Annotated in this window: 63 protein-coding genes (2 of these 63 cut by a window edge); 32 read left to right on the top strand and 31 right to left on the bottom strand. The window is 63.6% G+C overall.

The window, feature by feature from the left end; translation table 11 throughout:
• The 9 genes from AC1D0O_RS01930 to AC1D0O_RS01890 form a co-directional block, all read left to right on the top strand.
• Positions 1–440 carry the 3' portion of an SDR family oxidoreductase gene (locus AC1D0O_RS01930; RefSeq protein ID WP_074574258.1) on the top strand. 352 nt of this gene lie to the left of the window's left edge, so the window shows 440 of its 792 coding nt (coding positions 353–792); its start codon lies beyond the left edge, outside the window; the stop codon is at positions 438–440.
• 163 nt (positions 441–603) lie between these two features.
• Complete coding sequence (locus AC1D0O_RS01925; protein ID WP_477651866.1) at positions 604–1,041, top strand: PaaI family thioesterase; 438 nt, start codon at positions 604–606, stop codon at positions 1,039–1,041.
• Between the two features lie 52 nt (positions 1,042–1,093).
• Complete coding sequence (locus AC1D0O_RS01920) at positions 1,094–2,110, top strand: NADP-dependent oxidoreductase (RefSeq protein WP_477651865.1); 1,017 nt, start codon at positions 1,094–1,096, stop codon at positions 2,108–2,110.
• Positions 2,111–2,133: 23 nt separating this feature from the next.
• The gene (locus tag AC1D0O_RS01915; protein WP_477651864.1) at positions 2,134–3,774 is read left to right on the top strand and encodes an isovaleryl-CoA dehydrogenase; all 1,641 of its coding nucleotides are present in this window, start codon (positions 2,134–2,136) and stop codon (positions 3,772–3,774) included.
• Between the two features lie 27 nt (positions 3,775–3,801).
• Positions 3,802–4,740, top strand: coding sequence for a glutathione S-transferase family protein (locus AC1D0O_RS01910; protein WP_477651863.1), 939 nt, complete (start codon positions 3,802–3,804; stop codon positions 4,738–4,740).
• Entirely contained in the window at positions 4,737–5,192 is a 456-nt protein-coding gene (locus AC1D0O_RS01905; protein ID WP_477651862.1) for a GNAT family N-acetyltransferase, read from the top strand. Before AC1D0O_RS01910 ends, AC1D0O_RS01905 begins: the two co-directional genes overlap by 4 nt.
• 87 nt (positions 5,193–5,279) lie before the next feature.
• Positions 5,280–6,185, top strand: a complete 906-nt coding sequence (locus AC1D0O_RS01900) for an SDR family oxidoreductase (protein WP_477651861.1) — start codon at positions 5,280–5,282, stop codon at positions 6,183–6,185.
• Complete coding sequence (locus tag AC1D0O_RS01895; protein ID WP_477651860.1) at positions 6,185–7,024, top strand: alpha/beta fold hydrolase; 840 nt, start codon at positions 6,185–6,187, stop codon at positions 7,022–7,024. The genes AC1D0O_RS01900 and AC1D0O_RS01895 overlap by 1 nt, the downstream gene beginning before the upstream one ends.
• 45 nt (positions 7,025–7,069) lie before the next feature.
• Complete coding sequence (locus AC1D0O_RS01890; protein ID WP_477651859.1) at positions 7,070–7,666, top strand: DsbC family protein; 597 nt, start codon at positions 7,070–7,072, stop codon at positions 7,664–7,666.
• Between the two features lie 2 nt (positions 7,667–7,668).
• On the opposite strand, the gene serA is transcribed toward AC1D0O_RS01890, so the two are convergent.
• The 8 genes from serA to AC1D0O_RS01850 all read right to left on the bottom strand — a co-directional run bounded on the left by serA (position 7,669) and on the right by AC1D0O_RS01850 (position 12,882).
• Positions 7,669–8,898, bottom strand: a complete 1,230-nt coding sequence (gene serA, locus AC1D0O_RS01885) for a phosphoglycerate dehydrogenase (protein ID WP_477651858.1) — start codon at positions 8,896–8,898, stop codon at positions 7,669–7,671.
• Between the two features lie 98 nt (positions 8,899–8,996).
• Positions 8,997–9,515: an MOSC domain-containing protein gene (locus AC1D0O_RS01880; RefSeq protein WP_477651857.1), complete on the bottom strand. Its 519-nt coding sequence runs from the start codon at positions 9,513–9,515 to the stop codon at positions 8,997–8,999.
• Positions 9,512–9,997: a rod shape-determining protein gene (locus AC1D0O_RS01875; protein ID WP_477651856.1), complete on the bottom strand. Its 486-nt coding sequence runs from the start codon at positions 9,995–9,997 to the stop codon at positions 9,512–9,514. Before AC1D0O_RS01875 ends, AC1D0O_RS01880 begins: the two co-directional genes overlap by 4 nt.
• Before the next feature lie 33 nt (positions 9,998–10,030).
• Complete coding sequence (locus tag AC1D0O_RS01870) at positions 10,031–10,543, bottom strand: hypothetical protein (RefSeq protein WP_477651855.1); 513 nt, start codon at positions 10,541–10,543, stop codon at positions 10,031–10,033.
• A 12-nt stretch (positions 10,544–10,555) separates the two neighbouring features.
• A complete protein-coding gene (locus AC1D0O_RS01865; protein ID WP_477651854.1) occupies positions 10,556–10,900 on the bottom strand; it encodes a GlpM family protein in 345 nt (114 codons plus the stop codon).
• A 65-nt stretch (positions 10,901–10,965) separates the two neighbouring features.
• Entirely contained in the window at positions 10,966–11,463 is a 498-nt protein-coding gene (locus AC1D0O_RS01860; protein ID WP_477651853.1) for a GNAT family N-acetyltransferase, read from the bottom strand.
• 44 nt (positions 11,464–11,507) lie between these two features.
• Positions 11,508–12,275, bottom strand: a complete 768-nt coding sequence (locus AC1D0O_RS01855; protein ID WP_477651852.1) for a DUF1223 domain-containing protein — start codon at positions 12,273–12,275, stop codon at positions 11,508–11,510.
• Positions 12,276–12,363: 88 nt separating this feature from the next.
• Positions 12,364–12,882 (bottom strand): hypothetical protein, encoded by a 519-nt coding sequence (locus AC1D0O_RS01850; RefSeq protein ID WP_477651851.1) that lies wholly within the window; start codon positions 12,880–12,882, stop codon positions 12,364–12,366.
• 187 nt (positions 12,883–13,069) lie between these two features.
• Between AC1D0O_RS01850 and AC1D0O_RS01845 the strand changes: the two genes are divergently transcribed.
• Together AC1D0O_RS01845 and AC1D0O_RS01840 are read left to right on the top strand one after the other, a co-directional pair.
• The gene (locus AC1D0O_RS01845) at positions 13,070–15,439 is read left to right on the top strand and encodes a Tex family protein (protein ID WP_477651850.1); all 2,370 of its coding nucleotides are present in this window, start codon (positions 13,070–13,072) and stop codon (positions 15,437–15,439) included.
• An 81-nt stretch (positions 15,440–15,520) separates the two neighbouring features.
• On the top strand, positions 15,521–16,606 hold the full coding sequence (locus AC1D0O_RS01840) for a patatin-like phospholipase family protein (protein ID WP_477651849.1): 1,086 nt from the start codon (positions 15,521–15,523) through the stop codon (positions 16,604–16,606).
• Positions 16,607–16,638: 32 nt separating this feature from the next.
• On the opposite strand, the gene AC1D0O_RS01835 is transcribed toward AC1D0O_RS01840, so the two are convergent.
• The gene (locus AC1D0O_RS01835; RefSeq protein WP_477651848.1) at positions 16,639–17,742 is read right to left on the bottom strand and encodes a porin; all 1,104 of its coding nucleotides are present in this window, start codon (positions 17,740–17,742) and stop codon (positions 16,639–16,641) included.
• Between the two features lie 383 nt (positions 17,743–18,125).
• Between AC1D0O_RS01835 and AC1D0O_RS01830 the strand changes: the two genes are divergently transcribed.
• Complete coding sequence (locus AC1D0O_RS01830) at positions 18,126–19,850, top strand: Hsp70 family protein (protein ID WP_477651847.1); 1,725 nt, start codon at positions 18,126–18,128, stop codon at positions 19,848–19,850.
• On the top strand, positions 19,847–21,625 hold the full coding sequence (locus AC1D0O_RS01825) for a hypothetical protein (protein ID WP_477651846.1): 1,779 nt from the start codon (positions 19,847–19,849) through the stop codon (positions 21,623–21,625). The genes AC1D0O_RS01830 and AC1D0O_RS01825 overlap by 4 nt, the downstream gene beginning before the upstream one ends.
• A gap of 14 nt (positions 21,626–21,639) precedes the next feature.
• Here AC1D0O_RS01825 and AC1D0O_RS01820 read toward each other — a convergent pair whose 3' ends face one another.
• A complete protein-coding gene (locus tag AC1D0O_RS01820; RefSeq protein WP_477651845.1) occupies positions 21,640–22,776 on the bottom strand; it encodes an iron-containing alcohol dehydrogenase in 1,137 nt (378 codons plus the stop codon).
• 156 nt (positions 22,777–22,932) lie between these two features.
• Between AC1D0O_RS01820 and AC1D0O_RS01815 the strand changes: the two genes are divergently transcribed.
• Together AC1D0O_RS01815 and AC1D0O_RS01810 are read left to right on the top strand one after the other, a co-directional pair.
• Positions 22,933–23,889 (top strand): alpha/beta hydrolase, encoded by a 957-nt coding sequence (locus tag AC1D0O_RS01815; protein WP_477651844.1) that lies wholly within the window; start codon positions 22,933–22,935, stop codon positions 23,887–23,889.
• Positions 23,890–23,902: 13 nt separating this feature from the next.
• Entirely contained in the window at positions 23,903–24,760 is an 858-nt protein-coding gene (locus tag AC1D0O_RS01810; RefSeq protein ID WP_477651843.1) for a YbgC/FadM family acyl-CoA thioesterase, read from the top strand.
• Here AC1D0O_RS01810 and AC1D0O_RS01805 read toward each other — a convergent pair.
• Both AC1D0O_RS01805 and ygfZ read right to left on the bottom strand, forming a co-directional pair.
• On the bottom strand, positions 24,747–25,568 hold the full coding sequence (locus tag AC1D0O_RS01805) for an NRDE family protein (protein WP_477651842.1): 822 nt from the start codon (positions 25,566–25,568) through the stop codon (positions 24,747–24,749). The two genes, AC1D0O_RS01810 and AC1D0O_RS01805, sit on opposite strands and share 14 nt — an antisense overlap.
• Positions 25,568–26,503 carry a CAF17-like 4Fe-4S cluster assembly/insertion protein YgfZ gene (gene ygfZ / locus AC1D0O_RS01800; RefSeq protein ID WP_477651841.1) on the bottom strand — a complete coding sequence of 312 codons (936 nt, stop codon included), beginning with the start codon at positions 26,501–26,503 and terminating at the stop codon, positions 25,568–25,570. Before ygfZ ends, AC1D0O_RS01805 begins: the two co-directional genes overlap by 1 nt.
• Before the next feature lie 84 nt (positions 26,504–26,587).
• Between ygfZ and mltG the strand changes: the two genes are divergently transcribed.
• The 9 genes from mltG to AC1D0O_RS01755 all read left to right on the top strand — a co-directional run bounded on the left by mltG (position 26,588) and on the right by AC1D0O_RS01755 (position 33,796).
• Entirely contained in the window at positions 26,588–27,595 is a 1,008-nt protein-coding gene (mltG, locus tag AC1D0O_RS01795; protein WP_477651840.1) for an endolytic transglycosylase MltG, read from the top strand.
• Positions 27,596–27,740: 145 nt separating this feature from the next.
• On the top strand, positions 27,741–28,433 hold the full coding sequence (tmk, locus tag AC1D0O_RS01790) for a dTMP kinase (RefSeq protein WP_477651839.1): 693 nt from the start codon (positions 27,741–27,743) through the stop codon (positions 28,431–28,433).
• Positions 28,430–29,548: a DNA polymerase III subunit delta' gene (locus tag AC1D0O_RS01785; protein WP_477651838.1), complete on the top strand. Its 1,119-nt coding sequence runs from the start codon at positions 28,430–28,432 to the stop codon at positions 29,546–29,548. The genes tmk and AC1D0O_RS01785 overlap by 4 nt, the downstream gene beginning before the upstream one ends.
• A gap of 60 nt (positions 29,549–29,608) precedes the next feature.
• Positions 29,609–29,989: a PilZ domain-containing protein gene (locus AC1D0O_RS01780; protein ID WP_007874426.1), complete on the top strand. Its 381-nt coding sequence runs from the start codon at positions 29,609–29,611 to the stop codon at positions 29,987–29,989.
• Positions 29,990–30,100: 111 nt separating this feature from the next.
• Positions 30,101–30,910 carry a TatD family hydrolase gene (locus tag AC1D0O_RS01775; protein WP_477651837.1) on the top strand — a complete coding sequence of 270 codons (810 nt, stop codon included), beginning with the start codon at positions 30,101–30,103 and terminating at the stop codon, positions 30,908–30,910.
• Entirely contained in the window at positions 30,907–31,575 is a 669-nt protein-coding gene (locus tag AC1D0O_RS01770; protein ID WP_477651836.1) for an ankyrin repeat domain-containing protein, read from the top strand. Before AC1D0O_RS01775 ends, AC1D0O_RS01770 begins: the two co-directional genes overlap by 4 nt.
• Positions 31,576–31,606: 31 nt before the next feature.
• On the top strand, positions 31,607–31,876 hold the full coding sequence (locus tag AC1D0O_RS01765) for a hypothetical protein (RefSeq protein ID WP_477651835.1): 270 nt from the start codon (positions 31,607–31,609) through the stop codon (positions 31,874–31,876).
• Positions 31,877–32,422: 546 nt separating this feature from the next.
• Entirely contained in the window at positions 32,423–33,049 is a 627-nt protein-coding gene (locus AC1D0O_RS01760) for a hypothetical protein (RefSeq protein WP_477651834.1), read from the top strand.
• A 42-nt stretch (positions 33,050–33,091) separates the two neighbouring features.
• Positions 33,092–33,796 carry a hypothetical protein gene (locus AC1D0O_RS01755; protein ID WP_477651833.1) on the top strand — a complete coding sequence of 235 codons (705 nt, stop codon included), beginning with the start codon at positions 33,092–33,094 and terminating at the stop codon, positions 33,794–33,796.
• 8 nt (positions 33,797–33,804) lie between these two features.
• On the opposite strand, the gene AC1D0O_RS01750 is transcribed toward AC1D0O_RS01755, so the two are convergent.
• The 9 genes from AC1D0O_RS01750 to AC1D0O_RS01710 form a co-directional block, all read right to left on the bottom strand.
• Positions 33,805–34,848 carry a rolling circle replication-associated protein gene (locus AC1D0O_RS01750; protein WP_477651832.1) on the bottom strand — a complete coding sequence of 348 codons (1,044 nt, stop codon included), beginning with the start codon at positions 34,846–34,848 and terminating at the stop codon, positions 33,805–33,807.
• Positions 34,849–34,917: 69 nt separating this feature from the next.
• Positions 34,918–35,088 carry a hypothetical protein gene (locus AC1D0O_RS01745; RefSeq protein ID WP_477651831.1) on the bottom strand — a complete coding sequence of 57 codons (171 nt, stop codon included), beginning with the start codon at positions 35,086–35,088 and terminating at the stop codon, positions 34,918–34,920.
• A gap of 218 nt (positions 35,089–35,306) precedes the next feature.
• A complete protein-coding gene (locus AC1D0O_RS01740; protein WP_477651830.1) occupies positions 35,307–36,482 on the bottom strand; it encodes a zonular occludens toxin domain-containing protein in 1,176 nt (391 codons plus the stop codon).
• Positions 36,479–36,763, bottom strand: coding sequence for a DUF2523 family protein (locus AC1D0O_RS01735; protein WP_477651829.1), 285 nt, complete (start codon positions 36,761–36,763; stop codon positions 36,479–36,481). The genes AC1D0O_RS01740 and AC1D0O_RS01735 overlap by 4 nt, the downstream gene beginning before the upstream one ends.
• Before the next feature lie 2 nt (positions 36,764–36,765).
• Positions 36,766–37,656: a virulence factor TspB C-terminal domain-related protein gene (locus tag AC1D0O_RS01730; protein WP_477651828.1), complete on the bottom strand. Its 891-nt coding sequence runs from the start codon at positions 37,654–37,656 to the stop codon at positions 36,766–36,768.
• Between the two features lie 319 nt (positions 37,657–37,975).
• Positions 37,976–38,320 (bottom strand): hypothetical protein, encoded by a 345-nt coding sequence (locus tag AC1D0O_RS01725; RefSeq protein WP_477651827.1) that lies wholly within the window; start codon positions 38,318–38,320, stop codon positions 37,976–37,978.
• Positions 38,320–38,538 (bottom strand): major capsid protein, encoded by a 219-nt coding sequence (locus AC1D0O_RS01720; protein ID WP_477651826.1) that lies wholly within the window; start codon positions 38,536–38,538, stop codon positions 38,320–38,322. The genes AC1D0O_RS01725 and AC1D0O_RS01720 overlap by 1 nt, the downstream gene beginning before the upstream one ends.
• A 90-nt stretch (positions 38,539–38,628) precedes the next feature.
• Positions 38,629–38,922 carry a hypothetical protein gene (locus tag AC1D0O_RS01715; RefSeq protein ID WP_477651825.1) on the bottom strand — a complete coding sequence of 98 codons (294 nt, stop codon included), beginning with the start codon at positions 38,920–38,922 and terminating at the stop codon, positions 38,629–38,631.
• 2 nt (positions 38,923–38,924) lie between these two features.
• Positions 38,925–39,281 carry a hypothetical protein gene (locus AC1D0O_RS01710; RefSeq protein ID WP_477651824.1) on the bottom strand — a complete coding sequence of 119 codons (357 nt, stop codon included), beginning with the start codon at positions 39,279–39,281 and terminating at the stop codon, positions 38,925–38,927.
• Positions 39,282–39,383: 102 nt separating this feature from the next.
• Here AC1D0O_RS01710 and AC1D0O_RS01705 point away from each other — a divergent pair, with 102 nt between their 5' ends.
• Positions 39,384–39,776: a hypothetical protein gene (locus AC1D0O_RS01705; RefSeq protein ID WP_477651823.1), complete on the top strand. Its 393-nt coding sequence runs from the start codon at positions 39,384–39,386 to the stop codon at positions 39,774–39,776.
• A 50-nt stretch (positions 39,777–39,826) separates the two neighbouring features.
• On the top strand, positions 39,827–40,501 hold the full coding sequence (locus tag AC1D0O_RS01700) for a hypothetical protein (protein ID WP_477651822.1): 675 nt from the start codon (positions 39,827–39,829) through the stop codon (positions 40,499–40,501).
• 36 nt (positions 40,502–40,537) lie between these two features.
• Here the strand turns inward: AC1D0O_RS01700 and AC1D0O_RS01695 are convergent, their stop codons facing one another.
• Complete coding sequence (locus AC1D0O_RS01695; RefSeq protein WP_477651821.1) at positions 40,538–41,155, bottom strand: LysE family translocator; 618 nt, start codon at positions 41,153–41,155, stop codon at positions 40,538–40,540.
• Between the two features lie 95 nt (positions 41,156–41,250).
• On the opposite strand from AC1D0O_RS01695, the gene pdxR reads away from it, so the two are divergent.
• Positions 41,251–42,714, top strand: a complete 1,464-nt coding sequence (gene pdxR, locus AC1D0O_RS01690) for a MocR-like pyridoxine biosynthesis transcription factor PdxR (protein WP_477651820.1) — start codon at positions 41,251–41,253, stop codon at positions 42,712–42,714.
• On the opposite strand, the gene AC1D0O_RS01685 is transcribed toward pdxR, so the two are convergent.
• On the bottom strand, positions 42,711–43,112 hold the full coding sequence (locus tag AC1D0O_RS01685) for a GFA family protein (protein WP_477651819.1): 402 nt from the start codon (positions 43,110–43,112) through the stop codon (positions 42,711–42,713). The two genes, pdxR and AC1D0O_RS01685, sit on opposite strands and share 4 nt — an antisense overlap.
• A 206-nt stretch (positions 43,113–43,318) precedes the next feature.
• Entirely contained in the window at positions 43,319–43,507 is a 189-nt protein-coding gene (locus AC1D0O_RS01680) for a hypothetical protein (protein WP_477651818.1), read from the bottom strand.
• Between the two features lie 223 nt (positions 43,508–43,730).
• Between AC1D0O_RS01680 and AC1D0O_RS01675 the strand changes: the two genes are divergently transcribed.
• Positions 43,731–43,985, top strand: a complete 255-nt coding sequence (locus AC1D0O_RS01675) for a hypothetical protein (protein ID WP_477651817.1) — start codon at positions 43,731–43,733, stop codon at positions 43,983–43,985.
• Positions 43,986–43,999: 14 nt separating this feature from the next.
• Here AC1D0O_RS01675 and AC1D0O_RS01670 read toward each other — a convergent pair whose 3' ends face one another.
• The 5 genes from AC1D0O_RS01670 to AC1D0O_RS01650 all read right to left on the bottom strand — a co-directional run bounded on the left by AC1D0O_RS01670 (position 44,000) and on the right by AC1D0O_RS01650 (position 46,004).
• Positions 44,000–44,206 carry a DUF3606 domain-containing protein gene (locus AC1D0O_RS01670; protein WP_477651816.1) on the bottom strand — a complete coding sequence of 69 codons (207 nt, stop codon included), beginning with the start codon at positions 44,204–44,206 and terminating at the stop codon, positions 44,000–44,002.
• Between the two features lie 130 nt (positions 44,207–44,336).
• Positions 44,337–44,741, bottom strand: coding sequence for a DUF1801 domain-containing protein (locus AC1D0O_RS01665; protein WP_477651815.1), 405 nt, complete (start codon positions 44,739–44,741; stop codon positions 44,337–44,339).
• 31 nt (positions 44,742–44,772) lie between these two features.
• Complete coding sequence (locus tag AC1D0O_RS01660) at positions 44,773–45,222, bottom strand: DUF1801 domain-containing protein (RefSeq protein ID WP_477651814.1); 450 nt, start codon at positions 45,220–45,222, stop codon at positions 44,773–44,775.
• Between the two features lie 21 nt (positions 45,223–45,243).
• A complete protein-coding gene (locus tag AC1D0O_RS01655; RefSeq protein ID WP_477651813.1) occupies positions 45,244–45,678 on the bottom strand; it encodes an SRPBCC family protein in 435 nt (144 codons plus the stop codon).
• Entirely contained in the window at positions 45,675–46,004 is a 330-nt protein-coding gene (locus AC1D0O_RS01650; RefSeq protein ID WP_477651812.1) for an ArsR/SmtB family transcription factor, read from the bottom strand. Before AC1D0O_RS01650 ends, AC1D0O_RS01655 begins: the two co-directional genes overlap by 4 nt.
• Positions 46,005–46,564: 560 nt before the next feature.
• Here AC1D0O_RS01650 and cysC point away from each other — a divergent pair.
• The 3 genes from cysC to AC1D0O_RS01635 all read left to right on the top strand — a co-directional run bounded on the left by cysC (position 46,565) and on the right by AC1D0O_RS01635 (position 51,161).
• A complete protein-coding gene (gene cysC / locus AC1D0O_RS01645; protein WP_477651811.1) occupies positions 46,565–47,272 on the top strand; it encodes an adenylyl-sulfate kinase in 708 nt (235 codons plus the stop codon).
• A 108-nt stretch (positions 47,273–47,380) separates the two neighbouring features.
• Positions 47,381–48,484 carry a sulfotransferase family protein gene (locus AC1D0O_RS01640; RefSeq protein WP_477651810.1) on the top strand — a complete coding sequence of 368 codons (1,104 nt, stop codon included), beginning with the start codon at positions 47,381–47,383 and terminating at the stop codon, positions 48,482–48,484.
• Between the two features lie 52 nt (positions 48,485–48,536).
• Entirely contained in the window at positions 48,537–51,161 is a 2,625-nt protein-coding gene (locus tag AC1D0O_RS01635; RefSeq protein ID WP_477651809.1) for a response regulator, read from the top strand.
• 18 nt (positions 51,162–51,179) lie between these two features.
• On the opposite strand, the gene AC1D0O_RS01630 is transcribed toward AC1D0O_RS01635, so the two are convergent.
• Positions 51,180–51,875 carry a sulfite exporter TauE/SafE family protein gene (locus tag AC1D0O_RS01630; protein ID WP_477651808.1) on the bottom strand — a complete coding sequence of 232 codons (696 nt, stop codon included), beginning with the start codon at positions 51,873–51,875 and terminating at the stop codon, positions 51,180–51,182.
• 22 nt (positions 51,876–51,897) lie between these two features.
• A complete protein-coding gene (hemN, locus tag AC1D0O_RS01625) occupies positions 51,898–53,280 on the bottom strand; it encodes an oxygen-independent coproporphyrinogen III oxidase (protein WP_477651807.1) in 1,383 nt (460 codons plus the stop codon).
• A 202-nt stretch (positions 53,281–53,482) separates the two neighbouring features.
• Here hemN and AC1D0O_RS01620 point away from each other — a divergent pair, with 202 nt between their 5' ends.
• On the top strand, positions 53,483–53,760 hold the start of the coding sequence (locus AC1D0O_RS01620) for a fatty acid desaturase (protein WP_477651806.1). Its footprint extends 823 nt past the window's final position; only the first 278 of its 1,101 coding nucleotides appear in the window; its start codon is at positions 53,483–53,485; its stop codon lies beyond the right edge, outside the window.

Below are 53,760 nucleotides of genomic sequence, written 5' to 3'. Positions count from 1 at the left end.
TGAACCTCAACATCCGCGGCTATTTCATCCTGAGCCAGCACATCGCCAAGCACAGCATGATCGCCCGCAAGTCCGGCCGTATCATCAACGTGGCCTCCATCGCCGGCCTGGGCGGCAACCCGCGCGAGATGACCACCGTGGCCTACAACACCTCCAAGGGCGCCGTCGTCAACTTCACGCGCGCGCTGGGCTGCGAATGGGGCAAGTACAACATCACCGTCAACGCCATCTGCCCGGGCTTTTTCCCGAGCAAGATGACCGTGGGCACGCTGAAGGCGCTGGGCGAGGAAAAACTCGCCTCGCATGCACCACTGGGCCGCCTGGGCGACGACGAGGACCTGAAAGGCCTGTGCGTGCTTTACGCCTCGGACGCCGGCAAACACATCACGGGCCAGTGGCTGGCCGTCGATGGCGGCGTATCCGTCGTAACGGGTGGCTAGACATGAAGCCCCCACGTTCGCTCGCTGCGCGTAGCTCTCTGCCCCCCGGGGGGGCGCTGCGCCTGCGGCCCGGCAAAGCCGGTTCCGCGGCCCCGGCTGGTGAAGAGGGCGGCTCCACGCTTGTCGCTTTTCGTACTGCGGCGGGTCCGCAGGAGATATACCTGTGAACTTCGGCGCCGACATCCCCTTTGTCAATCACCTGGGCTTTGAGCTCGAGCTGTTCACGGGCGGTGCTTCAGCCATTGGTTATTCGCCCAAAGCCGAGCACCTCAACTCTTTCGCGGTGACGCACGGCGGCGCCATCATGACGCTGCTGGACGTGACCATGGCCACGGCCGCCCGCAGCGTGCAGAAAGACATGGGCGTGGTCACCATCGAGATGAAAACCAGCTTCATGCGGCCGGCGCCCGGCGACGGCAGCCGGCTGACGGCCAGGGGCCGGCTCATGCACCGCACGGCCACCATGGCTTTTACCGAGGCCACGCTTTACGATGTGCTGGGCCAGCCCTGCGCGCATTCGACCGGAACTTTCAAGTACGTCAAACGCAAGCCCGCGGCCGATAAACCGGATTCCTCCGGCGGCGCGATTTCCACGGACTGATACCAGCAGTCATGCCGCAGCCGCGGCACCCAATACACAACAGGAGACTTCCATGCCCATCAACCAGCAAATCCTCCTCGACAACCGGCCCACCGGCGAGGCCACTGCCAGCAACTTCATGCTGGTGTCCAGCGACACGCCGCCCCTGCAGGACGGCCAGGTGCTGGTGCGACACCACTACCTGAGCCTGGACCCGTATATGCGCGGCCGCATGAGCGACGCCAAGAGTTATGCCGCGCCCCAGCCGCTGGGGCAGGTCATGCTGGGCGGCACAGCCGGCGAGGTGGTGGAGAGCCGCTCGCCCAAATTCCAGCCCGGCGACAAGGTCGTCGGCATGGGCGGCTGGCAGCAGTACAGCGTGGTCAGCGCCGACCAGCCCGGTGCGCTGCGCAAGGTCGACACCACCCACGTGCCGCTGTCGCATTACCTGGGCGCGGTCGGTATGCCCGGCGTGACCGCCTGGTACGGCCTGGTCAAAATCATCGAACCCAAAGCCGGCCAAACCATGGTGGTCAGTGCCGCCACCGGCGCCGTGGGCAGCGCCTTTGCCGCACTGTCGAAAGCGCGCGGCTGCCGCACCGTGGGCATCGCGGGCGGACCCGACAAATGCAAATATGCCGTTGATGAACTCGGCTTTGACGCCTGCATAGACTACAAGCTGCACGCCGATGCGGCCTCGCTGTCCAAGGCCTTGCGCGATGCCTGCCCCGACGGCATTGACGGCTATTTCGAGAATGTCGGCGGCATGGTGCTGGACGCCGTGCTGCCGCGCATGAATGCCTTCGGCCGCATCGCGCTGTGCGGCATGATCGCCGGCTACGACGGCCGGCCCATGCCGCTGGCCTACCCGGCGCTGATCCTGACCGCCCGCCTCAAGCTGCAAGGTTTTATCGTGGCCGAGCACATGGAAGTCTGGCCCGAAGCGCTCAAGGAACTCGGCACGCTGGTGGGCACCGGCAAGCTGCGTCCGCGTGAAACCGTGGCGGAGGGCATTGAGTCGGCGCCGGAGGCCTTCCTCGGACTGCTCAAAGGCAAGAACTTCGGCAAGCAACTGGTGAAACTGATCTAGGCTTGCACACCAGGAGGTTTGCGATGAACCCCACCCACGAAGTCTTCAACCAGCCCGCGCCGCTGGCCGACTACAACCTGTTCGAGACCAACCGGCCGCTGCGCGATGCGCTGAAGTTCAACGCGCCCGCACTGGACACCACAGCGCTGAGGCAGCTCGGCGCCACCTTGGGCAGCAGCGCGATGCAGGCCCACGCGCGCCTGGCCAATGTCCACGGGCCGGTGTTGCACAGCCACGACCGCTTCGGCCGGCGGGTGGACCAGGTGGAGTTTCACCCGAGCTATCACGAGCTCATGAAGCTCGCGACCGGCGCGGGCCTGCATGGCTCGCCCTGGAGTGATGAAGAAGCCAGCCCGCATGTCAGGCGCGCCGCCGGCTTCATGCTCTTCACCGAACTCGAACCGTCCACCCTGTGCCCCATCTCCATGAGCTACGCGGCCACGCCTGCGCTGCGCGGCAACACCGCCATCTACGCCGACTGGGCCCCCAGGCTGGCCAGCCGCGCCTACGACCCTGAACTCAAGCTGTGGCAGGCCAAGGCCGGCCTCACCATGGGCATGGGCATGACCGAAAAGCAGGGCGGCTCCGATGTGCGGGCGAATACGACGCGAGCCGAGCCCGCGGGCCTCGACGGCTGGGGTGAGCGTTATGCCGTCACCGGCCACAAATGGTTTTTCTCGGCACCCATGTGCGACGCCTTCCTGGTGCTGGCCCAGACGCAAAGCGGACTGAGCTGCTTTTTCCTGCCGCGTGTGCTGCCCGACGGTGGCCTCAACGCCATCCGCATCCAGCGCCTCAAGGACAAGCTCGGCAACAAGGCCAATGCAAGCTCCGAGGTGGAGTTTGAAGGCGCGCAGGCCTGGCTGGTCGGCGGCGAGGGCCGCGGCATCCCGCAAATCCTCGAGATGGGCACCATGACGCGGCTGGACTGCGCGCTGGGCACCAGCGGGCTGATGCGGCAGGCGCTGGCCCTGGCACTGAACCACACCTCGCAGCGCAAGGCGTTCGGCAAGCTGCTGGTGGAGCAGCCGCTGATGCGCAACGTGCTGGCCGACCTGGCGCTGGAATCCGAAGCCGCCACGGCGCTGGCGATGCGCTTGGCCCGCGCCTTCGACCGCCCGGGCGACGCGCACGAGGCCGCCATGGCGCGCCTGCTGACGCCGGTCGCCAAGTTCTGGATCTGCAAACGCGGCAGCCACTTCGCGCAGGAAGCCATGGAATGCCTGGGCGGCAACGGCTATGTGGAGGAGGGCGGCGAAGGCATCATGGCCCGCGTCTACCGCGAGATGCCGCTCAACTCCATCTGGGAAGGCGCGGGCAACATCATGGCACTGGATTTGCTGCGCGCCCTGCGCAAGGCCGACGCCGTGGCCGCGCTGGCGCAGGAGCTGTCCGCCGCCAAAGGCGCGCACCCGGCGCTGGACAAGCTGGCCGCCGCCTTGCCCACGCGCATCGAAGAGATGGCGAGCGAGGTCGAGGCACGCCGCCTCGCGCAGGACGTGGCGCTGGCCGTGCAGGCCGCGCTGCTGCTGCAGACCGCGCCGGCCGCCGTCTTCCACGCTTTCTGCGATTCGCGCCTGGCCGGCAACTGGGGGCAGTCCTTCGGCACACTGGGCGCGGGCACGGATTTCGACGCCATCATCGCCCGGGCCATGCCCCGCTGAATCAACCCAAACATCCTGGAGACACCCATGAGCGAGCTGATTCTTCACCACTATCCCTCGTCGCCCTTCGCCGAAAAAACGCGGCTGATGCTGGGCTACAAAAACCTGGCCTGGAAGTCCGTGATCATCCCGATGATCATGCCCAAGCCCGACGTGGTGGCGCTCACGGGCGGCTACCGCAAGACGCCCATCCTGCAAATCGGTGCCGACATTTATTGCGACACCGCGCTGATCAGCGACGTGCTCGAGCATTTGCAGCCCCTCCCCAGCGTCTACCCCGAGCCCAGCAAGGGCCTGGCGCGCACGCTCGCGCACTGGGCCGACAACACGCTGTTCTGGACCTCCATGGCCTTCAACACCCAGCCCAAAGGCGCGGCGCAGATTTTTGAGAAAGCGCCGCCCGAAGCCGCGCGCGCTTTCGGCGAAGACCGTAAGGCCATGAGCTTCGGCATGCCGCGCCTGCGCTCCAGCGACGCCGCGGCCGCCTACAAGTCCTACCTGCGGCGCATTTCCGACATGCTGGACGACAGGCCTTTTGTGCTGGGCGACGTGCCCTGCATCGCCGACTTTGCGATGTACCACCCGCTGTGGTTCACGCGCACGCAAACCCCGGTGCTCGCGGGCATCCTCAAGCTCACGCCGGCCGTGCTCGACTGGATGGACCGCATGGCCGCCCTGGGCCACGGAACTTTTGAAAAACTCAGCTCCGGCGACGCCATCGCGGCAGCCGCCGCTGCCACCCCCGCGCCGCTGCACGACGAGCTGTTCCAGGACGAACACGGCATCCCGCTGGGCACGCTGGTGCGGATCAGCAGCGAAAGCTTCGGCCCCGAGCCCACCGAAGGTGAGCTGATCGCCGCCACCCGCATGCACTACACGCTGCGCCGCATGGACCCGCGCGCCGGCACGGTGCACGTGCATTTCCCGCGCATAGGTTATTCGCTGAAAGCCGCCACCCCCGAATGACCGGCATCATCACCTGGCGTTTTGTGCCCTTCAGCGCGCTGGACACGCTGGAACTTTACGAACTGCTGCAGTTGCGCAGCGAGGTCTTTGTGCTCGAACAGGCCTGCGCCTTCCAGGACCTGGACGGCGCCGACACCGAGGCCATGCATCTGCTGGGCGTGCGGGACGGCCGGCTGGCCGCTTATGCGCGCTGTTTTGCCGCCGGCGCCAAGTTTGCCGAGGCCAGCATAGGCCGCGTCGTCACGCACGCTTCGGCGCGCGGCGGCGGCATCGGCCATGTGCTGATGAAAGAGGCGATTGAGCGCCTGCAGGCGCACTGGGGCCAGCAAGCCATACGCATAGGCGCCCAGGCGCGGCTGGAGAAGTTCTACCAGCAGCACGGCTTTGTGAAAAACGGCGAGCCCTATATCGAAGACCGCATACCGCACATCGAAATGTTGCGGCTTGCATGAGTTAAGGGCCTGAGTTGCCTGAGTGACACGCGCAAGCATGTGTCTCATGGACAATTTTCGTATTCAAGACATCAAGGAAGACACGCAATGATCACCGACTTCAAAGGCAAAACGGCAGTGCTGACCGGCGCGGGCTCCGGCTTCGGCCTGGAATGTGCACGCCTGGGCGCCAAGCTCGGCATGAACCTGGTGCTGGCCGACGTGCAGCAGGATGCGCTCGACAAGGCCGAAGAGGAAATGAAGGCCGCCGGCGCCCAGGTGCTGTCCTTCAAGCTCGACGTTTCCAGCGCCGCGCAGATGGAAGCCATGGGCAAGGCCGTGTTCGAGCGCTTCGGCGCGCCGCACTTCGTCTTCAACAACGCCGGCGTGGGCGCCGGCGGCCTGATCTGGGAAAACAGCCTCAAGGATTGGGAATGGGTGATGGGCGTCAACGTCATGGGCGTGGTGCACGGCGTGCGCATCTTCACGCCCATGATGCTCGAAGCCGCCGCCAAGGACCCGGCCTGGCAGGGCCACATCGTCAACACCGCCAGCATGGCCGGCCTGCTGAACCCGCCCAATATGGGCGTCTACAACGTCAGCAAGCACGCCGTGGTTTCCTTGAGCGAAACCCTGTACCAGGACCTGGGCTTGGTCACCGACCAGGTCGGCGCCTCGGTGCTGTGTCCCTTCTTTGTGGCCACCGGCATCGGCATGAGCCACCGCAACCGCCCGGCCGAGCTGGCCAGCGACAAGCCCACCAAAAGCCAGATGATCCAGCAGGCCATGACCGGCAAGGCCGTGGGCTCAGGCAAGGTTACCGCCGCCGACGTGGCAAAGCTGGTGTTCGACGCCATCGCCAGCAACCAGTTCTATATCTACAGCCACCCCAAAGCGATCAATTCCGTGCAGACGCGCCTCGAAGACGTGCTGCAGGCACGCAACCCGACCGACCCGTTTGCCGACAAGCCCGAAATCGGCCAGCAACTGAAAGCCGCGCTGCGCGGCGCCTGATGCGGCGTATCTGCCTGGCTCTGGCCAGCCTGCTGCTGGCAGGTTTGCCCTGGGCCGTTTCAGCGCAGCAGGCGACCTGCCCTGACGGCAAGAAGGCCGACGGCGTGGAGCGGGCAGGGGACAGCCGGCATTGCCTGGTGATACGCACCTTGGCGCCCGCGCAGGCCTCGGCCCGCGTCACGCCCAAGGTGCTGCTCGTCTTCCTGCACGGCGACAACGGCGGGCGCACGGAGTTGAAGACCGACAGCGGCGCGGCCGCCATGCTCGCGGAAAAAATTCAGGCCGTCACCGTGGCCATGCAACGGCCCGGCTATCGCAGCGACCTCGGTACGTCGGACGGCCAGTCCAGCCCCGGCGACGACGATTACACGCCGCAAAACGTGAACATCGCCGCAGCGGCCCTGGGCCAGTTGCGCGGCCTGAACCCCGGCAAAAAGATCCTGCTGGTTGGCCATTCGGGTGGTGCGGCCATGGCGGCCTTGCTGGCCAGCCGTTTCCCGAACAGCGCCGACGCCTACCTGCTTGCCGCCTGCCCCTGTGACGTGCCCGCGTGGCGGCAATGGCGCGGCAGTTCGGCCGGCAAGAAGGGCGCCTGGACCAGCCTCTCGCCGCTGGCCGAGGCAGGAAAGGTACCGTCCGGCACGCTGCTCAGCCTGGTGGTCGGCAACAAGGATGAAAACACCTTGCCCTTGTTCAGCGAAAGCTACGCCAGGGCCCTGCAGGCCCGCGGCCTCAAGACCCGCGTGACCTACGCGATGAACGCCACCCATGTGTCGGTGCTGCGCTCGCCGGAATTCTTCATGCTGGCGGGTGAATTGGCGGACGCGCTGTCGAAATAGCGCGCCTGGGCTATTCTTGGTCCTCGTTCACTGACGGCCGACACCATGCCCAAATCCTTGCCTTCTTTTTTCGCCGCCACGCTGGCGGCCTGCACCTTGCTGCTCGCCGGCTGCAATGACGCCCCCGACACCGCCGCGCAAAAGGCTGCAGCAACAGCCGCATCCATCTCGGTGGAAGCCATCGCGGCCGAGGCCAAAGGGTTTACCGTCGGCTCGCAGATGAGCCGGCGCACCGTTTACGTCTTCTTCGACGCGCAGTGCCCGCATTGCGCCGTGCTGTGGGAGGCCGCCAAGCCACTCAAGTCCCAGGCCAAGTTTGTCTGGATTCCCGTCGGCATCCTCAACGCCGCCAGCACCGCGCAAGGCGCGACCCTGCTGGCCTCCGGCGACCCCGTGGCCGCCATGGACGAGCATGAGGCTTCCATGAAAGCAGGGCGCGGCGGCATCAGCGCCGCCAGCAGCATAGACCCGCAAAAAGACGCCGTCGCCAAAAACACCGCGCTCATGACCCGGTTGGGCTTCAGCGGCATCCCCAGCATCGTCGGCACCCATGCGCAGACCGGCGCGGTGGTGTCTCAGGAAGGCGCCTTGCCGACGGCCGCGCTGGCGGAACTGCTGGGTTTGCAGGTGCCGGGGCAGTAGACCTAGAACAGCACCCGGCTGCGAATCGTCCCCGGCACCTCGGCCAGCTTGGCCAGCGCCATGTCGGAATGGGCCGCATCGATGTCGATCACGACGTAGCCTACGGCTTCGTTGGTTTGCAGGTACTGCGAGGCGATGTTGATGCCGTTACCGGCGAACACCTTGTTGATTTCCGAGAGCACGCCGGGCACGTTGCGGTGGATGTGCAGCAGGCGGTGTTTGCCGGGGTGGGCGGGCAGGGCGACTTCAGGGAAGTTGACGGAGGACGTCGAGGTGCCGTTGTCGCTGTATTTCACGAGCTTTTCGGCGACCTCGATGCCGATGTTTTCCTGGGCTTCCATGGTGGAGCCGCCCACGTGCGGTGTGAGGATCACGTTGTCGAGGCCGCGCAGGGGGGATTCGAAGATGTCCTTGTTGCTGCGTGGCTCCACGGGAAAGACGTCGATCGCGGCGCCTAGCAGTTGTTTGTTTTTCAAGGCCTGGGCCAGCGGCTCGATCTCGACCACCGTGCCGCGCGAGGCGTTGATCAGCACGCCGCCGGGCTTGATCGCGGCGATCTCGGCCGCGCCCATCATCCACTGCGTGGCCTGGGTTTCGGGCACGTGCAGACTCACCACATCGGACTGGGCCAGCAGGTCCTTGAGCTGCGCCACCTGCCGGGCATTGCCCAGGGGCAGCTTGGTCACGACGTCGAAAAACACCACGTGCATGCCCAGCGCCTCGGCCAGCACCGAGAGCTGCGTGCCTATGGAGCCGTAGCCGACGATGCCCAGGGTCTTGCCGCGGATTTCATAGGCGTTCTCTGCCGACTTGAGCCAGCCGCCGCGGTGCGCGACCGCGCTTTTTTCAGGCACGCCGCGCAGCAGCAAAATCGCCTCGGCCAGCACCAGTTCGGCCACCGAACGCGTGTTGGAAAAGGGCGCGTTGAACACCGCGATGCCGCGTTCGCGCGCCGCGACCAGGTCGACCTGGTTGGTGCCTATGCAAAAGCAGCCGACGGCGGCGAGCTTGCCGGCTTGGGCGAAGACCTCGGCCGTGAGCTGGGTGCGCGAGCGTATGCCGACAAAATGCACGTCGGCGATCTTGGCCTTGAGCTCCTCGTCGGGCAGGGCGCCGGACAGGCTTTCAATGTTGGAATAACCCGCGGCCTTGAGGACTTCCACGGCGGAGGGGTGTATGCCTTCCAGCAGCAGGAATTTGATTTTGTGCTTGTCGACCGAGGTTTTGTTCATGGAGGCGGCAGGGCAGAAAGTGAAGGGCAGGCCAGTATGACCTATGCCCAATACCCATACCGGCACACGGTTTGGAGAGTCAGGCTAGCGCAACACGTTCAGGCCCGTTCGCAAACCACCGCATCGCCCACCCGCAGCGGGCCGCCCTGCAGCACGCGCGCCGTCAGCCCGCCATGGCCGCGCATGGCGTTGTAACCGCCGGCGCCCAGCACTTCCTCCATGCGGGAGCAAGGCTCGCAGGGACCCGTGATCTCCAGCACCACGGGGCCTATGCGCAGCACCATGGGCTGGTCCTTGAACAGCGATTTGGCCGCCAGCAGGTTCAGGCCGGCCACCACGAGGTTGCGGCGAAGGTCCGCGGCATCCACCGCTTCCCGCCGGGCCAGGGAAGCCAGCACGGGAAGGTGTTCGGCCTGCACCAAGGTGACCTGGCGTTTGCCGCCCTGCGCACCGGTGGCGTAGCGGTCGCCTTCCAGGCCGCGGCCTGTGATCGCCAGGGCGCTTTCCACGGCGAGCACTGGAACACGCCGATCAGGCCGCAGGAAAATCCGCTCCAGCCGGCCCGCATGCGGGAACGCGCGGGTCAGCGCGCGCAGGTCCGCGGGGCCTGTTGTCACTCGAGTACTCGGCCGGTGGATGGGTAGTTGCGCGACAGCACCTGTTCGTCCGTGAGGTCCTGGCCCTGCCAGATCGTGACTTCCGAAGCGCCGGCGCCCAGGGCCATCTCGTGCAAAGCCCGTATCTCTATCTGCGTAAAGCCGCCGGCCGGTTCGCCCTGGGGATGAACGACCATGCGGGGCAATGCGGCGAAGACATAGCTCTTGGGCAGCTTCTTCACAAAGGCCTTGAGCAGTTGCTGGCCCCGGGTGAAGTCGGACACCAGCGAACGCGGGTGGCTGAAAGGGTTGAGCACCTCAGCCGACTTGCTGGACTTGTAAGGCGCCGCCTCGTCGCCTGCGCCCAGCACCTTGGGCTTGGGCCCGCGCGAGACGGCGATCTCGGGCACTTCGGAGATGAACTCACCCGTCTTGACGTTACGCACCGTCAGGCGAAACGGCGAGAGGCGTATGTACAGAGGAGGTTTGAAGAGGTCGAACATGGTGCGAAAAATTTCAGTGGGCTTCAATTTTCATCATGACAGCGCGGCTTTGAGCGCCGCCAGCAGCCTGGCGCCCGCCAGCTTGACCCGGCCCTTCAAGCGGCGCGCCACTCGCCAGGCCCAGGAGGCCCTGGCCTGCGCGATGACCTTGTCTTTCCAGGCTTTCCAGGGTGTGTAAAGCCGGGCGAACCAGGCCATGCGCATCAGCGCCGGTTGCGTGAGCTGGAACAGGCGGGCCGCCATCGCCGTTCCCGCCAGTTTCGCAGCAAGAATCAAGCCCAGGCCTGTGGTGATATGCCCCTGGCCGAAGAGGTAAAGCGCCAGCAACTTGAGGGGGATCAGCGCGAGCACGGGAACGCCGAAGGCCAGCAGCGCAGCCCAGGGCGGCAGGCGGGTGATGAAGCGTTCCAGCCGCGCCCACCACGGCAGCCGGCCCAGCGCCGCGAAGGCGGCGGCCAGTGGCTCCCAACCCCATTCCTCGAAGAGCAGGAACAGCGCGACAGATGCCAGCAGCAATCCCCGCAGTATTTTTTTGAGCCTGTTCATGCGGCTTTCATTTCATGTGGGGTAGGCGCGGCTCCAGCCCAGCAGCAATGCGCCGGCTGCCACGACCCAGGCCAGCGTGGCGGCGGCCAGCGTCACCGTCAGCGTGGTCCGCACGCTGAGCCAGTAGACCGTGAGCAAATAGGCCGCATAAGGAAGCAGCGACCACAGGCCGAAGAGCGCGGTGGCGCGCAGGTCGGCGGCATGGCGTTCGCTGCCCACGATGTAGTGGGCGATCAGCGCGAAGGTGGGGAACAGCGGCACCAGGCCGGCGATGACAAAGTTGCGCGATCTGGACAGCAGGGCGATCAGCAGCACGGCCAGCGCGCCCAGCAGGCATTTGAGGAACAGGGAGATCATGCGCGAAGAGCGCGCGCGAGGCGGGAGTAAGGCATGCGCCACAGTTTAGCGAACGGTGGCTAGGCCTAGGATTCCTTGCGCATGGCAAGAACCCGCTCATCCGACAGGCCCGGCACCCCCACAAAACCCAGGCGCTCGTAAATGGCCAGTGCCGGGTCGTTGTCGCGGTAGACACGCAAGGTGAAGGCGCTTGCGCCGGTGGCGCGCGCGGCTTCGGCCATCAGCAGTTCGCACAGCGTGGTGCCCAGGCCCTGGCCGCGCGCTTGCGGGGCCAGGATGATGCGGGCCAGGTGCGCCACACCGGGATCACGCACCCAGAACTGCCCGAAGCCCGAGGGCGGGGCGTTGGGGCCGCGGCTCATCACAAAGCTGTGGGCGCCGGGCTCAGCCAGCAATTGCGCGAGCCGTGCCGGCTTGAACGGATACTTCAGCCTGGGGCCGGCCCAGCGCAGGCAGGTGTCGGCATCCTTGACCCAGCCGCCCAGCGCCAGGTAGTCGGCGGCCTCAGGCGGGCGCAGGCCCGGCGGCGGAGATGAAGAAGGGGGCGCGGGCGAGGAATCCATTGCGCCATTGTGCGGCAGCCCTGCAAGGCATCATCACAAATTCTTCAGGCGGGGCATTGCAGGCTCACGGCCTGCAGGGTCTTGCCGGTCTTGGGGTCAAACACCACGAGGTTGACCTGGCGTTCATGGCCGGGCGTGGCGGCGATGCTGCGGAAGACCAGCTTTTGCGGCGACGCGCCCTCGCTTTTGTAGTCGCCCGCGGGGGTGTACTGGCGCACCACGAAGTCGTGCTTGAGGAAGGCGCCGGTGTTTTCGCCGGCCTGCACTTTGGAGTTGTGGCCGTGTTCGGTGACGGTCCAGTAGGCCGACCATGAAGGCGACAGCTGCCGCTCGGCCACCGGCGTCACCACGGCTTCAAACTGGTCGGCGCCCAGCCGCGTCAGCACGATGGCGGCGCGCGCCGGCTCCTTGCCGCCGGGCGGCCTGGGCCCCCAGGCGGGCAAATCCTTGCCGTTAAGCACTGCCTGCGGGGTGTAGACACTGCGCAAGCTGTTGCGGGCGGCGACTTCGTGCTGGCGTTTGGTATAGGCCGGCGCGGCAAAGCGGTCGACCCAGCCGATGTAGTCCCAATAACCGACGTGAAAAGCCTGCACCACCATGCCGGAGCCCTTGAGCGAGGACAGCCATTTGTCGGCGGGCGGGCAGGAACTGCAGCCCTCGGAGGTGTAGAGCTCCATCACCGGGGTGACGGCCGGGCCCGATGTAGCGGTGCAGGCGTCTTGCGCCGCGAAGGCGCTGCAGCTCACGGACAACAGGGTGAGGGCCGTGATCGAATGGATCGAATGGATCCATGGGTTTGAACGGGTTGGCATGGGCGTCTCCAGGGGCATTGAACAGGCGTTGCACCCGAAAAGTGCGGCCGCCTGCTGGTGGCCATTGGTCGCGCGATGCCGGGGTTTCTTACACCAGCGGCATGGTCAGGTGGTCTTTTTGCGCGCTGCCCATGCCGTTGCGGCGCTCAAGCTGGTCTTCCAGCTGGCCCACATGGGCCGCCACGCTGTTGTCGATTTGCTCGAGCCGCGCCAGCAAGGCCTGTTGCTGCTGGGCGAAACGTTCGGCCAGCACGGTGGCCGCGGCGGCTTCGCGGTGCTGCGCGGCCAGCGCCTGGACTTCCAGGTAGCTGCGCAGTTCGGTGAAGCGCGAGGCTTCGGCCTTGTCGGCGAGTTCGCGCTGGGTGTTGAGTTCACGCGAGTATTTGCGGGTTTCCAGCAGGTGGGTGCTTTGCATATAGAGCGTGGTGGCGAGGAAGACCACGGTGGCGATCACCAGCAGCAGCAACATCAGCAGGCCCAGCGAGACCTGCACGGTGGTAAAGCCCAGGCTCAGCATGCTCACGCGCGTGAACTCGTCAAGATTGAGGGCCACCAGGCCCGACAGCAGCAGGATGCCCACCACCAGCAATATCGTGCGAATTCTCATGTCCGTCTCCCCTTGAATAAATGTAAGAAATTGCTTTTCAGCCGCTACCCATTATTCGAAGGGATGCCCCGTTTTGCCTGTGGGACAATGCCGACCCTTGGCGTCAGTTTGTGGGTTCGCGAAACCCCGCGCCCTGGCCGCTCATTCCTGTTTCATTCTTTCCAGCTTTTCAGCCCTTTTTCCCGACATGCAAAAAATCATCCGCCAGATCGCGGCAGAAATCAAAGTCCAGGAACACCAGATCAAGACGGCCGTGGAGCTGCTCGACGGCGGCGCCACCGTTCCCTTTATCGCGCGCTACCGCAAGGAGGCCACCGGCGGGCTGGACGACATCCAGCTGCGCGAACTCGAATACCGGCTCGGCTACCTGCGCGAGCTCGAAGAGCGCCGCGAGGCGGTGCTCAAAAGCATCGAGGAGCAGGGCAAGCTCACGCCCGAGCTGCGCGCGGCGGTCGAATTCGCCGCCACCAAGCAGGACCTGGAAGACTTGTACCTGCCCTTCAAACCCAAGCGCCGCACCAAGGGCCAGATCGCGCGCGAAGCCGGCATCGAGCCGCTGGCCGACAAGCTGTTCGCCGACCCGTCGCTGGTGCCGGCCGACGAGGCCGCGGCCTTTGTGAAGACCGAGAAAAACGAAAGCGGCGACGATTTCACCACCGTGCAGGCGGTGCTGGACGGCGTGCGCGACATCCTCAGCGAGCGCTGGGCCGAAGATGCGGGCCTGGTGCAGTCGCTGCGCAACTGGCTGTGGAGCGAAGGGCTGTTCAGCTCCAAGCTGGTCACCGGCAAGGACGAGAACCACGCCGACAACAGCAAGTTCCGCGACTACTTCGATTACGACGAGCCGATTGGCCGCGTGCCTTCGCACCGCGCGCTGGCCGTGTTCCGCGGCCGCGGGCTGGAAATCCTGGATGCCAAGCTGCTGCTGCCCGAACTGGCCGAGCCCGGCAAACCGAGCATCGCCGAAGGCAAGATCGCCCTGCACCTGGGCTGGAGCCACAAGGCGCGCCCGGCCGATGATTTGATCCGCAAGGCCGTGGCCTGGACCTGGCGCGTCAAGCTCAGCCTCTCGCTGGAGCGCGACCTCTTCACGCGTCTGCGCGAAGAAGCCGAAAAGGTCGCCATCAAGGTGTTTGCCGACAACCTGCGCGACCTGCTGCTGGCGGCGCCCGCCGGCCCGCGCGTGGTGATGGGCCTGGACCCGGGCATACGCACCGGCGTGAAGGTGGCGGTGGTCGACGCCACCGGCAAGCTGGTGGAAACCTCCACCGTCTACCCGCACGAGCCGCGCAAGGACTGGGACGGCTCGCTGCACACCCTGGCCAAGCTCTGCGAAAAACACGGTGTCAACCTGATTGCCATCGGTAACGGCACGGCCAGCCGCGAAACCGACAAACTCGCCGCCGACCTGATCAAGGGCATGGCCAAGGCCGAGCAGGTGATTGAAAAAGTCGTGGTCAGCGAGGCCGGCGCCTCGGTGTATTCGGCCAGCGAATTCGCCTCGCAGGAAATGCCCGACGTGGACGTGAGCCTGCGCGGCGCGGCCAGCATCGCGCGCCGCCTGCAGGACCCGCTCGCCGAACTCGTGAAGATCGACCCCAAGTCCATCGGTGTGGGCCAGTACCAGCACGACGTGAACCAGAGCGACCTGGCGCGCAGTCTGGACACCGTGGTCGAGGACTGCGTGAACAGCGTGGGCGTGGACCTCAACACCGCCAGCGTGCCGCTGCTGGCGCGCGTCTCGGGCCTGTCGCAGACCGTCGCCAAGTCGGTGGTGCGCTGGCGCGATGCCAACGGCGCCTTCGCCTCGCGCGCCGATTTGCTCAAGGTGACCGGCCTGGGCGCCAAGACTTTTGAGCAGAGCGCGGGCTTTTTGCGCCTGCGCAGCGGCAGCAATCCGCTCGACATGACGGGCGTGCACCCCGAAACCTACCCGGTGGTTGAAAAAATCATGGCCCACACCGGCAAGCCGGTGGCCGAGCTCATGGGCCGCGCCGAGATGCTCAAGACCCTGAAGCCCGAGCTGTTCGCCAACGAGCAGTTCGGCGTGATCACGGTCAAAGACATCATTACCGAGCTCGAAAAACCCGGCCGCGACCCGCGCCCGGACTTCAAGGTGGCCCGTTTCAACGACGGTGTCGAAGACATCAAGGACCTGAAAGAGGGCATGACGCTGGAAGGCACGGTCAGCAACGTCGCGGCCTTCGGCGCTTTTGTCGACATCGGCGTGCACCAGGACGGCCTGGTCCATGTGAGCCAGCTCGCCAACAAGTTCGTCAACGACGCGCGCGAAGTCGTGAAAACCGGCGACATCGTGAAAGTGCGCGTGACCGAGGTCGACGTGGCGCGCAAGCGCATCGGCCTGACCATGAAGCTGGACGCCGCGCCGGCGCGCCGTGACGGCCCGCGCGACAACCGCTTTGAAAGCGCACGGCCGCCCGGCGGGCAAAACCGCGGTGGCGGCAATTACGGCGGCGGGCGCGCCGGCGCGCCACAGCCCGCGGCCGCCACGGCCATGGAATCGGCCTTCAGCAAGCTGGCGGCGCTCAAGAAGTAGGCGGGGGAGGGCGCAGCGGTCCCGTAAAGGACAGCTTCGCCTCTCGCCTGGTGCTCCAATACGCCTGCACTCAAAGCCCCCATGAAAGCCCTCCGCATTTACGCCGGCCCCAAGGCACGCCGGCACATCGAGCAGAACGGCCTGCAGCCCAAAGACATTGGCGTGGTGCCGGGCGCCGCGGGCGGCCCCAAGGGCTTGATCCTGGGCGCGCTGGATCGCTTTATCTTTGGCGACTGGCTCGCAAAAACCGACCACCCCGTGCATCTGGTGGGTGCTTCGATAGGCGCCTGGCGCATGGCCACAGCCTGCCTGAACGACCCGGCGGCCGGTTTTGCGCGGCTGGAGCACGACTACATCCACCAGCATTACGAGCTGCAGCCCGGCCAGAAACGCCCGACGGCGGATTTCGTGAGCGAGCAGTTCGGCCAGAGCCTCAAAGAGTTTTACGGCGGCCGCGTGCACGAGGTGCTGCAACACCCGCGTTACAGGCTGCACATCGTGACCTCACGCGGGCGGCATCTGCTGGGCCGCGAGCACAAGCTGGCCACGCCCTTGGGTTACCTGGGCGCCTTCCTCACCAACAGCCTGCACCGCAAGGCCATGGGCGCCTGGCTGGAGCGTGTGGTGTTCTCCACACCCGATGCCAAACTACCCTTTGCCACCAGCGACTACCGCACACGCCAGGTCGACCTCAGCGAGGACAACTTCAAGCTCGCGCTACAGGCCAGCTGCTCGATTCCCTTTGTGCTGCGCTCGGTGCACAACGTGCCCGGCGGGCCGCCCGGCGCCTACTGGGACGGCGGCATCACCGACTACCACCTGCACCTGAATTACGGCGGCAAAGACGAGGCGGGAGGGGCGGGCCTGGTGCTTTACCCGCATTTCCAGAAATCCGTTGTGCCCGGCTGGCTGGACAAAGGCCTCAAGTGGCGCCACAAGGCCACGCACTTTCTCGACAACATGGTGTTGCTGGCGCCCGACCCGGACTGGATCAAGACACTGCCCAACGGCAAGCTGCCCGACCGCACGGACTTTGTGCGCTACGGGCCAGACTTACATGGCAGGGTGAAAGCCTGGAGCGCCGCGACTGCGGCCAGCACGCAGCTGGCCGAGGAATGGCAGGCCTGGCTGGAACGGCCAGACCTGGGGCAGCTGGGCACGCTTTGAGCGCGCCCGGTGCCGCTTAAACGCTCAAACGCTTAAAACATGTGCGCGATACCCGCGTACACCGACTTCGGGCTCTGGCCGACGGCTGAGAGCGCCAGGCCCGGCGAGCTGCCGCCACCGCCGCTGATGGTGTAGCCGGCAGCAGCCTGGTTGCTGATCCTGGTCGCGCCGCCGTAAATCGTGGTGCGCTTGGACAGCGGGTAGTCATAGCGCACACCGATGGCCTTGGAATCCGAATTCGCCGTGGTCTTGTTTTTGAGCCGGCCGTAGGTGGCGATCAGCTTGCCCGTACCCAGGGGGGCCGAGGCGCCGATCTGGTAGGCATCGAGCGCAGGCGCGGTGGCCGCGTCACCGCGGCGGCGCACAAAGATGGCAGAAGGCTTGATCACCCCGAAATCGTAGGAAACCGCCAGGTCGGTGTACTTGTCGGTGTTGCCGACGATGTAAATGGTTTTTTCCGTCAGGTAGCTGACTTGCGCCGACAGCGTGCTGCTGCTGTAGCCGGCGGCGATGTTGAGCGTGTTGCCGGTGGACTTGGGCTGGCCCACGCCGGTCGATTCACCGAAGGCGTAGAACACATTGGCCTTGAAGCCTCCCCAGGTCGGCGTCGTGTACTGGATGGAGTTGTCGCGGCGCGTGGTGGCATCGGAGAGCGAGCCGCCGTTGATGCCGACGCCCGGGCCGGCGTAGTAATTCAAGGCGCCCGACATGGTGAAGCCGGCCGGGTCGAATGCCGCCATGGTGCCGAAGTGCGGCGTGTACTGGCGGCCGATGTTGACGGCGCCGAAATCGCCGCTCAGGCCCACCGTCGCCAGGCGCTGGAACATATAGGAGGCACCCGTCGGGACGGTGCTGGTCGGCACGGTGGCGGTGCCGGTACTGGCGCCCGTGTCCACCAGGACACCGGCTTCCAGTATGAAGTTCGCCTTCAGGCCGCCGCCCAGGTCTTCCGAGCCGCGAAAACCGAAGCGCGAGCCCATGGCGCCGCCGCTGGAGATGCGCGCCACGGTGCCGTTGCCCGCGGACGCCAGCTCGAGGAAGGAATCGAGCACGCCATAGACCGTGACGGAGCTCTGGGCCTGGGCCGTGCAGCAGGCCGCTGACAGCACCGAGAGTGCGAACAATTGGGTTTTCATGATGTCTCCTGTATGTTGTTGATCTGGCGTGCTTACCGACCTGGCGCCCTCCCGGATCCCTGCGCCCCGCAATCCGCCGCAGCCGATTGTGTGGAAATCGTTAACCACGGGCCAAGCGTAACGGTATTTTGGTTATAAAAGATAAGTAAATAGACTCTTGCCAAGTCGCTCGTTTATGGTTATTAAACGTAACCATATCCGGGGCCTTTCGGGCTCCAGGCCTTGATCGGCCGTGGCGCCGAGGGCCAAGTTGCCGATGAGGCCGCACAAGCGGTGCCGCGCCGGCGCTTTTGATCACGCCTTCTCCCAGCGGCGGCAACGTTCGCGTACGATATCGGGTTGCATAAAAACAAGCTCATACGAGGACACGGGGGAATGGATTGATGATTGCCGGGATAGACCTCGGAACCACGCACAGCCTGGCCGCCATCTGGCGCAACGGCCGGTCGGAGCTGGTTCGAAACGCTTTGGGCGACGTGCTGACGCCATCCGTAGTCAGCATCGACGACGACGGAACGATTCTTGTGGGCCAGGCGGCACGCGAGAGGCTGCAGACGCATCCCGATCGCACCGCGGCAGTGTTCAAACGGGCCATGGGCACCGCCAAGACCTTCCGGCTGGGCAGACGCGAATTCCGTGCGGAGGAACTTTCCTCGCTGGTGTTGCGGGCGCTGAAGGCCGATCTCGAAACCACACTGGGTGAGGCCGTTACCGAGGTTGTGGTGACGGTGCCCGCTTATTTTTCCGACGCACAACGGCAGGCAACGCGTACGGCGGGGTCGTTGGCAGGCTTTGCGCAGGTGACCCTGCTCAATGAGCCCACGGCGGCCGCGTTGGCCTACGGCATGCACCAAAAGCAGAGTGAAACGCAATTCCTGGTGTTCGACCTGGGCGGCGGCACTTTTGACGTGTCGGTGCTGGAAATGTTCGACGGCGTGATGGAGGTCCGCGCGACCGCCGGCGACAACCACCTGGGCGGCGAAGACATTGATCAGTTGCTGATGGCACATTTCGTGCGCGAAACCGGCTTGCCCGACGCGGAACTTAACCGCGCCGCCACGCGTGCGCAACTGGGCGCGCGCATTGAGGCCGCCAAGAAGGCACTGTCCCTTGCCGACACCGCCGCAGTGAGCTTGGCTGCCGGCGGGCGGGACTACACCATGACCCTCACCGCCGAGGTGTTGGAGGCCTGCATCAAACCACTGATGGATCGCCTGCGTGAGCCGGTCGAGCGCGCCATGCGCGACGCCCGGCTGCGGCCGGCCGAACTCGATGCCGTGGTGTTGGCCGGCGGCAGCACGCGCCTGGCCTCTATCCGGCAGTGGGCGACGCGCATGTTCGGCCGCTTTCCCGAAACGGCGCTGAATCCTGACGAAGTCGTCGCCCTGGGGGCGGCGGTCCAGGCCGGGCTGAAAATGAATGATGCGGCGCTTTCCGAGCGCGTGATGACCGACGTTTGTCCCTACACGCTCGGTATCGAGAGCGCCCGCGAAATCAGCAACGGCAGGCACGCCACCGGTTTCATGGCCCCCGTGCTCGAACGCAACACGGTGATTCCGGCCAGCCGCGTGCAGCGGTTTTCGCCCATCGTGGACTTCCAGCGGGAACTGCGCCTTAGCGTCTACCAGGGGGAAGCCCGCCGCGTGAGCGAAAACATCAAGCTGGGCGAGTTCAGTGTGAATCTGCCCTCGGGCCGGACACACGAGGTCTCAGTGGACGTACGCTTCACCTACGACATCAACGGCTTGCTCGAAGTCGAGGCGACCGTCAACAAGGACGGCCAGGCCGTGGCCGAACCCGTCCGGCTGGTGATTGAGAACTCCACTGACCACCTGACGCCCGAACAGATCACCTCGCGGCTGGCAGCCTTGCACGAACTGAAAATCCATCCACGCGACCAGATCGAAACCCGAACGCTGATGGCACGCGCCGAGCGCTTCCACAGCCAACTGCTGGGCCAGGCCCGTGAACACCTTGCGACCGTGATCACGCGCTTTGAAGTCGTGCTCGAGTCGCAGGACCAGCGGCGCATCGCCCCGGTGCGGCAGGAGCTTTCCGACTTGCTGAAAACGCTGGACGCTGATCGCTACGTGCTGGATGACGCATGATCTTCCTGTCCAACAATGGCCTGACCCGGCTGCAGCTGGACGGCTCCGCGACCGAGCGCGACGTCAAGAAAGCCTATGCACGCGAACTCAAGCTGATCGACCCGGCAACGCAGCCGCAAGCTTTTGCCGAGCTCCGCCAGGCCTACGAAAGCGCCCTGGCGCAGGTTCGGTTCACTGCGCAGTTTTCCGGAGAGTCCGAGCCAGCCGGTCGAACCGATGAGGCTGACGCCTCCAGGCAGGGCAGGGAAGAGGGCGGCGGCGACACACCAGCCCCCCAGCCGGCGGAGGCCGAGGAAGTCCATCCGGAGGAAGCTGAAGAACCGCGGCGCGCGCAACCGGAGCCCGCCTTCATTGACGCCGCAGCCGAAAAACCGGCGCCAACGTCCACACCGGGATCTTCTCCGCCTCCTAGCCATTTGCCGTTCGAGAGTTTTTTGGAGGCCCTGACGTTCCCCTCGTCGGATCTGCCGGCCGCGCAGGCCATGCTGCGGCACTGGCTCGCGCAGGACGGTTTGATGCTGATGGCAGCCCGTGAAGCCTTTGAACTCGAGCTGATGGAGGCATTGGCCTCACGCCGTTTCGGGCAGCGCACGGCGGTCGTGTTTCTGGCCGCATCGCAAGCGTTCCACTGGAATTCCGGCCGGCACGGCCTGCTGGAGCGCATGGGCCCCAACGGCGCCTATGTTTCGTCGCTGCTTTACGAGATGGCCGTGCTGGATGGGACCTCGCAGTCGCGCTGGCTCGCCTTGACCGGGACGCCCGACCCGAAAAAGGCGTTGACGCTGCTGAAAGACGCAGAACGCGTGGAATCGTTGTCGCCTGTCCTGGCGCGCTTGTTTTTTGCCGATGGCCATATTGCGGCCTGGCATCGGGCGCGGGACCATGCGCCTGTCATGCTGCGCGGCTTCAAACGCGCCATCACGGTATATAAAACCAGTGCGGTGCTGCGCGGCATGCTGTACCTGCTTGTACTTCCGCTGATCGTCGTCAGCATCATGGCCGCAGCGCTGTCATTGGCGCAATTCAAGGAGGCCAACCAGGCGTCAAGCCTCTGTGACAGCTACTTCGCCTCGGCGATGGCCAAGGGATGGAAAGACATCCCCCTGTCTGACATTTCGCAACTGGAAAACTGCGCGCGCGGCGTTCCACCCCTGCTCTGTAGCGACCGGACCGCTCTGCTGGACGTGTTGGGCATGGCCCAAAGCGTGCGGGGCAGCCGACACTACTTCTACAGCTCATATGGCATACAGGTGAATTTATCTGACGGCCGCCGGTTTGGAAGGGGGCCAACGACGGATTGTTCGGCCGTGCTGAATTTCGCCGCCTCTGCGCCGTGGCTGGGCCAAGGAGACGAAAAAGCCGCGAGGCAACTCATTGCCGATGTCGCCCAGTGCTCTGCCGTTGACAACGACGGGATGGAAAGCCCGGCACTGCTCGCGTTGCTGGCGCAAACCGATGCCTGGCCTGCAACACCGTCAGGCCGCGTCAGCAGACCTCTCCCACTCAGTTCCCTGATCAGCCAGCCGAAGACTGCGCCTTTTACGGTCAAGCCCTTCAAGCCATGGCCGGCATGCGTCGAGGCCATGAACGACGGCCTCCAGCCTCGCATGGGGGAAAAAGAGTGGCCGGCTGCGGCGGCTCGCGCCAATTCATCCTCGCTTCAACAAGTAACCGGGGTCAAAACGTTCCCGGAAAAAACCGGCACCGAGAGTGCCAAGGTGAATCCAGCAGCGGCAGCGGCAGCGGCAGTGGCAGCCGCCGCCGCGGCGCGCTGATCGCTGCCTCCGTTTCAGAGCGACGCGCCCAGCATCTCCTTGTATTCCCCAGCCGTCGCAATCCTTGGATTCGTTTTGTGGCAATGATCCGCCAGCGCGCCGGTGATGATCTGCCCGAACTGCTCACGTTGAACGCCCATCGCGGCCAGCCCGGTGGGCAGGCCCAGCCGGGCGTTCATGTCGCGGATGGCCTCGGCGATGTCGCCGCCTGAGGCCAGGCCCATGGCACGCGCCATGCGGTTCAGGCGATTGTCTTTTTGCACCGACTCGGCCTCGGCGTTGAAGCGCACCACCGCCGGCAGGAACATCGCGTTCAGCGTGCCGTGGTGCAGGCGCGGATCCACGCCGCCCAGGCTGTGGCTCAGCGAATGCACGCAGCCCAGACCTTTCTGGAAGGCCATGGCGCCCTGCATGGAGGCACTCATCAGATTGAAACGTGCATCGCGGTCGCTGCCGTCGCGGGTGGCGCGCTCGATGTGGGCCCAGCCGCGCTCCAGGCCGTCCAGCGCGATGCCGTCGGCCGGCGGGTTGAAGGCCGCCGACATAAAGGTTTCCATGCAATGCGCGATGGCATCCATGCCGGTGGCGGCCGTCAGTTTGGCGGGCAGGCCCAGCGTGAGTTCGGGGTCGCAGATGGCGGTTTTGGGCACCAGGTGCCAGGAATGGAAACCCAGCTTGCGGTGGTCGTCCACGATGATGATGGCGCCGCGTGCGACCTCGCTGCCGGTGCCGCTGGTGGTGGGCACGGCGATCAGCGGCGCGGCGCGGTCGGTGATCTTGAGGGAACCGCCTTCGATGGTGGCGTAGGTCGTCAGCGGCCCTTCGTGCGTGGCGGCGATGGCCACGCCCTTGGCGCAGTCGATCGCCGAGCCGCCGCCCACTGCGATCAGGCCGTCGCAGCCGCTGGATTTGTAGAGTTCGGCCGCGGCACGCACCGCGGCCTCGGTCGGGTTGGAGGGCGTCTGGTCGAATACCGTGACCTTCATGCCCGGCAGCGCATCCAGCGCTTTTTGCAAAATGCCGGCCGCCTTGACGCCGGGGTCGGTCACGATCATCGGACGCGTGATGCCCACGCGCTCGCATTCCTGCTTGAGCAGTTTCACGGCGCCGAATTCAAACTGGATTTGGGTGACGTAATAGATGAAGGCCATGCGGGCTGTCTTTCTGCGTTGTACGATGTGGGCTATGCGGGTCCTTGCGCTGACTTTAATGGCTTTCAAGGCATTCCGCCCGAATCCCCCGCACACCAACCCCGATTCCCGTCACCTCGGTGATAGTGCCCGCGTTTTGAACCCCGCCTTTCACTGATGCCGCCCAACCCGCAAACCCTGTTGACCCCCGCCATGCGCGACGTGCTCAGCCGCATCGCCCGCGCCAATCGCCCACCGTTCCATACCTTGACCCCGGACCAGGCCCGGGCCGCCTACGAGGCCGGTGCCGGCGTGCTGGAAATCCCCAAGCCCGCGCTGGCCCGCGTGCAAGAGCTGCGCATTCCCGCGCGTGACGGGCAGTTGCTGGGCGCACGGCTGTACGCGCCGTCGGACCAGGCCCTGCCGGTGTTGCTGTTCTTCCACGGCGGCGGTTTCACGGTGGGCAGCGTCGCCACGCACGACATCCTGTGCCGGCAATTGAGCCTGCTGGCCGGCATCGCCGTCGTGTCGTTGGACTACCGCCTGGCGCCGGCGCACAAGTTCCCGACGGCGGCCAACGACGCCTGGGACGCACTGCAGTGGCTGGCCGCCCATGCCGCGGACCAAGGCCTGGACGGCTCGCGCATCGCCGTCGGTGGCGACAGCGCGGGCGGCACGCTGGCCGCCATGTGCGCGGTGCTGGCGCGTGACGCCGGCTTGCCGCTGGCCCTGCAATTGCTGATTTACCCGGGCTGCGCCGCCCACCAGGACACGCCGTCGCACAAGACCTTCGCCGAGGGTTTTGTGCTGGACGAGGCCGACATCAGCTGGTTCTTCGGGCAGTACGTACGCAGCCCGGCGGACCGCGACGACTGGCGTTTCGCGCCGCTCAACGCACCTGACGTGGACGGCGTCGCGCCAGCCTGGGTGGGCCTGGCCGAATGCGACCCGCTGGTCGACGAAGGCGTGATGTATGCCGACAAGCTGCGCACGGCCGGCGTAGCGGTGGACCTGGAGATTTACCGCGGCGTCACGCACGAGTTCATCAAGATGGGCCGCATCATTCCCGAGGCCAGGCGCGCCCAGGCCGATGCGGCGGCGGCGCTGCGCGGCGCCTTCGGGCTGGATCCATAAGGAGACGACAGGCATGAAACGACAGGACTTCCGCTTTTTCCACCGCCTGCGCGTGCGCTGGGCCGAGGTGGACATGCAAAAAATCGTGTTCAACGCCCACTACCTGATGTACTTCGACACGGCCATCACCGACTACTGGCGCGCGCTGGCCCTGCCGTATGAAGAGGCCATGGTGCACCTGGACGGTGACCTCTACGTCAAAAAAGCGACCGTGGAATACCACGGCTCGGCGCGGTTTGACGAGCAGATCGACGTGGCGCTCAAATGCGCGCGCATCGGCAATTCGTCCATGGCATTTTCGGGCGCGATCTTTCGCGGCGATGAACTGCTGATCAGCTGCGAGCTGATTTATGTGTTTGCCGACCCGGCCTCGCAGACCTCCAAACCGGTGCCTGAGGCCTTGCGCCGCGTGCTGACAGGCTATGAAGCCGGCGAGGCCATGCTGCGGATCAAGACCGGCGACTGGGCCGCGCTGGGCACCGATGCCGGCAATGTGCGCAACGCCGTGTTTGTGCGGGAGCAGGGCATCCCCATGGAGATGGAATGGGACGAGGCCGACAGCACGGCCCTGCATGCCGTGGCCTACAACGGCCTGGGGCAGGGCATTGCGACGGGGCGGCTGGTCCGGCACACGGACGGCGTGGGCAAGATAGGCCGCATGGCGGTTCACCGCGCGTTGCGCGGCTCCAACGTCGGCCGCGACATCCTGAATGCCTTGATGGAAGCGGCCCGCAGCCGTGGCGACGGCGAAGTGATGCTCTACGCCCAGCGCAGCGCCGAGGGCTTTTACCAGCGCCTTGGGTTCTTGCCGCGCGGTGAGCCGTTTGAGGAAGTCGGCATTCCGCACATCGAGATGGTCAAGGCGCCTTGAAGCTGAGGTGCTCGCGGTGCGCGGCGGCGGCAGCCAGGCCTTCGCGCCCATGCGTGCGTTCTTCCAGCTCGATATTCCAGCCGGCGCCGGACGCCGTCGCCAGCAGCACGGTGCTGCAGCGTGTGCCGTAGGCGCGCCCCGGCACTTCCACAAAGGCGCTTGAGAGCGCTTCTTCAAGTTCGGGCGGTACGCCGGTATGCGGAAGGTCCTCAGGCAAGGCGCGCTGCCGGCTGCCCAGCGCCGTCCACAGCAGCTTTTGCAAACTTTCACGGCCATCGCCGGATTGCAAGGCAGCCGCCAGCACGCGCTTCAGTTCCAGGGTTTTGGGCCAGGGCGTGTCCAGCCCGGCGTTGGAAAGACCGTAGAGGCCAGGCGACAAAGCCTGGGCATGCAAGGCCGGCGCGCCCTCATATTTGTTCGTCACCCAGGTCCAGGCCTTTTGCCGCAAGTCGCCCAGCACCAGGTTAAAGCCGCCAAAGGCCGCCCCCTTGTCTTCGAGAGACGCCACAAAACCCGCCGCATCGCCGCGGCCTTCGAGCCAGCGCGTGACCAGTTCGCCGCGCGAACGCGGTGCGGCCTCGGACTGGGCTTGCCGCACATTGGTCAAAAAAGCGATGCGGCCGGCAGGCGTGATGCCCATCCAGGTGCCGCCGGCGCGCAGGTCGCGGCCGGAGATGATCTCTTGGCCCGAGGCGGTTTTCCAGCGCGACAGCAGCAGGGTGGGCCGCTCCAGGAACTCATCGCGGTTGGCCGCGATCACCAGCGGCCAGCGTGCCGAGGCACCGACGGCAAACGCAACCAGGCACATCAGATGTCTTCGAGCAGCGCGTAGGGCAGGGGGAGCAGGGTGAGGATTTCCCCCGAAGCGCTTCCCGAAGTCAGCCGGCCGTCGGCGGCCGCGGAGGTCTGCATGGACACAATGGCGTCAAAACCGCCGGCCGGGTTGGGGGCGACCGCGGCGACCGTGCCGCAAGGCTGCCCGGCGTCGGAGGCATGGAACACCTCTTGCCCGACCGTCGGCATGCCAGCCGTGTGAGCCACATAGGCACGCCGCTTGAGCGTGCCGCGGAACTGGCTGCGCGCCACGATTTCCTGGCCGGGGTAGCAGCCCTTCTTGAAGTTCACGCCGCCCACGGATTCGTAATTGAGCATCTGCGGCACAAAGGCTTCGAAGATGGGCTGGGTGATCATTGCGATGCCGGAGCGCACGCCCAGCCATTGCCAGTCGGCCAGGGTGATGGGTGAGCCCTGCGGCGCGGGCGACCCGGCCGGCGCGCACCACAGCGCGCGTGCCTGGCCGGCGCCGGGGTGCAGAAACACCAGGTTGGCGTCACCTAGATCCATCTTTTCCCACAGCGCACCGGCCCGGCCCGCGACCTGCGCCACGGCGGCACCCGCAACACCGTACAAGGCGAATTCCGCGCTTGCGTCGCTGAGTTTGGCCTTGGCCCGCAGCACAAACATCGAGAGGCGCTTGAGCGTGGCGGGCAGGATGTCGCGGCTGCAGACCAGCATCAGGTCCGCGCCACGCTTGAAAACCACAAAGCTGGCCTGCATACGGCCCTTGGCATTGCAAAAGGCGGCCAGGCGCGCCTCTTGCTCGCCCATCAGCGCCACGTCCTGCGTCAGCTGGCCCTGCAGAAAGGTGACGGCATCGTCACCCGTCACGCGGATCACGCCCAGGTGCGTCAGTTCGGTGATGCCGGAGATGGAGGGCGAAGTAGCGGTGCTGGGCAGGGTCATGGGGTCTTCACGGTCGGTGGGGAGATGGGCTGAATTATCATAGGCCTGAGCTTTTGCGTTCTGTACTGAAAAGGTAGCTGGGTTGTGCGTCGTGTCTTTACAAGTCTGTTGATACTGGTATTTGCCGGCGCCCTGCTGTTGTTCGGTGCGGCCCTGTGGTGGCTGAACGAGCCGATTCCGCTGCGCCTGCCGCCCGGCAGCCAGGTGGTGGATCTGGAAATTGAACCCGGTACCCCTGCCAGCGGTGTGGCAGACGTCATCGTGGCCAGCGGTGCCGATGTGCCGGCGATCTTTCTCCATGCCTGGTTCCGCTTTTCGGGTCAGGGTCGGCTGATCAAGGCCGGCAGCTATGAGTTGGCGCCTGGCACCACGCCGCAAAAGCTGCTCAGCATGCTGGTGCGGGGTGATCAGGCCCTCAAAAGCGTCACGCTGGTCGAAGGCTGGAACTTCAACCAGGTGCGCGCGGCGCTGCAAAAGGCCGAGCAGCTGTCGCCCGACACCCTGAGCATGGCGCCCGAAGCCATCATGGAAAAACTGGGCAAGCCAGGCGTGCATCCCGAGGGCCGCTTTTTCCCCGACACCTATACCTATGCCAAGGGCTCCAGCGACCTGGCCGTGCTCAAGCGCGCGGCGCGCGCCATGGACAAACGCCTGGACGCGGCCTGGGCCCTGCGCAACCCGGACACCCCGCTCAAAACCCCCGACGAGGCGCTGATCCTGGCCAGCATCGTCGAAAAGGAAACCGGCAAACCCTCGGACCGGGCGCAGATAGGCGGCGTGTTCACCAACCGGCTGCGCCTGGGCATGCTGCTGCAGACCGACCCCACCGTGATTTACGGCCTGGGCACGCGTTTTGACGGCAACCTGCGCAAGCGCGACCTGCTGGCCGACACCCCCTACAACACCTACACCCGCGCCGGCCTCCCGCCCACGCCGATCGCCATGCCGGGCCGGGCCGCCTTGCTGGCGGCGGTGCAGCCGGCGCCGACCAAAGCCATCTACTTCGTGGCGCGCGGCGACGGCAGCAGCCATTTCAGCGGCAGCCTCGATGAGCACAACCGCGCGGTGAACAAATACATAAGAGGCCAGTAAATATGGCCCCCACGCTTTTCACTGCGTCTTCGACTTCGTGTAATGCGCTGCCCCCCGAGGGGGCGCTGCGCCTGCGGCCCGGCAAAGCCGGTTCCGCGGCCCCTGCTTGCACCACAGTTCGGCAAGCGTTTGAGCGAATGAGATCATGACCAATAGACCTCTGAGTGGCCTCTTCATCAGCTTCGAAGGCATAGACGGCGCCGGCAAGTCCACGCACATCGCCGGCCTGGCCGAGGCTTTCAAGGCCGAGGGCAGGGTGGTGACGCTGACGCGCGAGCCCGGCGGCACGCCGCTGGCCGAGAAGCTGCGTTCCATGGTGCTCAACGACGCCATGGACCCGCTGACCGAGTCACTGCTGATCTTCGCGGCGCGGCGCGACCACATCGTCAACGTGATCGCCCCGGCGCTGCTGCGCGGCGACGTGGTGCTGTGCGATCGTTTCACCGACGCCACCTTTGCCTACCAGGGCGCGGGGCGCGGCTTTGACCTGACGCTGCTGGCCACGCTGGAGCAATGGGTGCAGTCTGACGAAGGCCTGCTGGGCGACCCGGCCGGTAACTCGCCCATGAAGCCCGAAGTCGAAACCGTGATCGAGCCGCATTTGACCGTCTGGTTCGACCTGGCGCCTGAAGAAGCCGCGCTGCGCCTGGCCGGCGCGCGCGTGCCTGACAAGTTCGAGGCCCAGCCGGTGGAGTTTTTCCGCCGGGTGGCGCAAGGTTATGCCGACCGGCAGAAAAACCACCCCGAACGTTTCGCCCGCATCGACGCCGCCAAGAGCCGCGACGAGGTCTGGCAGGCGGTGCGCCAGGTCTTCATGGCCAAGGGCTGGCTGCCATGAGCGATACCGATACCGTGAACGCCCCGGCCGAATCAAACAACCCGCCGCTGGCGCCCTGGCTGCAAACCCAACTTGAAAGCCTGCTGGCCCAGCGCGGCCATGCCTGGCTGCTCAGCGGGCCGTCCGGCCTGGGCCAGTTCGAGCTGGCACTGGCACTGGCCCGCGCCTGGCTCTGCGAAGAAGCCACGCCCCAAGGCGCCTGCGGCCATTGCGGCAGCTGCCATGCGGTCGACGTGCACACCCATGCCGACCTCTGCATGCTGATGCCCGAGACCCTGTCGCTGGCGCTGGGCTGGCCGCTCGACGAAAAAACCCAGGACGAGCTCGACAGCAAGAAGCGCAAGCCCAGCAAGGAAATCAAGGTCGACGCCGCGCGCGAAGCCGTGTCCTTCACCCAGTTCACGCGTTCGCGCGGCACGACCAAGGTGGTGCTGGTGTTCCCGGCCGAGCGCATGAACAACGTCACGGCCAACACCCTGCTCAAGACGCTCGAGGAGCCGCCCGGCGCCGTGAAGTTCATCCTGGCCACCGACGCGGCGCACCAGCTGCTGCCCACCATACGCAGCCGCTGCCTGGGCCACACCATGGTCTGGCCGGACTTCGAGCTGGCGCTGGGCTGGCTTCAGCAAGAGACCCGCCAGGCGGGTGAGGGCGGCGGAACTCTCAAAAAAGCCACACCCGTGCCCAAACCGGCGGACCTGCAAACCCTGCTGGTCGCGGCCGGCGGGCGCCCCGCCGATGCGCTGGCCTGGGCGCAGGAGAGCCCGCCCGGCGAATCCGCCCAACATTGGCAGGCGCTGCCCAAAGCCATGGCGCGCGGCGACGTCAGCGCCCTGTCGGACTGGGCGCCCGCGCAGGCGGTCGACGCACTGCAAAAGCTTTGCCACGACGTGCTGGCCGTGCGCATGGGCGCCGCGCCGCGGTTTTTCAATGCCGCAGACCTTCCCGCGCCGCTGCCTGCGGCTGCCGGCAAGCCCGCCGGCGGCCTGTATGCCCTGGCCGCCTGGTCCCGCGAACTGGCCACCACCGCCCGCACCGTCGAGCATCCCTACAACCCGGGCCTGATGCTTGAATCCCTGGTCAGCCGCGCCCGGCTGGCGCTCAACGCCAAATAAAGGCGGCCATTCTTGCTGCAATTCCGGACATCGCCCCTCCCAAACCGATAAACTAAAGCCATGAGCACAACGCCCCCCGCCAGTTCCCCCGCAGCCGCCGGCGCCCGGCCCAGCGTCGTCCAGCTGGCCATCAAGGAAAAAGCGGCGCTCTATGCCGCCTACATCCCGCTGTTCAAGGAAGGCGGCGTTTTTATCCCCACGGCACGCGACTACAAGCTCGGCGACGACGTCTACGTGCTGTTGACGCTGCCCGAAGACACGCAGCGCTACCCGGTGGCCGGCAAGGTCGCCTGGGTCACCCCAGGCAGGGCGGCCGGCAACCGCACCCAGGGCGTGGGCGTACGTTTTCCATCCGACGAAAAATCCCGCCTGCTCAAGATCAAGATCGAGGAAATCCTCGGCGCGCACCTGGCCTCCGACAGGCCCACGCAGACGATTTAAGCCAGCCGGCGGCTGCGCCCGCCGCCCCCGGTTTTCATGCATTCAAACTCTGTTCCTCTGTATATCTAGAGGGGCAGCAGCACCTATCCAGAGCCTGGAGCCATTCCGGAAATGTTCACCGACTCCCACTGCCATTTAAGCTTTCCCGAGCTCCAGGCCCAGCTGCCGCAGATCCGCCAGGCCATGCAGGACGCCCAGGTCGACCGGGCGTTGTGCATCTGCACCACCCTGGAAGAGTTCGAGACCGTGCATGGCCTGGCCACGCGCTATGACAACTTCTGGGCCACCGTGGGTGTGCACCCCGACAACGAGGACGTGCGCGAGCCCAGCCTGGACGACTTGCTGGAGCGCGCCGCCCTGCCCAAGGTGGTCGGCATCGGCGAAACCGGGCTGGACTACTACCGTCTGGGCGAGCGCACCGTGGCCGACATGGAATGGCAGCGCGAACGCTTCAGGGTCCACATACGCGCGGCCCGGCAGACCGCCAAGCCGCTGGTCATCCACACCCGCAGCGCTTCCGACGACACGATTGCCATCCTGAAAGAGGAGGGCGGCGACATGGGAAGTGGAGGGCAGGCCGGCGCCGCCACCGGCGTTTTTCACTGCTTTACCGAAACCCTGGCCGTCGCCCGCGCGGCACTGGACCTCGGGTTTTACATCTCATTTTCCGGCATCCTGACTTTCAAGAATGCAGCCGACCTGCGTGAGGTCGCCCAGTTCGTGCCGCTGGACCGCATGCTGATAGAGACCGACAGCCCCTACCTGGCGCCCATGCCTTACCGCGGCAAAACCAACAACCCGTCTTACGTGCCATTCGTCGCCAAACAGATCGCCGAACTGACCCAGAAGCCGCTGGAGGCCATCGCCGAAGCCACCAGCCGCAACTTCGAGCAGCTGTTCAATGGGGTCAAAGCGCCATGAAAAACCTCATCCATCACTTTAAGAAGGCAATTTATCTCTTTGTTATTGCTGGATTTTCCTCCGCGAATTCCGGTTCCTACGAAGACTTCTTTCTGGCCATCAAACAGGACAATCCCGCCGTCATCCAGAACCTGCTGCGGCGCGGGTTTGACCCCAATACGGTCGATCCTAACGGCCAGACCGGCCTGTTCATCGCCCTGCGCGAGCCTTCGCTCAATTCCGCCGAGGTGCTGATCGACTGGCCGAAAATCGACGTCAACGCCCTCAACAGCAAGGGTGAAAGCGCCCTCATGCTGGCCGTCCTCAAGGACCACCAGGCATTGGCTGAAAAGTTGATCAAGAAGGGCGCCGACGTCAACAAGACCGGCTGGGCGCCGCTGCATTACGCCGCCACCAACGGCCACCTGGCCCTCATCAGCCTGCTGCTGGAGAACAACGCCTACATCGACGCCGAATCGCCCAACGGCACAACCCCCCTGATGATGGCCGCCATGTACGGCACGGCCGCGGCCGTCAAGCTGCTGCTGCAGGAAGGTGCCGACCCGCAGCTCAAGAACCAGCAAGGCCTGACCGCCGTGCAGTTCGCCGAGCGCGGCAACCGCCCGGACTCCGTCGAAGCGATAGCCGCCGCGATCCGCGCCAAGCGGCCGGCCGGGCAATGGTGAACTGGCGATGACGTGGCGGCAGGCCCTGGCCATGCTGGGCGATCTGCTCATACTGGCAGCGGTACTTTGGCTGGGCTACGCCTGCCTGAATTCATTGATGACCGCGGAGATAGGCTTTGGCCGGTCCACAAGGATCATCCGCCTTGCCAATGACCCCGGCTGGTTCTGGTTCGCTTTCTGGTTCCAGTTCTTTCTGGCCACAGGAGGTGTTTTCGCCTGCATCCATTCGATCCGCAAGCGGGCCGCTGCGGTTCGTGCGGCCAGGCAAGGCCATGGCCAGCCAGCAAGGTCCAAGCCGTAGACAGCCTTTGGGTGAAGCCTTTGGGCATTCCTTTGGATTCCACGATGTATATTCCGGGCTCGTTATGAAAACTCTGTCTCATAAAACCCGTTGATAAAACACCACGATCTTTGTGATGTTAAGCAAACCCTCCCCTAATCGGAGGGTTTTTTTTCGCACCTCGGTAAATGCAAATGTGCATTCTTGGGAAAGTTGGCGGGATCATCGCCGTAGGGCTTGAACGCCTCAGGGTGGCCGTCAAGTTCAGTGTATATCTGTTCGCTCCAGAGCAGGGGCCTAGAGCCCGGCTTTCGCTTGGCAGCCTCAGCAATGGTCATTCTGTAGCGGGTGCGCGTGGTCCGACCGGTACGCGGGTTTTCGTATTCGAAATAGTAATGGGGTTCCGTGGGCATGCGTCATTTTTACTGTACGCACAAACAGTGTCCAATAGCTTCTACCTATAAAAACAGATCTAAAACGAGCTCACCAGGCTGCGGTTTATGCTGGTTTTGATAGCCCAACGCTATTGCCGTCTGGGGTCCATACTTAAGCCTAATGGGAGAACACATGCGCCGAGAACATGCACAAATCGGCTCGATAACAAATGCCCCTATTGATGGAGGACTGGTGGAAACAAATCTCACAAAACGTGACGTCGCTAGGCGTCAACTGATCACCGCCATCAATTTGTTTTTTGACGATAAAGACCTCGTCTCAATACACTCACTAGCGACAAATTCCTGGGAAGTCATTGACGTTCTCTGCAATGAAGCAGGCGTCACAAGTTTCTCTAACCAAACACGAGCAAATATTCCTGTGGGCAAAGATCTAAAGGTGAACTACATCAATGTTCCCTATAGAAACTTCTTCAAGCATGCGGACCGTGACCCGAGCGCAGTCCTTGCTGAATTTGACCCCAAAGCAGTCGAAGCCGTGATGTTTTTGGCCGTTGAAGACTACATCAGGCTATTTAAAAAATCCCCGCTCCAGCTCCAAGTGTTCCAAGCTTGGTATCTCGCAACAAATGAAGGAAAGATCGACAAACTGCATAGGGACCGGGTCCTGTTAGCAACAAATCTTCTATTCCCGGATATTGGCGTTGCCAGTCGAGTTGAACAGCTAAGAATGGGACGATCTACATTAGAGACAGCGCTACTAGACCCAGAACTACTCAACGACAAGAGCACAGAGTAACCGTCAACAAAGCTACAAGAGAACCATAGGAGAGGGATCAGTATGAAAGCCTCAGATTTTCTAAGAGCAACCGCAAAAACCGCACTATCGATTTTTCTCGCTTTCATCGCCTTGTCCTTTGTGGGCGCGCTGATCTGGGCAGCCGTTAATTACAAAACCAAGGAGGCCGCGAAGCAGTATGAAGTGGTCAGAGATTGGAAGGTCGATCTCTCTAAGGATCTTCAAATGCAACTGAAGGCGAAAACCAAGGTTATCGAGAGTAAGTTGCTGGTGTCACTGGAGTTTGATGGCTACCCCGACTATCTATCCGCCCCGACCCTAGCCTTTGCGAAGAAGAACGCCCGCATCACAACAATTTTCACTGACTCCGATGGCTTCAAACTATTTGAAAAAGCCATCCCGTTGCCTGAAATGACTAGCGTTATCTCAAACGGTAAAAGAGTAGGCCTTGCCCATCAGTTTGACGAATTCATCGATGTGGAAATGTACAAGCGCTTCGCAACGCTTCAGATCAGCTGGAATTTCGCGACTGAGATTCCAAAAGTACCCGCCATAGATGCTCCCGCCATAGGTGCTCCCGCAGAAGGGAAGCTGCTGGATCACTGCGCCCCCAGCTTGACAAAGGCAGAGCGGCTACGACGCCTGTCTCAATACGGCACGGTAAGAGAGACAGGCGGGGGTGAATTCTCAGTCGGCAACAGGTCGGTAATGTTTGGTTACGACGGCTCAGTACTCATTTGCCGTTAAGTTTCACGTTAGTGCGGCACAGGCTCAGTGTCTAACACCCAACAATCACCAAAGCTGTTGAGCCAATGACGGGCGATACGGTGCCCTGGTGGACATTCAAACGCGGCCGAGATGATGTCGGCAAGCGAACCCTCTGGAAATTCCAGCGTGATTGCCTTGGGCGGCGTGAGACTCTGGGTGCTGTCCCACATCCTACGGCCCTCTAAGCCCTCGGCGTGATGCTTGGTAAGGTACTTCGAGACATACGCGGCCATCTTGGCCAGGCTGAAAGCCTTGGCGTCAGCATGCTGCTTTTTCTTCGTCTTGCGGGTGTAGCCGTCCACGTTGATGGTGCCGCCAGTGACCAGGGCAACAGGCCACTCTTTGCCGGGCTCCAGCGGGCCGCAGAAATCGAACTGCACATCGCCCACTACCTCATGCCAGAGAAGCGTTAGAACCTCATAGGAGGGCTTCTGTATGCCCTTATGACGAAGGAAGCGGGGGAGGGCGTCGGTAGTTGCGTGGAAGTGCCACGCACCGCGCTTCTGAGGCTCGAACGCCCACACCGAACGGAAGTGGGGGACGACAGCCCGGACCTTGCGAAGCCATGCGGCGAAGTCGCGGCGCATCTTGTCAAAGTCCTTCATGTTCTCCCGGTAGGTGCCAGTGAGCAGGTGGCGGAATCGACCGTGTTTGATTTTGTGCCGGCAATTGCGCTTTGCCCGAGCGGCGGCTTTTGACTTGCAGGCCAGGGCCTTTTTTTCCAGGTCCGCGATGTTGATATCGAGATCCCAGGAGAAGTCTTCCCCGGTAAAGGGGTCGCAGGCATCGAGCAGATGCCTTTCCTCACTTTGGGGGATACAGAGCAGCCGACGCGTTATGCGGACCTCACGCTGTCCGGTTCCATGCCAGCCACCCACGGGGCCACGAAGGGCCGTTAAATCGATCATGGAGCCGTCAGGCTTGCCCGTGGGGATTTCCGTGGTGTGGGTCTTGGATTCCCAGATGGTGACTTTGTAGCCGTCTTTGACGAGCTTGCAGGGAATCCCGTCGCGGTATACGATCTTGTCCATTGGCAGTGCCTCACTATTGCTGTCAATCTGACCCCGGGGGATTCGTAGTCCCGCCGGGGTTTTCTTTTTCTACTTGAGCGCTTTGCGCCTCTCGATGGCCTCCTGTTCGATGGCGCGGTAACGCGCATCCACGGCCTTTTGAATTCGTCTCTCGCGCACACCGTCAGCGATGCAGGCCCCAAAGATAATCAGGACAAGCAATACCCAAAGGATTGCGTAGATAGTTCCGCCGTCAGTCATGGCTGAGTCCGTTCTGTCGAGATGTGTTCTTAAGATAAATTAAGCGGCGCTTCGCGCCGCCCGGGCCTGCGGCCATCCGGGCGGCCTCGACCAGCCGCCCCAAAATCTGACCGGCTGCGGCTTGAACAGTCCCCATGGGGTTGCACCCCATACCCCGGAGAGGCTTCACCTCCCCCCTAAAGGGCACCCCCACGAATACCGGTCTATCAGGAGGTGACTTAGCGAGAGGCCGGCGCATTGGCTTTGCCCTTGGGGTTGTTCATGGCCGCGATGACGGCTCCGTCGCGCAGGCCATAGCCGGTGCCTGAGACCTGGGCCTGTTCTGCAGGCGGCTCTGGGACGGTGGAGAGCGGGAAGGAGGGCGTACCCCTGCCCGTGGGCCACATGGCCGCGTAGGGGTCGAATTTGGGCACCGCTAGACGGTCCTCGCACATGTCCTTAGGCATGGGCACAGGCGTTGCGTTCTGGGTGTAACAGGTACACCCGAGCTTTGCCGTGCGAAGGCATCCGGCCACGCGAGGGACGGCGACTATCTCGCGCTTTTCGTCGTACATGGGCCTGTCGCCCGGGTCATGCATATCGCGCACACGAGGCGCGACCGTGGCAACTGTTGCGCCTGGTGCTTGAGTGCCGGCCAGTACGGTGGCACCGGGCTTGCCCGCAGGCGCTGCAGCAGAGGCGGCGGGAGCATCAGAACCGGTGAACCGGGTCAACAGCCTGTTGCTGGTGAAGTACAGCGAGATGGGCAAGGCGATAAGGCACGCGCCGAGCATGTACACCAGAGGCGGCATTTTGATGCCGGACTTGGTATGCGCCTCGGCGCTTTTGTAAAGCTTGTATCCCCACTTCTTGTATCCCCAGGTTCCGATCTGGGCAGTCTTCGGACTCTCCGGAGAGCCGCAATGGTCCCAGGTGTAGGTGATGGCCCGCGCGCGGCCCCACATGCGGCGCATATGGATGTGCTGACCGCAGAGCCGCCGAATGTTCACATCGATCAGCTGGGGATGCTGGGTAATCACGACGATATCGACGCCGTGGTGCCGGTGGACTTCGAGCGCTGCTATCCAGTCTGGCGGTTTTTGCGAGGCCGGACGAGGCCGAGCCAGGCGCTGAATCTCATCGATGAAGATAACTTTGTTTTTGACATCGAAGGAGGGCAGGGGAGGATGCTCGATGACATTGCCGGCCTCATCCACTGTAGTGGGCTGTTCTACGGCCACACCGCCCTTGTGCCACAGCGTTACGTCGTCGTCGCTGATCAGCTGATGCGGGACCAACAAGCCCGGAATGCCGTTGACGAGGAACTCACGCCCCGCGAAGCGCTTGTGCATCAACTCAGTGACGGTGTAGAGCGACTTACAGCTACCGGGTGCACCCGTGATGATGAGAATCATGACGACGACCCGAAGAACGAGAACGAAGACTTAAGCGCCCACATCGTGAGGCTGAATGCCATCGCGCCGAGGATCCATTGAAAGCCCAGGTCGAAGCCGAATAGCCCGCCGAGCTTCAAGAGGTCGGCGGGAAAGCTGTTCACCGCCGTTTGCATGTAGCCCTTGACCTGGTCAAAGGCAACGTCCACGCCCTTGATGGAAATCATGCTCAAGCCCATGCTTGCGAGGACACGGGCCACCAGCGGCGACACCATGTTGTAAAGCCAACTTGTTAAATCCATAGTTATGACTTCAAAGAACTAACGACGATTGCCATTGCGATCAGCGCGGCTGCGAGAAGGATCAAGGGCTTGAGATTGGGCGCAACACCGCACATTGAGGAGAAGCTGATGTGCAGCGTTCCAACCTGGGTATCGATGTTTCGATCTGCAGGGCACTCGCTGGAGAAGCCGCTAAGACCAGTGCCGCCCAGGGTGACGGTGCGCTCTGACTTTGACGGGCCGGTGCCGCTGGGCGTGCCAGGCTTCATGCAACCGAGCGTGCCGGGTTCGCACTTGCCGTCCGGGTCCTCTCCCATTTTCTTGGTGACGGACTCTATATTTTTCCCGTCAGCGCTTGTCGTGGTGGTGGTGACTGAGCCGCCGCCTCGACCGTCGCTAACGGTTTTCGTCGTCGTGGTGGACCCATCCGGATTAGTCACCGTCGTGCTGGACTCTTTGGACTCCGTCGCCGGCGTCTTGTCGGTGGTAGTCGGGCTGCTGGATGTGGGCGGGCCGTTGCTCTGGCTAATGCACGTGTCTTTGCCGTTGACGGTGCCGTAGGTGTAGCCAACGGGACAGAAACGGTCCTCAGGGATAGGCTGACAGCTAGGGACACCCGATGCGAAATAAACGCGCCTCTGGCCTGCTGGGCACTCTGGCTCAGGTGTTGGCGGCGTGGACGTGGTGCCGGTCGATGGCAAGCTGGGAAGTGTGGATGTGGCCGAGTCGCACGACTCCGCTTTGCGTACGAGCTCCCAGGTCGCGTAGGTCTGCACCGGATTTCCGGAGGTAACGGACAAACCAAGGTCGAGCCGCGGGACTGCTGAGGTCACGCAGTTCTGATGGCAGGTATTGAATGGGTTAACCTTTTCGCCGGCAACAACGCCGCGATGAAAGCCTACGGTGCCCGCCACACATGCATTGCTATCACAGGACGTTAGCTGAAAGGACCAGTTCGAGGTCCCCGCGTATTGGCCTGTCGCAACGCTATGCGATGTGCTAGACCCGGTAATGAGCCCGGTGGTCTCATTAGCAGTAGCCAGCGTCGCGACGTAACTAAAGCCCTGATACACACCAGTGTTAGCTGAGGCGAACTGAGACCCCGCAGCAGCGGCAGTCGTGCACGCATTGGACTCATATTTCCACCCCGCGTTAGCAGAGCCACACGCGATCAGTGACAGAAGAGCCAGTAGACCGCCAACAACAAGAACGCGAAGACTACTAAATCGATTGTCATGATGGGAGGTTGTCATGTTTGAACATGCCGATCAGAGTTTTGACGCCGAGGAAGGCGATGAGCAACAGCGTGTACTGCCCGATGAGCGGCGAGTAGGTGTCAAGCCAGGTAGGCCTATCGCACGGCAGCGGGACCACAGGCACCAGCTGGACCGTGACAGCGCCCGTGGGCGAGATTTTTTGATAGGAGAGGTCACCGCCGATGGCAGTGAGGTTAGAAACGCCGCTGCAGGTCATGACGGTGCCGTCAGCGAGGACGGACGAGACAACGCTGCAGCGGGCGTTCAGGGCTTCGCCTACGCTGAGGTAGCAGACCCCCTCGGAATTGAAGCCCGCAGCCATCAGCGTTTCTTCAACATGCCGATGAGCATGTAGACGCCGAACAGGGCGGCGAACAGGATCAGCAGCGACCCGCCGACCGACATACCGTCAGCCTTGGCAGTGTCGATGCCGGCCTTGGCCGAGGTGACCAGTTCGCTGTCCACGGCGTGCGCCAGGCCCACGCTCAGGGACAGAATGAAGCCGGTAATGGCGGCCCACAGAGTTTTGACTTTCAACATACGTTTTCTCCTAAGTGCTGGCCGGACGACGTCCGAACTACAGCCCAAAGCGCTCGACGTTTCCCAACGCTGGAGCGCTTCAGAATGCAGTTACTGTTGCCGCTCCGGTATCCACGGGTAGCCGCGCTTTTTGTCGTTGGCCGCGACCAGGGCGGCGTTCTGTTTCGATGCTTCGATTTCCAGTGCTGCAGCACGCTTACGCATGGCGGTAGCCATGGCCAGAAGCACGGCGGTTGAAGGCGGCTTGATGCGCCGCATGACGGCCTCAGCGACGCCGTGGAGCACGTCGGTAATCCACTGGGCACAGACCCAGCCGAGGGCGCCGCTCAGGAACGCGATCAACACGCATGTCCTGACGAGTTCAAGGGCCAGTTCGGGACCCATGCTCAGGCGGCCGCTGCAGCAGCACGAGGAGCAGCCACGGGAGCAGGTGCGGATTTCGCCTGAAAGGAGGGCGGAACCGGGGTGAGGTCGGTCAGTTCGGCCACGATGCGGCCTTGGTTTTCACCGTACTGGGCGGCGATGAGGCCAAAGGAAGCGGTGAACATGCCCTGCTTTGCCTTTTCTTCCAGGCGCTTGGGGATGACCAGGACGCCAACCGCGCCGGGGGTGCCGTCCGCGTTGCGCAGGACGCAATGGGCCTCGTTGATGCTGTAGTCGTTGCCAGTTTTCTTGGCCTTGCCGGACTTGTTCGTGATCAGGAGGATTTCGAGGATCGACGCGATTTGGGGAGCCTGAGACATGGGGACCTTTCTTGCGGCACGGTGACCGCTGGGTTAAAGTTGATGTATCAAATCTGCTATTAAGCAAACTCGATACATCGAACTTTAGCGAAGGTGATACACATGTCAATCGACCCGACCCTGATTGCGCTCATCGCGAAGGCATCCCAAGCCGTGGGTAGCGACGCCAAACTTGCCCGCTCAATGGGCATTGCTCAGCAAAATATCAGCCTCTGGAAGTCCGGCGAACGGACGTGCACGCCAGAAGATCGAGCGCGGCTAGCGGGGTTCGCGAAAGAAGACGCGCTACAAGAATTAGTGCGCGCCACATTGGAGAAAACCGCTGGGACGCTGCGCGGGGAGCAACTCAGACAGGTCCTGGGAAAGTGGTTGCATCAGACTGGCGAGGCGTCCGTTGGCGTATTGCTCAGTCTGGCCAGCATGACCTATGGGGCCTTGAGCCTGAGGGACGCGGCGACTAGCGCCTTAGATATTCTACGATGTATATTATGTTAAGTCATATTTAAACCCATGCGACGTACAACCCAAGCCCCTGAAAGGTCCGCATGAATCGCCCCTTACTTTGGCCGACACAGATGGCCGCGTCTTCTGGCAGGACGGCGAGCCTGATCGCTGTTTGCGCGGTGCTTGTTGCCGGTTGCGCCTCTGATCGCCCCGAGCCCGTCAACACGCGCTGCGGTGATATCCAGCTAAGCCAGAACGACCGTCTCGTGGAGTCGAACGGCGCGTCGGTCACCATCCGCCGCATGCCCTTTACCGTGGGCTATGCCGGAAAGGCACGGGGCGTGTTCAGGCTGCACGCGGCCTCGCCGCATTCCCCGACAAACGTCTTGCGCAATGCGCCCGAGGATCTCTGGCTGGTGGATTCCAGGCCGCTGGCGCGTGAGCCCGGCGATCTGCGCCTCGCCGGACATATCCTGGAACACACACGCTCGTCCAGCTACGATGCGGGCCCTGACGTGAACATGCCTCGGCAGTTCCGGCGCCCGGTAGGCCAGCCTTCGGATTCACGCCCCCTTGGCCGTCTGGACTACAACGAAACGACGGTTGGCGACGACCCCGGCAAGCGATGGATGCGGGTGGCCAAGGTGCACGGGCAAGCCCTTCCCGGCTCGAAATGGCCTGTGTTGCACCTGACTTCGCTGGTCGGCGCGCCTGCGCCGGCTTCCTCCTCCCCGGAAGTGGTGAACTGGTCGTCCTGCACCGTGTTCTTCGAGTGAGCGGACCCCGCTACCCTGGCCCGTACGCCAGATCGTTCACAACATCAGCTTGATCCCAAACGCAGCCATCAGCGCCGCGCAAGCGCGGTCTATCGGCCGGCGCAGCGTCATATAGCCCTCGATCACGCGCGGTGTCGAGAACAGGCAAGCGGCCAAGCCGTACCACAGCAGCGCATCAAAGAGCACCAGCGCGACCGCCGCGGCGCGTAGCGGCCAGCCGGCATCGGGCGGCACCAGCAGCACGAAGATGCTGCCGAAGTACGCCAGCGATTTCGGGTTCAGCAGGCCGGTGGCCACACCGCGCAGCAGCGCCTTGTGCGCTGGCTGTGCCTCCCGCCCCGAAACGGTCACCGTGGGTTTGGGCCCTGCGTGCGAGCGCCACAAGCGGACGGCAATGTACAAAAGATAGGCCGCGCCGGCGATCCGGATCGCCGTCTGCAGCGATGGCACCAGCTCGAAAACCGCCGTCAGGCCCGTGACCGCGACCAGCGCCCACATCGCGCCGGCGCTGGCCAGGCCGACTGCTATCAGCAAAGCGCCGCGCCGGTCACGTTCGGCGGCCGCATGCACGACCAGCAGGATGTTCGGGCCGGGACTGACGATGGCCAGGCTGTCGATCACGAACAGCGAGAGCAGGACGAGTGCGGTATCCATTAATGCATCACCTTCCTTGTTAGGGCCGAGGATGGCATCGAATATGGTACCGTCTAAGAGCCACAATTTTGAAATTTAGAGGATCCATAACACGCATGGAATTCAACATCGAGATGCCGGCGGCCGGGTCCCGGGACCGCTTCGCCGCCCTGCACCGCCAGATCCGGGCCGCGATCATCGACGGCCGCCTGGCTGCGGGCCTGCGCCTGCCCACCACACGCGAACTCTCAGCCAGGCTGGGCGTGTCGCGCAACACCGTGGTGGCCGCGTATGAACAGCTGGTGAGCGAAGGTTATCTGCTGTCCCGCCAGCGCGCGGGCACCTTTGTCGCAACCGCAGTGCCGGCGCGCGGACCCAGCGTGCAGCCATCCGACTCACCTGCCCTGGCCTGGGCCGAGCTGCCCGACGCCTGGCGGCAGGTGATACCGTGGTCCACCGAGGCCATGTCCGCCGGGCCGCGTTTCGACTTCCGGGTCGGCCTGCCGGACCACTCGCAGCTGCCCTGGGACACCTGGCGCCGCCTTTGCGCCCGTGCCCAGCACGACTTCGCGCGTGCGCCCCGGGCTTACACCGATCCTGCCGGCGACCTCACGTTGCGCGAAGCGATAGCCGCCCATGTGTCGATGTCGCGCGCGGTGGCCTGCAGCGCCGAAGACGTGTTCATCACCTCGGGCGCACAGCATGCCTTTGCCCTGCTGGCCGACGTGCTGGTTGCGCCGCAAGCCACGGTGGTGGCCGTTGAGGACCCGGGCTATGCGCCCTTGCACGCGGCCATGGCGTTCCGCGGCGCGCAACTGCAGCGTGTCCCGCTGGACCATGAAGGCTTGCGCGTCGACCGCCTGCCGCCGCAGGCCAGGGTCATCTGCGTCACGCCCTCGCACCAGTTCCCGGTCGGCACCGCGATGTCCCTGGCTCGCCGCTCGCAACTGCTGGAACACGCGCGGCAACACCAGGCCATCGTGATCGAGGACGACTACGACGGCGAATTCCGCTTCGGTGGCCGTCCGCTCGATGCCCTCCATTCGCTCGACGACCAGGGCCTGGTGTTTTATGTCGGCACTTTTTCGAAGGTGATGTTCCCTGCCCTGCGCGTCGGCTTCGTGGTGGCGCCGCCCTGGGCGCGGGAGCGCCTCGCCGCGGCGCTGCACGCCACCCAAGGCGCGCCGCCCCTGCTGACCCAACTGGCACTGGCCGCCTTTATCCGCGAAGGGCATCTCGCACGGCATGTGCGGCGTATGCAGCGCGTCTATGCAGGGCGGCGCGACACCCTGCTACAGGCCATCGAACAGCATGCGGAAGGCCTCCTGATACCGCTGCCGTCGGCGGCCGGGCTGCACGTGAGCGCGATGCTCGCACCGCAGTTCGAAGCGTATGAGACGGCGCGCATGGCCACCGAGGCGGGGATAGCGGTTGAGGCGCTGGACCGCTCCGGCCAGCGGCGGCTGCGCTACAACGGCCTGACCTTCGGGCTGGGCCTGATCGGCGACGATGAGGTGGTCGCGGGGGTGCGGGCGCTGGTGACGCTATTGGGTAAGCCCGCCCTGCCCCAGGCGTCCTAATCCCCTTCCCGCCCTGGCAGGCCCGCAATGTTTTCCGTCCATCGCAGGGCCGAGCGGCACCATTTCTGCACCGTCGGGACCAGCGCTTCGCGTTCGGCGATGCAGCCCACCCTCAACCCGTAAATCCCCGGATCATCGGCCGCGTAGGTGTAGAGCGGTGACCCGCATCGAGGGCAGAAGGCCTGGGCCCGCCTGGCGCCGTTGTCCCCAGTTTTGATATAGATCCGTGGCTCGCCCGCGATGAGGTGAAACGAACCTTCCCTTGCGGGCACCGAAACCCGGTAAGCGGAACCCGTGAGCTTCTGGCAATCCGTGCAATGGCAGATCGCTGTCTGTTCCGGATCCACCTCGGCGTCGTAGCGAATGTTTCCGCAATGGCAACTTCCGTGAACCTGCATGGCTGCTCCGGCTATCAGCCAAAAAAAAGCCCGGATGGTCCGGGCCGGAAATTTCTCATTCCAAATGAGAGTGCGATCGGATCAAATCGCCAGCCCAATATAGCCAGCGCACGGGCCGCCGCCTGTAGGAAAAAGCCGCATCCGCTTCTTCGGACCGGCAATCGATGACGAGGGTGGCCAGCCGGCTTTGATAAATTTTTTGACCCCTAACCTCGGCCCCACAGCTGCCCCAGCAGTTGCGCGATGGCAAATGCCGCGAGCCCCGCCAGGCGTACCGCCGCGAGAGCGCACACACCCAACGCCAGGGCCAGAAGCAGTTCAGCGGTGCTGGATGCTTCTTGCTGCTCCTCGGGCGCGGGGACCTCGATGACAGGGGGTTGGAATAAAGTATTCATGCCGCATCATTCGCAAAACAAAGTAGTTCGTTTTGTCGGCTAAAACCGTTTTACAGGCTCAGCTGGAACCTACAAAAAAGTCCTCCAAATGGAGGAGCCCTTGCCCATAGACGGAAAAACTTTCTCACAACTTCGTGCTTGCAATCCTCTTGACCTTCTCCAGAAAATCCTCATTCCATCGGTGTTTTCTTTTAACTGTTTCTTGACTGCCCAGGAGGGGCGTATGGCTGATTCCAGAGTCATGGAAACGCTGCGCGCCGCTGTGAGAGTTGAGCAGCATGAAGAGCTCGAACGCACACGGCGCTACCAGGTGTTTATGCAAAAGATGGCTGCCTTCCAGAAGGGAGCAGGGTCCGCGCCTTCGCCCGAGGAATTCCAGCAATGGTGCGAGGACGTGGAGCACCGCCTCGCGCTGCGCCGGCTTGAGGCCGGCATCCCCGAGTGGTCACCGGACGCCCGGGACGACTCCCGGTACTGACGGACTGAAGGCTCTCAGTCCTCGATCGCCGCCGGGGTTTTCCGGCCGCGACCAAAGTAGCGGCGGACCTCTTCGGGCTCGCTGCCCACGGCATAGACGGCCGCCCGCAGTTCAAGCTCCGTGCATTGCAGCTCGGCGCACCAGCGGCGCACGGCAAGCGGATCCAGCAGGCTGATGCGCTTGCCTGCGGTGGCTATTGGAGGATCTTGCGAAGCCGTCACATTTCTCCCTTCGGGGGGACATTGAGGGGTACCGGGCCTGCTTCTGACCCGGATGCATCCTGTGGGCGACTTTGCTACCTTTTGGCCTACACCGCATCCTCCAATTAGAGGAGGCGGCTCCCGCTATGCGCTATCCCTTGTTCAGCGCCGCGGCGGCGCGTATGAGCGCCTTCAGGGCCTTTTCATCGATCTTGTCACCCTCATGGATGTCGATGGCGCGGCGGGTATTGCCTTCGAGGCTCGAATTGAACAGGCCTGATGGATCCTCAAGCTTGGCGCCCTTGGCGAAGGTCATTTTCACGGCGCTCTTGTAGGTCTCGCCGGTGCAGATGATGCCGCCGTGCGACCACACCGGAACGCCGCGCCATTTGATTTCCTCGACCACCTCGGGCACGGCCTGCTGGATGATCTTGCGGATGCGCGCCAGCGTCTCGCCGCGCCAGTCGTCGAGGGCCTTGATCTTCGCGTCTATCTGCGCGGAGGCGGAGCCGCCTTCCCTGTCTTGCGCCGCATCGCTCGCCGTTGCTTTCTTCATGATGATGTTGCCTTTCTCATGGTTGTGCCGTTCACATTTTTTCGCCGGGCAACTCGCTGGCCTGCTGGATCCAGGCGGCCAGCCGGGCCTCGTCGAACTGCCCGTCCTCCTGGATGTGGAGGTAGCGCGTGTCCTGGCTTTTGGATTCGACGGGTGGCACGGGACGCAGCGACAGGCCGCGAAAGAAGGCTACCTTGACGTAGTGCGTGAAGCAATGAAAGCTCAGGAACCAGCCCTGCCCTTCGACGCCGTAGAACGGCGAGTTCCACTTGACGGCCTTGCGCACGCCGGGGACGGTGCGCGTGATCAGCGCGTCGAGGCGTCGCCCGACATCGCTTTTCCAGCCCGGCATGGCCGCGATATAGGCCTGCACGGGAGCGTCGCCCTCGCCTTTCGCGATCTGCGGGTTGCCGCCTGAGAGCAGGACCGGTTTCGCGGACTTCGCCGGCGCGCCGGCTGCTTTTTTGGCCATGGCATTCATTTCAGGACCTCGGATGAAAGCTCACACTGGGCGTGCCAGGACCTGCTCCAGCTGGGCAAAGAACTGCTGCCAGCCGTGTTTGGCGCCCTGGAAGGCCTGTTGCTGGTCGGTCCGGAAGCCGGCTTGTTCCATGCGCAAACGGGTGCCCGTGCCTGTGGGGGTCAGCGTCCAGGTGACCACACTCTCGAGGCCATAGGCCGCCCAGGTGTAGGACAGCGTTTTTTCCGGTTCGACGGTTTGCACCTGGCAGTCGACAGCGCCCCAGTCGGCGCTGAGCTTGAAGCCGTGGCCGACCACGGGCTGGAAGTCGTTTTTCATGAGCCACTCGGCGATCAGCTGCGGCTGCGTGAGCGCGCGCCAGATCTTTTGCGGCGGGTAAGGGATTTCGCGCTCGACAACGACGGAGCGGGTTTCAGTGGAAGCCTGGCTTTGGATTGGGGTTTGGGTTGCGCTCATTGGTCCATCCTTTTCAATAATGATTCAAGGTCATCAAAACGGTCATGCCAGAACGCGCCGTAGACGCTCATCCAGTCGCGCAGCGGCGCAAGCGCCAGCGGTTCGGCGCTGTAGTGCGTCTCGCGCCCATCGCGCCTGTCGTTCACCAGCCGCGCCTGTTTCAGGACACGCAGGTGTTTGGATACGGCCGGCTGCGACACACCCGCGCGATCCGTCAAGGCGCGCACGGTCTGCGTACCGTCACGGGCCAGGCGTTCAAAGATCGCCCGTCGTGTCGGATCGGCAAGCGCCTTGAAAACTTCGTCCGCGATGGTGGCTGTTGGCATGCCGAAAGCATAACCCGATGGTTATTGGTCTGTCAACCCCGGCAAAGGGCCGGCAGGGAAACCGGCTTATTTGGCAAGCTGGATTTCCGTGACTACGATGGCTCCGCGGTGATTGAAGGCCCCGCCAGCGGTCAGCCTCCAATGATGAGCAGTCCGGTTCAAGGGGATACGCCAGGCCGAAAACGCAAAGGTAATATTGCCTAACAACTTTCACGTAGACGAAGGTAGTACTGTCTTCATGAAGCTCTCGGCCGTGCATTGTGGTGCGGATTGGCCGGTGCACTCATTGAGCCGCGAAAGCCGGCCTTCCGCAGTGCTCGCCGGTATGTGTCGCTCGCGTATTGCCCGAGTCGTGCTTGCTGTCGGTGGTGCGCACGAAGCGCCTGCGAGCTTTGGATACCCAGGTTGTGCAGCCTTCAGCGCGATTCAACCTTCCACATAGACGAAGGTAGTATTGACTAATCACTATCGCAGAGTATCTTCGTTTTGCTTTTGTGATTTTTCGCGTTGCTGTCCGATATTGACATGCCCATATTGCGCTTGCGCAACATCCAGATTGGATGAGCGCATTCAAACGAGGAACTCCCAGCATGGGAACGTCTATGCATACGAAGGACTCCGCGACTGACGTTGCTGCAGTAGCCGTACAGCCTTCAGAACAGGGCTGCAGCCTGCCCGGCACAAATATTTTCTACCACTCCGGCACGGTCACCGAGCAATGCAGGCAAGCCTTGCTCGGGCACGCGCCGGCCACGATCTGGTTGACCGGATTGAGCGGCGCGGGAAAGTCCACGCTCGCATACGCATTGGAAAAAATGCTGCTGGATCTTGCCCATCCTTGCTTCGTTCTGGACGGCGACAACCTCCGGCATGGACTGAGTAAAAACTTGGGATTTTCCGCGCCGGACCGACGTGAGAACATTCGACGCACGGCCGAAGTCGCGCACATGATGAATGAAGCCGGATTGATCGTGATCACCGCCTTGATTTCGCCGTTCCGGGACGACCGGAAAATGGCTCAAGCCATCATCGGCGATGCGCGATTCATTGAAGTCCATGTCAGTACGCTGGCAACCGTCTGCGAACAGCGCGACCCAAAAGGACTGTATGTGCGGGCGCGCGCCGGACAGCTTGCGGAATTTACCGGCATCTCGTCTCCCTACGAAACACCGCTAATACCTGATCTGGTGCTCGACACCGACGCACTGCCCTTGAAAGATTCGACCCAGACCTTGCTCGACCTTGTTTCGGAGCGCTGCTTCACATGAGCCAGCAACACAGAGCGGTCCTCATGATCGGTTGGCCGAGAATTTCTTTGGCCTTTTTGTGTTGAATATTTCAGCATATTCAATTTAAACAATAACGGGAGCAGGCATATGGAGGTAGCAGGAGCAAAGGATGTCGGCGCCGTTGTGCACTCTCGCCCGCGGCCGATCCTGATGATTCCGCTGCGGCGCTGCGGCAGCCATGCGTTGCGCTTGCGCCTGAACTTCAATCCACATTTTTACTCGCCCTATCCGCTGCATATCGTGGATTTCATGCCCTTGGTGCCGCTCTATGGCGATCTTTCCGATGACCAGGCGTACTTCCGCATGGTGGTGGATGTGGTGGGCTTGCAGGCCGCAAGCCCGGTAAAGTGGTCAAACGTGGTATTTGATCCGAGGCAGGTATTCGAGGCGATACGCCACGAACGGCGTAGCGTGCATCGCATCGTCTGGGAATTGCTGCTAAGCGCCGGGGAGCAGCATGGCGCAAGAATCATCATGGATAAATCGCTCGACAGCGTGCACTATGCGGACGAGTTGATGAGCCTGTTTCCGCAGCTGCTGTTCCTGAATGTTGTGCGAGATCCGCGCGCGCAGGTCGCCTCAATGACCCGCGCCATCATCCACGATTTCGATACCACCCTGAACGCGAAGGCATGGGTTGATGCCTATCGTGTGGCGCTGTCACTGGCCGAGCGATATCCGGAACGGGTGCTTACCGTCCGCTATGAAGATTTTCTTGCCGATCAAGAGAGCACGCTGCGCAAGGTCTGCCGCTTTTTCGGTATCGAGTACCTGCCGCAAATGCTGGATGTAACGCGTTCGCACGAGGCGCAGCAGCTCTCCCACATGTCGGCGCTCTGGGCTTCAAATTGCTTCGCGCCGATAGCCGCCAACACGGACAAGTTCAAAACGCAACTTTCGATGAAAGAGATCGAAGTGATCGAAACCTTGGCGCGCGACTACATGGCGCTTTATGGCTATGAACGGATGACCGATGCACAGGCAGTGATCAGCGACAACATGATGGTGCGCTCCCGTGAATGTTCCGAGGTGGCGAAGCGATGCGCCTGGCGCGATCTGGAGCACAACGATTACCGGGATTTCATTTTGCGCCGTTTCCGGTTGGACTATCTGCAGCAGGTGCGCAATCGCCTGGAAGATTTGTCGATCGCCGATGCAGCCAAGGTCCGCGATGCGGCGCGCATTGCGTGAAATTCCTCGATAGCGAACCTGGCGAAATTGCATGCGAAATAAAGAAACTGCGATGAAACATTGGCAATTCGGCGGCATCAAAGGGAAATTCCTTATTGGCCTGGGCTCCATGCTGGCATTCACCGCGTTGATCGCCATCACCGGAGTGTGGTGGATCATGAAGCTGGAGCGCGTCAACGATGAGGTCGTTGACGCGGGACTGAAGGTTGAGCGGCAGATCAAGGAATGGCATCGTTTGACGCGGGCCAATACCCTGCGGACGCTGCTTCTTCTCAAAAGCAATGACCCGGCACTTGAAAAGGAAGTCCGCGTCGAGATTGACGACACGGTCAAAAATGTCAACGGCATCCTGGGCCAGCTGAAGACAGCCTTGCACGACGGCCCGATTGCGGAAACCTTTTCCACGGCAACAGAACGGCGCCTGGAATACCAGAAGATCCGCAGCGACGCATTTCGGGCAAAAATGACCGGCGACGAGCGCGAAGTCAACCGCATCATCGGGCAAGAACTGATGCCTGCGCAGAACAGCTTTCAGGCGGTGGTACAACAGCTGTCCGACCAGCAGGTCGAGCAGATGCAGGAGCTGATCACGAGCAACAATGCGCAGTCGGAACGGGTGCAATTCATTGTTGCGGCCTCCACCTCGACCACGTTCGGCTTGGCGCTGTTGTTCTGGCTAATCGCGCGCAAACGCTCCCGGGAGGTCGAGCGCACGCTGAATCACCAGCTGTCGGAAAGCACGGAACTGCAACAGGCAATCCTGGATAGCGCCAATTTCTCCATCATCTCGACGGATACCAAGGGCATGATCCGTCTGTTCAACAACGGCGCGCATCGCATGCTGGGTTATTCGGCCAGCGAGGTTTTCGCCCGGCATACACCTGACTTGCTGCATGACAAAACCGAAATGGCGGAGCGCGCGCAGCAGCTAAGCATCGAACTGAGACAGCCTGTCACGGCCGGTTTCGAAACGCTCGTTGCCAGGGCGCGCGGCGGCTCGGCAGACGAGCGGGAATGGACTTATATCCGTAAGGACGGCAGCCGTTTGCCCGTCATGGTATCGGTCACGGCGCTGAGGGATGAGCAGCTCGCGCTCACTGGTTTTCTTTGCGTTGCCTACGACCTGATAGAACGCAAGAAGGTCGAAAACATGAAGAACGAATTCATTTCGACGGTCTCGCACGAATTGAGGACCCCGCTCACCTCCATCCGCGGCTCGCTCGGACTGATCTTCGGCGGCGTGGGCGGTGAGCTGCCTGAGGCCGTGAAGAACCTGGTGGGTATCGCCAAGAGCAACTGTGAGCGCCTGATCCGGTTGATCAACGACATGCTGGACAGCGAGAAGATCGAGTCCGGCAAGATGCGCCTGGACCTGCAGGTCATCGACATCAAGCCGCTGGTCCAGCAGGTGCTGGCCGCCAACGAGGGTTTCGCGGGCCAATACAGCGTGACCTTGCGGCTGCAGGCACCCGATGCACCGCTGCAGGTGCGCATTGACGGGGACCGCATGATCCAGGTGCTGACCAACCTGCTGTCCAATGCAGTGAAATTTACGCCACCGGGCGGGGCGGTGGAGGTGCGGGTATCGTGCCTGGCCCAGAGTGTGCGGGTCGAAGTGGTGGACTGCGGCCCCGGTATTCCGGAAGAGTTTCGTAGCCGAATTTTCCAGAAATTTTCGCAAGCGGATTCTTCCGACACCCGGCAAAAAGGCGGGACCGGTCTCGGGCTCAACATTTCCAAGGCGCTCATCGAGAAGATGGGCGGCAGCATAGGCTTTAGCAGCGCGGTGGGCACGGGCACCACCTTCTTCTTCGAATTGCCCGAATGGCAGAACACGGTGCCGCTGCTGCAGCCGTTCCGGGCCAAGGCTGATTCCTTCCAGCCGCGCATCCTGATTTGCGAGGATGACCCCGACGTGGCAACGCTCATCAGCATGATGCTGGCCAAGGCGGGGTTTGAGACTGAGACGGCGTATAGCGCGGAGCAGGCTTTGGCATGCCTTGCGCGGAGCAGCTACGATGCCGTAACCGTGGACCTGAAACTGCCGGGCCAGAACGGCATGGCTTTCATCAGTGCGCTGCGCGACAACGAAAGCACACGCAAGCTGCCGGTCGTGGTGATCTCGGCCCTGGCCGAGGAAGGTCAGCTGCAGTTCAACCACAAACCGCTCACGGTCTCGGATTGGCTGCAAAAGCCGATTGATGAGGACCAGCTGATCCAGAGCGTACGACGGGCCGTCGCCGGCATGCCGTCCGGCAAGCCGCGCATACTGCATGTGGAAGACGATCTCGATATCCAGCGCATCGTTGCCGAGGTCGCCCGGGATTTTGCCATCTTCAAATTTGCCGCTACGCTGGACGAAGCCCGTGCCCTGCTGCAGGAGCAGCGCTTTGACCTGGTGCTGCTGGACCTCGGGCTGGGCAAGGAGTCAAGCTGGGACCTGGTGGAAGACATCGATGCGCTCGATCCGCGGCCGCCGGTGATCGTGTTTTCGCCCAGCGCCGCGGACCTGACGGTAAGCAAACAGGCCGAGGCCGTCCTGCTCAAGGTCCGGACCTCCAACATTGAGCTGTTAAGCACCATCCGGCGTATTCTGCAGATTCCCGCAGACCCTCCCGCCGTCCCAGGCCCGGTGCAGACCCATGCCGGCCCCTCCCCGCCGCATTTTTTACATTGAGGGCGAGCCTGATATCCCTCACGCCAGCCCGCACCACTGCGCGATGCGATGCGTCATGTCGCCCCACAGGCCAAACACGGCCGCCAGAACGAGCACACCACCGGCCAGGCGCACGCCCAGTTGCCCGCCCAGGCCGTTGCCGGCACGCCGCAGCCCTGCCAGCAGTTGCGGCGCCAGCAGCAGGGAGATGCCGCTGCCCACGGCAAAAGCCGCCATGGCCAGCGCCCCCTGCAGCGGCCCGCCGCTCAACGACGCCACCAGCAGCGCCGAATACAGCAAGCTGCAGGGCATGAAAGCCCACAGCGCGCCGACAGAGAACATACCGCCGCGCGAAACGGCCACGGCCCCCACCCGGGACCAGGCCGATCGCCCTGCCCGGTCCGCCCAGGCCGGCTGGCTGGCGTTGACCACCAGCATCAGTCCCCAGCCCAGAACGGCCAGGTGGAACAGCACCCAGAGCGGCTTGACCACGGCGGCCTGTTCCGTCATCCAGGCAAAACTTTGCACCGCTGTCGCCGCCGCCGCGCCGGCGGTGGAATAGCCCACAAGCCGCCCGGCCTGGAAGAGCAGCGGCGAATGCGGCCGCCGCTGCGGTTGCGTGCCCATGCGCCCTATGCGTCTCAAGCCGCCGCAGGCCGCGCCGCACATCACGGCGCAGTGCGGGCCACCGGCCAGTCCCATCAGCAAGGCTGTCGTGGCGAGTGCGTAAGACATGATGGTGCGGACCTCAAGCCGCCTAAATGATGCGCGAGAACCGGCTGCGGTTGAGGTCGGACTGCAGGTAGCGGTCAAACACCATGGCGACCGCGCGCAGCACAAACCGGCCTTCGGGCGTCACCGCTATGCCTGCGTCGGATAGCACCACCAGGCCGGCGCTTTCCAGTTCGCGCAGGCGCTCCAGTTCCGCCGCGAAGTAAGCCTTGAAGTCCAGCATCCAGGCGAGTTCTATCGATTCGAACCATACCTGGCCCTGGCACATGATGGCCATGATCACCGCGCGACGCGCCAGGTCGTCCCGGCTCAGCGCCAGGCCGCGCGTGACCGGGAAGCGCCCCTGGTCCAGCAGGTCGCAGTATTCCTCCAGCGTCTTGGCGTTCTGGCTGTAGCTCGCGCCGACCGCGCCTATGGCCGACACCCCCAGGCCGACCAGGTCGCGGTCGGGCTGGGTGCTGTAGCCCTGGAAGTTGCGATGCAGCCGGCCCTCCCGGCTGGCCACGGCCAGCGCATCGTTCTCGAGGGCGAAATGGTCCATGCCGATGTAGCGGTAGCCCGCGCCCTGGAAACGCTGCATGGCTTCGGCCAGCATGGCGGCCTTGTCTTCGGCCGCGGGCAGCAGCGCCAGCGGGATGTGCCGCTGCGGCTTGAAGCGTTCCGGCAAATGGGCGTAGGCGTAGAGGGCGATGCGGTCCGGCCTGAGCTCCTCGATCTGGCGTATCGTGCGCGCGAAGGAGGTTTGCGTCTGCCGCGGCAACCCGTAGATCAGGTCCACATTGATGGATTCAAAGCCGAGCGCGCGCGCCTGCGCGACCAGCGCGAACACCTGCTCCGCCGGCTGGACGCGGTGCACGGCCTTCTGCACGTCGGTATCAAAATCCTGCACGCCGAAGCTCAGGCGGTTGAAGCCCAGAGCGGCCAGCGCGGACAGGCGCTGCTGGTCCACGGTGCGCGGGTCCACCTCGATGGACATCTCCGCTCCTGCGACGATGTCGAAATTGCGCCTGAGCATGTCCATCAGCTGCGCGAGTTCCGCGTCGGACAGAAAAGTCGGTGTGCCTCCGCCCAGGTGCAGCTGGCTGACAGGCTGGCCCGGGCCCAGGCGCGCCGTGTACAGGGCCACTTCTCGCTCCAGGTAACCCAGGTAGGCCGCGGCGCGGCCGTGCTGTTTCGTGATGATCTTGTTGCAGGCGCAGTAGTAGCACAGCGACTCGCAAAACGGGATATGCACATAGAGCGACAGCGGCGCGGCCGAGGCTTCGGCCCGGGATCGCCTGTCGTCCAGCGCGCGGCCGTGGTCGCCGGCGCTAAAGGCCTCGACAAAGCGGTCCGCCGTGGGGAAAGACGTATAGCGCGGCCCGGAGATGTCGAAGCGCTTGAGGGCCTGGGGTAGAACTGCGGGCATGGAATGCTTGGGGGAGTGTGAGGCCTCCACTGTGCCGCCGCGCCGCCCCGGCCGCGTTGACATGGATCAACGGGGGCGCAGGGGTAGGCGCGTTTGCCTTGTGCTTGACCTGCGTCAAATCACGGGGAGGGGCGCGCCGTAAGCTGGCGGCTTCGCTATCGCCCTGGGTCCAAGGGCCCCGGCCGCTAACCCTTCACTCCTTATGCCCAACTCCCAAGCAATCCAAGCCTCCCCCGCCACTCCCCTTCCCCACCGAAAAGTTCTGCGCTCCTGGCTTCTCCCCATCTCCGCCAAAAACACCGGCATCGCCCTGGCGCTGGCTCTGATGGATTTCGTCCTGTTCGCCGCCTGCATGGCCGGGGCGCTGCTTGCGCGCCATCCCGCCGGGCAAATACTCATGTCCCTGCTGGCCGGCTTCATGATCGCCAGGCTGTTCATCCTGGGCCACGATGCCTGCCACCAGAGCTTCACACCGCACCG

It is taken from the genome of Polaromonas sp. P1_F2 (assembly GCF_056405735.1).
This window is presented reverse-complemented; position numbering and strand designations above follow the sequence as displayed.

Excerpts from the sequence above, each read along its gene's own strand:
- AC1D0O_RS01920 (WP_477651865.1), top strand. The coding sequence starts at position 1,094 with ATGCCCATCAACCAGCAAATCCTCCTCGACAACCGGCCCACCGGCGAG.
- AC1D0O_RS01915 (WP_477651864.1), top strand. The coding sequence starts at position 2,134 with ATGAACCCCACCCACGAAGTCTTCAACCAGCCCGCGCCGCTGGCCGAC.
- AC1D0O_RS01910 (WP_477651863.1), top strand. The coding sequence starts at position 3,802 with ATGAGCGAGCTGATTCTTCACCACTATCCCTCGTCGCCCTTCGCCGAA.
- AC1D0O_RS01905 (WP_477651862.1), top strand. The coding sequence starts at position 4,737 with ATGACCGGCATCATCACCTGGCGTTTTGTGCCCTTCAGCGCGCTGGAC.
- AC1D0O_RS01900 (WP_477651861.1), top strand. The coding sequence starts at position 5,280 with ATGATCACCGACTTCAAAGGCAAAACGGCAGTGCTGACCGGCGCGGGC.
- AC1D0O_RS01895 (WP_477651860.1), top strand. The coding sequence starts at position 6,185 with ATGCGGCGTATCTGCCTGGCTCTGGCCAGCCTGCTGCTGGCAGGTTTG.
- AC1D0O_RS01890 (WP_477651859.1), top strand. The coding sequence starts at position 7,070 with ATGCCCAAATCCTTGCCTTCTTTTTTCGCCGCCACGCTGGCGGCCTGC.
- serA (WP_477651858.1), bottom strand. The coding sequence starts at position 8,898 with ATGAACAAAACCTCGGTCGACAAGCACAAAATCAAATTCCTGCTGCTG.
- AC1D0O_RS01875 (WP_477651856.1), bottom strand. The coding sequence starts at position 9,997 with ATGTTCGACCTCTTCAAACCTCCTCTGTACATACGCCTCTCGCCGTTT.
- AC1D0O_RS01870 (WP_477651855.1), bottom strand. The coding sequence starts at position 10,543 with ATGAACAGGCTCAAAAAAATACTGCGGGGATTGCTGCTGGCATCTGTC.
- AC1D0O_RS01865 (WP_477651854.1), bottom strand. The coding sequence starts at position 10,900 with ATGATCTCCCTGTTCCTCAAATGCCTGCTGGGCGCGCTGGCCGTGCTG.
- AC1D0O_RS01860 (WP_477651853.1), bottom strand. The coding sequence starts at position 11,463 with ATGGATTCCTCGCCCGCGCCCCCTTCTTCATCTCCGCCGCCGGGCCTG.
- AC1D0O_RS01855 (WP_477651852.1), bottom strand. The coding sequence starts at position 12,275 with ATGCCAACCCGTTCAAACCCATGGATCCATTCGATCCATTCGATCACG.
- AC1D0O_RS01850 (WP_477651851.1), bottom strand. The coding sequence starts at position 12,882 with ATGAGAATTCGCACGATATTGCTGGTGGTGGGCATCCTGCTGCTGTCG.
- AC1D0O_RS01845 (WP_477651850.1), top strand. The coding sequence starts at position 13,070 with ATGCAAAAAATCATCCGCCAGATCGCGGCAGAAATCAAAGTCCAGGAA.
- AC1D0O_RS01840 (WP_477651849.1), top strand. The coding sequence starts at position 15,521 with ATGAAAGCCCTCCGCATTTACGCCGGCCCCAAGGCACGCCGGCACATC.
- AC1D0O_RS01835 (WP_477651848.1), bottom strand. The coding sequence starts at position 17,742 with ATGAAAACCCAATTGTTCGCACTCTCGGTGCTGTCAGCGGCCTGCTGC.
- AC1D0O_RS01830 (WP_477651847.1), top strand. The coding sequence starts at position 18,126 with ATGATTGCCGGGATAGACCTCGGAACCACGCACAGCCTGGCCGCCATC.
- AC1D0O_RS01825 (WP_477651846.1), top strand. The coding sequence starts at position 19,847 with ATGATCTTCCTGTCCAACAATGGCCTGACCCGGCTGCAGCTGGACGGC.
- AC1D0O_RS01820 (WP_477651845.1), bottom strand. The coding sequence starts at position 22,776 with ATGGCCTTCATCTATTACGTCACCCAAATCCAGTTTGAATTCGGCGCC.
- AC1D0O_RS01815 (WP_477651844.1), top strand. The coding sequence starts at position 22,933 with ATGCCGCCCAACCCGCAAACCCTGTTGACCCCCGCCATGCGCGACGTG.
- AC1D0O_RS01810 (WP_477651843.1), top strand. The coding sequence starts at position 23,903 with ATGAAACGACAGGACTTCCGCTTTTTCCACCGCCTGCGCGTGCGCTGG.
- AC1D0O_RS01805 (WP_477651842.1), bottom strand. The coding sequence starts at position 25,568 with ATGTGCCTGGTTGCGTTTGCCGTCGGTGCCTCGGCACGCTGGCCGCTG.
- ygfZ (WP_477651841.1), bottom strand. The coding sequence starts at position 26,503 with ATGACCCTGCCCAGCACCGCTACTTCGCCCTCCATCTCCGGCATCACC.
- tmk (WP_477651839.1), top strand. The coding sequence starts at position 27,741 with ATGACCAATAGACCTCTGAGTGGCCTCTTCATCAGCTTCGAAGGCATA.
- AC1D0O_RS01785 (WP_477651838.1), top strand. The coding sequence starts at position 28,430 with ATGAGCGATACCGATACCGTGAACGCCCCGGCCGAATCAAACAACCCG.
- AC1D0O_RS01780 (WP_007874426.1), top strand. The coding sequence starts at position 29,609 with ATGAGCACAACGCCCCCCGCCAGTTCCCCCGCAGCCGCCGGCGCCCGG.
- AC1D0O_RS01775 (WP_477651837.1), top strand. The coding sequence starts at position 30,101 with ATGTTCACCGACTCCCACTGCCATTTAAGCTTTCCCGAGCTCCAGGCC.
- AC1D0O_RS01770 (WP_477651836.1), top strand. The coding sequence starts at position 30,907 with ATGAAAAACCTCATCCATCACTTTAAGAAGGCAATTTATCTCTTTGTT.
- AC1D0O_RS01765 (WP_477651835.1), top strand. The coding sequence starts at position 31,607 with ATGCTGGGCGATCTGCTCATACTGGCAGCGGTACTTTGGCTGGGCTAC.
- AC1D0O_RS01760 (WP_477651834.1), top strand. The coding sequence starts at position 32,423 with ATGCGCCGAGAACATGCACAAATCGGCTCGATAACAAATGCCCCTATT.
- AC1D0O_RS01755 (WP_477651833.1), top strand. The coding sequence starts at position 33,092 with ATGAAAGCCTCAGATTTTCTAAGAGCAACCGCAAAAACCGCACTATCG.
- AC1D0O_RS01750 (WP_477651832.1), bottom strand. The coding sequence starts at position 34,848 with ATGGACAAGATCGTATACCGCGACGGGATTCCCTGCAAGCTCGTCAAA.
- AC1D0O_RS01745 (WP_477651831.1), bottom strand. The coding sequence starts at position 35,088 with ATGACTGACGGCGGAACTATCTACGCAATCCTTTGGGTATTGCTTGTC.
- AC1D0O_RS01740 (WP_477651830.1), bottom strand. The coding sequence starts at position 36,482 with ATGATTCTCATCATCACGGGTGCACCCGGTAGCTGTAAGTCGCTCTAC.
- AC1D0O_RS01735 (WP_477651829.1), bottom strand. The coding sequence starts at position 36,763 with ATGGATTTAACAAGTTGGCTTTACAACATGGTGTCGCCGCTGGTGGCC.
- AC1D0O_RS01725 (WP_477651827.1), bottom strand. The coding sequence starts at position 38,320 with ATGGCTGCGGGCTTCAATTCCGAGGGGGTCTGCTACCTCAGCGTAGGC.
- AC1D0O_RS01720 (WP_477651826.1), bottom strand. The coding sequence starts at position 38,538 with ATGTTGAAAGTCAAAACTCTGTGGGCCGCCATTACCGGCTTCATTCTG.
- AC1D0O_RS01715 (WP_477651825.1), bottom strand. The coding sequence starts at position 38,922 with ATGGGTCCCGAACTGGCCCTTGAACTCGTCAGGACATGCGTGTTGATC.
- AC1D0O_RS01710 (WP_477651824.1), bottom strand. The coding sequence starts at position 39,281 with ATGTCTCAGGCTCCCCAAATCGCGTCGATCCTCGAAATCCTCCTGATC.
- AC1D0O_RS01705 (WP_477651823.1), top strand. The coding sequence starts at position 39,384 with ATGTCAATCGACCCGACCCTGATTGCGCTCATCGCGAAGGCATCCCAA.
- AC1D0O_RS01700 (WP_477651822.1), top strand. The coding sequence starts at position 39,827 with ATGAATCGCCCCTTACTTTGGCCGACACAGATGGCCGCGTCTTCTGGC.
- AC1D0O_RS01695 (WP_477651821.1), bottom strand. The coding sequence starts at position 41,155 with ATGGATACCGCACTCGTCCTGCTCTCGCTGTTCGTGATCGACAGCCTG.
- pdxR (WP_477651820.1), top strand. The coding sequence starts at position 41,251 with ATGGAATTCAACATCGAGATGCCGGCGGCCGGGTCCCGGGACCGCTTC.
- AC1D0O_RS01685 (WP_477651819.1), bottom strand. The coding sequence starts at position 43,112 with ATGCAGGTTCACGGAAGTTGCCATTGCGGAAACATTCGCTACGACGCC.
- AC1D0O_RS01680 (WP_477651818.1), bottom strand. The coding sequence starts at position 43,507 with ATGAATACTTTATTCCAACCCCCTGTCATCGAGGTCCCCGCGCCCGAG.
- AC1D0O_RS01675 (WP_477651817.1), top strand. The coding sequence starts at position 43,731 with ATGGCTGATTCCAGAGTCATGGAAACGCTGCGCGCCGCTGTGAGAGTT.
- AC1D0O_RS01665 (WP_477651815.1), bottom strand. The coding sequence starts at position 44,741 with ATGAAGAAAGCAACGGCGAGCGATGCGGCGCAAGACAGGGAAGGCGGC.
- AC1D0O_RS01660 (WP_477651814.1), bottom strand. The coding sequence starts at position 45,222 with ATGAATGCCATGGCCAAAAAAGCAGCCGGCGCGCCGGCGAAGTCCGCG.
- AC1D0O_RS01655 (WP_477651813.1), bottom strand. The coding sequence starts at position 45,678 with ATGAGCGCAACCCAAACCCCAATCCAAAGCCAGGCTTCCACTGAAACC.
- AC1D0O_RS01650 (WP_477651812.1), bottom strand. The coding sequence starts at position 46,004 with ATGCCAACAGCCACCATCGCGGACGAAGTTTTCAAGGCGCTTGCCGAT.
- cysC (WP_477651811.1), top strand. The coding sequence starts at position 46,565 with ATGAGCGCATTCAAACGAGGAACTCCCAGCATGGGAACGTCTATGCAT.
- AC1D0O_RS01640 (WP_477651810.1), top strand. The coding sequence starts at position 47,381 with ATGGAGGTAGCAGGAGCAAAGGATGTCGGCGCCGTTGTGCACTCTCGC.
- AC1D0O_RS01635 (WP_477651809.1), top strand. The coding sequence starts at position 48,537 with ATGAAACATTGGCAATTCGGCGGCATCAAAGGGAAATTCCTTATTGGC.
- AC1D0O_RS01630 (WP_477651808.1), bottom strand. The coding sequence starts at position 51,875 with ATGTCTTACGCACTCGCCACGACAGCCTTGCTGATGGGACTGGCCGGT.
- hemN (WP_477651807.1), bottom strand. The coding sequence starts at position 53,280 with ATGCCCGCAGTTCTACCCCAGGCCCTCAAGCGCTTCGACATCTCCGGG.